Origin of the sequence: Tropicimonas sp. IMCC6043 (assembly GCF_004146235.1) — a bacterium.
Classification (GTDB): domain Bacteria; phylum Pseudomonadota; class Alphaproteobacteria; order Rhodobacterales; family Rhodobacteraceae; genus Tropicimonas.
Window position 1 is genome coordinate 1 of the sequence record NZ_SELO01000017.1, and the last position, 57,671, is coordinate 57,671.

Annotated in this window: 46 protein-coding genes (1 of these 46 running past the window's edge); 25 read left to right on the top strand and 21 right to left on the bottom strand. The window is 65.9% G+C overall.

The genetic code is table 11. From position 1 onward, the window contains the following. Positions 1 to 516 precede the first annotated feature (516 nt). The 9 genes from EU800_RS15295 (at position 517) to EU800_RS15335 (ending at position 9,371) form a co-directional block, all read left to right on the top strand. Positions 517 to 1,290: a DeoR/GlpR family DNA-binding transcription regulator gene (locus tag EU800_RS15295; RefSeq protein WP_129633909.1), complete on the top strand. Its 774-nt coding sequence runs from the start codon at positions 517 to 519 to the stop codon at positions 1,288 to 1,290. A gap of 186 nt (positions 1,291 to 1,476) precedes the next feature. Then, entirely contained in the window at positions 1,477 to 2,361 is an 885-nt protein-coding gene (locus EU800_RS15300) for a PfkB family carbohydrate kinase (protein ID WP_129633910.1), read from the top strand. Beyond that, positions 2,358 to 3,386, top strand: a complete 1,029-nt coding sequence (locus tag EU800_RS15305) for a tagatose 1,6-diphosphate aldolase (RefSeq protein WP_207209919.1) — start codon at positions 2,358 to 2,360, stop codon at positions 3,384 to 3,386. Before EU800_RS15300 ends, EU800_RS15305 begins: the two co-directional genes overlap by 4 nt. Before the next feature lie 10 nt (positions 3,387 to 3,396). Next, positions 3,397 to 4,779 carry an L-fucose/L-arabinose isomerase family protein gene (locus EU800_RS15310; protein WP_129633912.1) on the top strand — a complete coding sequence of 461 codons (1,383 nt, stop codon included), beginning with the start codon at positions 3,397 to 3,399 and terminating at the stop codon, positions 4,777 to 4,779. A gap of 1 nt (position 4,780) precedes the next feature. Then, positions 4,781 to 5,872, top strand: a complete 1,092-nt coding sequence (locus tag EU800_RS15315; protein WP_207209920.1) for a Gfo/Idh/MocA family protein — start codon at positions 4,781 to 4,783, stop codon at positions 5,870 to 5,872. A 52-nt stretch (positions 5,873 to 5,924) separates the two neighbouring features. Next, on the top strand, positions 5,925 to 7,373 hold the full coding sequence (locus tag EU800_RS15320; protein WP_129633913.1) for an NAD-dependent succinate-semialdehyde dehydrogenase: 1,449 nt from the start codon (positions 5,925 to 5,927) through the stop codon (positions 7,371 to 7,373). A 2-nt stretch (positions 7,374 to 7,375) separates the two neighbouring features. Next, a complete protein-coding gene (locus EU800_RS15325; protein ID WP_129633914.1) occupies positions 7,376 to 8,302 on the top strand; it encodes a hydroxyacid dehydrogenase in 927 nt (308 codons plus the stop codon). 11 nt (positions 8,303 to 8,313) lie between these two features. Beyond that, complete coding sequence (gene comD / locus EU800_RS15330; RefSeq protein WP_129633915.1) at positions 8,314 to 8,820, top strand: sulfopyruvate decarboxylase subunit alpha; 507 nt, start codon at positions 8,314 to 8,316, stop codon at positions 8,818 to 8,820. Further along, on the top strand, positions 8,817 to 9,371 hold the full coding sequence (locus EU800_RS15335; RefSeq protein WP_129633916.1) for a thiamine pyrophosphate-dependent enzyme: 555 nt from the start codon (positions 8,817 to 8,819) through the stop codon (positions 9,369 to 9,371). Before comD ends, EU800_RS15335 begins: the two co-directional genes overlap by 4 nt. Before the next feature lie 27 nt (positions 9,372 to 9,398). On the opposite strand, the gene EU800_RS15340 is transcribed toward EU800_RS15335, so the two are convergent. Together EU800_RS15340 and EU800_RS15345 are read right to left on the bottom strand one after the other, a co-directional pair. After that, positions 9,399 to 9,665 carry a hypothetical protein gene (locus EU800_RS15340; protein ID WP_129633917.1) on the bottom strand — a complete coding sequence of 89 codons (267 nt, stop codon included), beginning with the start codon at positions 9,663 to 9,665 and terminating at the stop codon, positions 9,399 to 9,401. Between the two features lie 124 nt (positions 9,666 to 9,789). Next, positions 9,790 to 10,773 carry a GNAT family N-acetyltransferase gene (locus tag EU800_RS15345; RefSeq protein ID WP_129633918.1) on the bottom strand — a complete coding sequence of 328 codons (984 nt, stop codon included), beginning with the start codon at positions 10,771 to 10,773 and terminating at the stop codon, positions 9,790 to 9,792. 45 nt (positions 10,774 to 10,818) lie between these two features. Here EU800_RS15345 and EU800_RS26900 point away from each other — a divergent pair, with 45 nt between their 5' ends. Continuing rightward, entirely contained in the window at positions 10,819 to 10,968 is a 150-nt protein-coding gene (locus EU800_RS26900; protein ID WP_165354687.1) for a hypothetical protein, read from the top strand. Positions 10,969 to 11,118: 150 nt separating this feature from the next. Next, positions 11,119 to 11,928 carry a division plane positioning ATPase MipZ gene (locus EU800_RS15350; protein WP_129633986.1) on the top strand — a complete coding sequence of 270 codons (810 nt, stop codon included), beginning with the start codon at positions 11,119 to 11,121 and terminating at the stop codon, positions 11,926 to 11,928. A gap of 10 nt (positions 11,929 to 11,938) precedes the next feature. Here EU800_RS15350 and EU800_RS15355 read toward each other — a convergent pair whose 3' ends face one another. Both EU800_RS15355 and EU800_RS15360 read right to left on the bottom strand, forming a co-directional pair. Beyond that, complete coding sequence (locus tag EU800_RS15355; RefSeq protein ID WP_129633919.1) at positions 11,939 to 12,514, bottom strand: hypothetical protein; 576 nt, start codon at positions 12,512 to 12,514, stop codon at positions 11,939 to 11,941. Positions 12,515 to 12,693: 179 nt separating this feature from the next. Further along, on the bottom strand, positions 12,694 to 13,194 hold the full coding sequence (locus tag EU800_RS15360) for an Lrp/AsnC family transcriptional regulator (protein WP_129633920.1): 501 nt from the start codon (positions 13,192 to 13,194) through the stop codon (positions 12,694 to 12,696). A gap of 201 nt (positions 13,195 to 13,395) precedes the next feature. Here EU800_RS15360 and trxB point away from each other — a divergent pair, with 201 nt between their 5' ends. The 3 genes from trxB to hrpB all read left to right on the top strand — a co-directional run bounded on the left by trxB (position 13,396) and on the right by hrpB (position 19,294). Further along, positions 13,396 to 14,367 (top strand): thioredoxin-disulfide reductase, encoded by a 972-nt coding sequence (trxB, locus tag EU800_RS15365; RefSeq protein WP_129633921.1) that lies wholly within the window; start codon positions 13,396 to 13,398, stop codon positions 14,365 to 14,367. Positions 14,368 to 14,633: 266 nt separating this feature from the next. Continuing rightward, positions 14,634 to 16,715, top strand: coding sequence for a bifunctional sulfate adenylyltransferase/adenylylsulfate kinase (locus EU800_RS15370; protein WP_129633922.1), 2,082 nt, complete (start codon positions 14,634 to 14,636; stop codon positions 16,713 to 16,715). A gap of 146 nt (positions 16,716 to 16,861) precedes the next feature. Further along, a complete protein-coding gene (hrpB, locus tag EU800_RS15375; protein WP_129633923.1) occupies positions 16,862 to 19,294 on the top strand; it encodes an ATP-dependent helicase HrpB in 2,433 nt (810 codons plus the stop codon). Between the two features lie 61 nt (positions 19,295 to 19,355). Here hrpB and EU800_RS15380 read toward each other — a convergent pair whose 3' ends face one another. From EU800_RS15380 to EU800_RS15400, 5 genes are all read right to left on the bottom strand, one after another. Further along, on the bottom strand, positions 19,356 to 20,042 hold the full coding sequence (locus EU800_RS15380) for a cell wall hydrolase (RefSeq protein WP_129633924.1): 687 nt from the start codon (positions 20,040 to 20,042) through the stop codon (positions 19,356 to 19,358). Between the two features lie 190 nt (positions 20,043 to 20,232). Next, positions 20,233 to 22,788, bottom strand: coding sequence for a putative PEP-binding protein (locus tag EU800_RS15385; RefSeq protein ID WP_129633987.1), 2,556 nt, complete (start codon positions 22,786 to 22,788; stop codon positions 20,233 to 20,235). Positions 22,789 to 22,873: 85 nt separating this feature from the next. Then, entirely contained in the window at positions 22,874 to 24,973 is a 2,100-nt protein-coding gene (gene glyS, locus EU800_RS15390) for a glycine--tRNA ligase subunit beta (RefSeq protein ID WP_129633925.1), read from the bottom strand. 10 nt (positions 24,974 to 24,983) lie between these two features. Further along, positions 24,984 to 26,195 carry a sodium/glutamate symporter gene (gene gltS / locus EU800_RS15395; protein WP_129633926.1) on the bottom strand — a complete coding sequence of 404 codons (1,212 nt, stop codon included), beginning with the start codon at positions 26,193 to 26,195 and terminating at the stop codon, positions 24,984 to 24,986. Next, the gene (locus tag EU800_RS15400) at positions 26,192 to 26,659 is read right to left on the bottom strand and encodes a DUF6446 family protein (RefSeq protein WP_129633927.1); all 468 of its coding nucleotides are present in this window, start codon (positions 26,657 to 26,659) and stop codon (positions 26,192 to 26,194) included. Before EU800_RS15400 ends, gltS begins: the two co-directional genes overlap by 4 nt. 89 nt (positions 26,660 to 26,748) lie before the next feature. On the opposite strand from EU800_RS15400, the gene EU800_RS15405 reads away from it, so the two are divergent. Further along, positions 26,749 to 27,381 carry a MarC family protein gene (locus EU800_RS15405; protein WP_129633928.1) on the top strand — a complete coding sequence of 211 codons (633 nt, stop codon included), beginning with the start codon at positions 26,749 to 26,751 and terminating at the stop codon, positions 27,379 to 27,381. 29 nt (positions 27,382 to 27,410) lie between these two features. Here the strand turns inward: EU800_RS15405 and EU800_RS15410 are convergent, their stop codons facing one another. Further along, positions 27,411 to 28,340, bottom strand: a complete 930-nt coding sequence (locus tag EU800_RS15410; RefSeq protein ID WP_129633929.1) for a glycine--tRNA ligase subunit alpha — start codon at positions 28,338 to 28,340, stop codon at positions 27,411 to 27,413. A gap of 411 nt (positions 28,341 to 28,751) precedes the next feature. Here EU800_RS15410 and EU800_RS15415 point away from each other — a divergent pair, with 411 nt between their 5' ends. Then, the gene (locus EU800_RS15415) at positions 28,752 to 30,500 is read left to right on the top strand and encodes a trypsin-like peptidase domain-containing protein (RefSeq protein WP_129633930.1); all 1,749 of its coding nucleotides are present in this window, start codon (positions 28,752 to 28,754) and stop codon (positions 30,498 to 30,500) included. An 18-nt stretch (positions 30,501 to 30,518) separates the two neighbouring features. Here EU800_RS15415 and EU800_RS15420 read toward each other — a convergent pair whose 3' ends face one another. Continuing rightward, positions 30,519 to 31,967, bottom strand: a complete 1,449-nt coding sequence (locus EU800_RS15420; RefSeq protein WP_129633931.1) for a TrkH family potassium uptake protein — start codon at positions 31,965 to 31,967, stop codon at positions 30,519 to 30,521. 126 nt (positions 31,968 to 32,093) lie between these two features. Further along, the gene (locus tag EU800_RS15425) at positions 32,094 to 32,477 is read right to left on the bottom strand and encodes a cytochrome c family protein (protein ID WP_129633932.1); all 384 of its coding nucleotides are present in this window, start codon (positions 32,475 to 32,477) and stop codon (positions 32,094 to 32,096) included. 314 nt (positions 32,478 to 32,791) lie between these two features. Here EU800_RS15425 and rbsD point away from each other — a divergent pair, with 314 nt between their 5' ends. From rbsD to rbsK, 3 genes are all read left to right on the top strand, one after another. Then, complete coding sequence (gene rbsD / locus EU800_RS15430; protein WP_129633933.1) at positions 32,792 to 33,211, top strand: D-ribose pyranase; 420 nt, start codon at positions 32,792 to 32,794, stop codon at positions 33,209 to 33,211. Positions 33,212 to 33,273: 62 nt separating this feature from the next. Beyond that, complete coding sequence (locus EU800_RS15435) at positions 33,274 to 34,296, top strand: substrate-binding domain-containing protein (protein ID WP_129633934.1); 1,023 nt, start codon at positions 33,274 to 33,276, stop codon at positions 34,294 to 34,296. After that, on the top strand, positions 34,287 to 35,207 hold the full coding sequence (gene rbsK, locus EU800_RS15440; RefSeq protein ID WP_129633935.1) for a ribokinase: 921 nt from the start codon (positions 34,287 to 34,289) through the stop codon (positions 35,205 to 35,207). The genes EU800_RS15435 and rbsK overlap by 10 nt, the downstream gene beginning before the upstream one ends. Before the next feature lie 76 nt (positions 35,208 to 35,283). Here the strand turns inward: rbsK and trpB are convergent, their stop codons facing one another. After that, positions 35,284 to 36,489: a tryptophan synthase subunit beta gene (trpB, locus tag EU800_RS15445; RefSeq protein WP_129633936.1), complete on the bottom strand. Its 1,206-nt coding sequence runs from the start codon at positions 36,487 to 36,489 to the stop codon at positions 35,284 to 35,286. Positions 36,490 to 36,709: 220 nt separating this feature from the next. Next, positions 36,710 to 39,199 (bottom strand): FAD-dependent oxidoreductase, encoded by a 2,490-nt coding sequence (locus tag EU800_RS15450; protein ID WP_129633937.1) that lies wholly within the window; start codon positions 39,197 to 39,199, stop codon positions 36,710 to 36,712. Between the two features lie 590 nt (positions 39,200 to 39,789). Here EU800_RS15450 and EU800_RS15455 point away from each other — a divergent pair. After that, a complete protein-coding gene (locus tag EU800_RS15455) occupies positions 39,790 to 43,662 on the top strand; it encodes a right-handed parallel beta-helix repeat-containing protein (protein ID WP_129633938.1) in 3,873 nt (1,290 codons plus the stop codon). Positions 43,663 to 44,077: 415 nt separating this feature from the next. On the opposite strand, the gene EU800_RS15460 is transcribed toward EU800_RS15455, so the two are convergent. Further along, entirely contained in the window at positions 44,078 to 45,064 is a 987-nt protein-coding gene (locus tag EU800_RS15460; protein ID WP_129633939.1) for a D-glycerate dehydrogenase, read from the bottom strand. A 143-nt stretch (positions 45,065 to 45,207) separates the two neighbouring features. Here EU800_RS15460 and EU800_RS15465 point away from each other — a divergent pair, with 143 nt between their 5' ends. Continuing rightward, positions 45,208 to 45,720 carry an SH3 domain-containing protein gene (locus EU800_RS15465; RefSeq protein WP_242500589.1) on the top strand — a complete coding sequence of 171 codons (513 nt, stop codon included), beginning with the start codon at positions 45,208 to 45,210 and terminating at the stop codon, positions 45,718 to 45,720. Positions 45,721 to 45,969: 249 nt separating this feature from the next. Then, entirely contained in the window at positions 45,970 to 46,731 is a 762-nt protein-coding gene (locus EU800_RS15470; protein WP_242500590.1) for a glycosyltransferase family 2 protein, read from the top strand. Between the two features lie 42 nt (positions 46,732 to 46,773). On the opposite strand, the gene EU800_RS15475 is transcribed toward EU800_RS15470, so the two are convergent. The 6 genes from EU800_RS15475 to EU800_RS15500 form a co-directional block, all read right to left on the bottom strand. After that, the gene (locus tag EU800_RS15475) at positions 46,774 to 48,801 is read right to left on the bottom strand and encodes a M3 family metallopeptidase (RefSeq protein WP_129633941.1); all 2,028 of its coding nucleotides are present in this window, start codon (positions 48,799 to 48,801) and stop codon (positions 46,774 to 46,776) included. 67 nt (positions 48,802 to 48,868) lie between these two features. Next, a complete protein-coding gene (locus EU800_RS15480) occupies positions 48,869 to 49,666 on the bottom strand; it encodes an amino acid ABC transporter permease (protein WP_129633942.1) in 798 nt (265 codons plus the stop codon). Positions 49,667 to 49,769: 103 nt separating this feature from the next. Next, a complete protein-coding gene (locus tag EU800_RS15485; protein ID WP_129633943.1) occupies positions 49,770 to 50,126 on the bottom strand; it encodes a hypothetical protein in 357 nt (118 codons plus the stop codon). Next, entirely contained in the window at positions 50,123 to 50,914 is a 792-nt protein-coding gene (locus EU800_RS15490) for a transporter substrate-binding domain-containing protein (RefSeq protein ID WP_129633944.1), read from the bottom strand. Before EU800_RS15490 ends, EU800_RS15485 begins: the two co-directional genes overlap by 4 nt. A gap of 56 nt (positions 50,915 to 50,970) precedes the next feature. Next, on the bottom strand, positions 50,971 to 52,017 hold the full coding sequence (locus EU800_RS15495; RefSeq protein ID WP_129633945.1) for a HesA/MoeB/ThiF family protein: 1,047 nt from the start codon (positions 52,015 to 52,017) through the stop codon (positions 50,971 to 50,973). A 121-nt stretch (positions 52,018 to 52,138) separates the two neighbouring features. Continuing rightward, positions 52,139 to 53,188, bottom strand: a complete 1,050-nt coding sequence (locus tag EU800_RS15500; RefSeq protein WP_242500591.1) for an AbrB family transcriptional regulator — start codon at positions 53,186 to 53,188, stop codon at positions 52,139 to 52,141. Between the two features lie 93 nt (positions 53,189 to 53,281). Between EU800_RS15500 and EU800_RS15505 the strand changes: the two genes are divergently transcribed. From EU800_RS15505 to dut, 3 genes are all read left to right on the top strand, one after another. Further along, positions 53,282 to 54,211, top strand: coding sequence for a LysR family transcriptional regulator (locus EU800_RS15505; protein WP_129633946.1), 930 nt, complete (start codon positions 53,282 to 53,284; stop codon positions 54,209 to 54,211). Positions 54,212 to 54,275: 64 nt separating this feature from the next. Then, entirely contained in the window at positions 54,276 to 57,482 is a 3,207-nt protein-coding gene (locus tag EU800_RS15510) for a PAS domain-containing protein (RefSeq protein ID WP_129633947.1), read from the top strand. 47 nt (positions 57,483 to 57,529) lie between these two features. Further along, positions 57,530 to 57,671 carry the 5' portion of a dUTP diphosphatase gene (gene dut, locus EU800_RS15515; RefSeq protein WP_129633948.1) on the top strand. It continues 308 nt past the right edge of the window, so the window shows 142 of its 450 coding nt (coding positions 1-142); its start codon is at positions 57,530 to 57,532; its stop codon lies off the right edge, out of view.

Here is a 57,671-nt window from a genome sequence, read left to right on the forward strand (position 1 = left end):
CGCGCCGGACGCTTGAGCAATTTGAGGGCTCCGCGCCCGGCGCGCTTGCCCAGTTCGAAACCCAGTAATATGAAAACCAGACCCGCAGACTCTCGTTATGAACGAGGGAACTCCGGGGGGCAGGTCAGCATCAGCCACCCATGTCCGATCCTTGCTTTGGTACGAGCGAATCGTGATCACTTTTTCGGTTTCCCTGTTGGCACGCCGATGATCTGCCGAGTTCCCCAGCCGCTCTCAGTACGCTCCTACGACCGAAACCCTGGGTCAAGATGACCGGAATACAGATCAAGGCCGGGTTTTCGTCCCCTCACGCCCTCCGAAACGGATCGGGAGGCACAAGAACCAGTCGTTTCGACCCGATTTTCGGTCGTTTCGACCACGCCTTTCGGGCAATTCGACCGGCCAGAACCGGGATTTGCGGCACCGTTCCAGGTCCGGAGCCGCGCGGATTCCCTCTTTCCAAGCACTTTCGTATGCTGTTTCATTCGAAAGAAATAGCCGGGACAGTTGTACAAAATGAAGACCGGACGAAACACCAGGACGCGTCAGCAGGCCATCCTGCGCCACTTGCACCAGAACGGCCGGGCGACGGTGGAGGAACTGGCCGGGCGTTTCGAGACCACGCCGCAGACCATCCGCAAGGATCTCAACATCCTCGCCGGAGCCGGGCGGGTGATGCGGTTCCATGGCGGTGCCTCGCTGCTCGCGGGGAGCGAATATACCGGCTACGAGGTGCGCAAGCAGATCGCCCGCGAGCAGAAGGAGCGCATTGGCCGGGCGGCCGCGGCGCTGGTGCCGAACAACACCGCCGTGATCCTCAACGCGGGCACCACCACCGCCGAGGTCGCGCGCCGCCTCGAGAACCATTCCGGCCTCAAGCTGGTCACCGACAACCTCGAGATCGCCAATGAACTCAGGCATATGGCGGGGATCGAGGTGATGGTCCCGGGCGGCGTGATCCGCGCCTCCGATGGCGCGATCCTCGGCGAGACGGCGGTCGAGTTCATCCGTCAGTTCCGCGCCGACATCGCCATCGTCGGCTGCGCCGCGATCGCGTCCGACGGCGCGCTGCTGGATTTCGACCTGCGCGAAGCGGTGGTGGCGCGCGCCATCCTCGCGGTGTCGCGAAATGTCATTCTCGCCGTCGACTCGTCGAAATTCGAACGCATGGCGCCCGTCTGCATCGGCCATCTGAACCAGCTCCGCAGCCTCGTTACCGACCGGGGCTGCCCGGCAGAACTGCGCGATCTCTGCCGGGCCGAGGGCGTGGACCTCGTGATCGCGGACTAGATCGCCGACGCGACGACGTCCGCCGGTTGACAGGATGGTTCGAAAGGAACAGCATCCGCGCAATTCGAAAGCTGAAACGAACGTTTCCGATTCGCGCACGCATCGGACCGCTCGGGAGGACCCACATTTGCCCGCATCGCAGCTGCCGAAGCGTCAGCAAGTCTCGCCTGCGCTGGAGTCGCAGCGATGAGCGACGTCCTCGTGCTTGGAATGGCAGCAGTCGATTTCGTTCTAGGTATCGACGAGTTCCCGTCCGAACCCACCAAATATCGCGCCCGTTCGGCCGACATCGTCGGCGGCGGACCGGCCGCCAATGCCGCTGTCGCCATCGCCCGGCTCGGTGGGCATCCGAGCTTTGTCGGCCGGCTCGGCGACGACCCGCTGGCGGACATCGTGCTTGCAGACCTTGAAGCGGCCGGCGTTTCGACCGATCACGTCCATCGCACGCCCGGCGGCCGTTCCGCCTTTTCCTCGGTCCTCGTCGACACAAATGGCGAGCGGCAGGTCGTCAATTTCCGCGGCGAGGGGCTGACGGAGGATGCCGATTGGATCGCCGCCCTGCCCCGCGCCGATGCCGTGCTCGTCGACACCCGCTGGCCCGACGGCGCTGCTGCTGCGCTCGCCCGAGCCCGCGCGTGGGACGTGCCCGGGATCGTCGACGGCGAGGCGCCGATCGACCCGCGCCTCGTCGCCGAGGCCAGCCACCTCGCCCTCTCGCGACAGGGGTTGGCCTCGCTGGTGCCGGGCGAGGACCTTGCCGATGCGCTCGCGACCCTTGCCGCGCGGCGTCCCGGCTGGAGCTGCGTGACGGACGGCGCGAATGGCATCTGGTTCACCGACGGAGGCGGCATCGCCCACCTCCCGGCCTTCCGTGTCGACACCGTGGACACGCTCGCCGCTGGCGATGTCTGGCACGGGGCCTTCGCGCTGGCGCTCGCCGAAGCACGGCCGGAACGCGAGGCGATCCGCTTTGCCAATGCCACCGCGGCGCTCAAATGCATGCGTTTCGGCGGCCGGTCCGGGACTCCCGACCGCGCTACCGTCGAGACCTTTCTCGAGGAGACGGAATGATGAACCTCACTCTCGGAAAGCTCTGGGGGCTGCGTCGCATGGCCGATGCGAACGGCATCTTCAAGATGACCGCGACCGATCAGCGCCCGCCGATCAAGAATCCTATCGCCAAACGGCTCGGTCTCGCACAGGCCCCCTGGCAGGAAGTCGCCCGCTTCAAGGCGATGCTGATCGAGATCCTGCAATCGCACTCGACCGCGCTCCTCTTGGACCCGCATTTCGCCATCCCCGCGGGGATCGACCTGCTGTCCCCGACCCGCGGACTGATCGTCACGCTGGAGGATTCGGTCTTCACCGAGACGCCGGGCGGGCGGCTGTCCTCCGATATCGACGACTGGTCGGTGGCGAAGATCAAGCGGATGGGCGGCGATGCGGTCAAGGTGCTGGCCTGGTACCGGCCCGATGCGGACCCGCAGGTTGTGCAGGCACAGCGCGACTACGTGAAACGGATCGGCGACGCATGCGCACGCTACGACATCCCTTTCCTGCTGGAGCTTCTGGTCTATCCGCTGGCCGCTGACGCCCACCAGACCGGCGACTATGTCGAACTCAGGGGAAAGAAATCGGACGACGTGCTGGCCAGCGTCGCGGAGTTCGCAAAGCCCGACTATGGCGTCGACGTCTTCAAGCTGGAGAGCCCGGTCAACGCAGAGGATGCCGACGGCTCGGCCATGGTGCAGGCGATCTTCGACGAGATGGGCCGGCTGGCGGGCCGTCCCTGGGTAATGCTCTCGGCCGGTGCCGGCAAGGCCGCATTCCGGAACGTTCTGGAGCACGCCTTTGCCGCCGGCGCCAGCGGGTTCCTCGCCGGCCGCGCGATCTGGCTCGACGCGTTTGACGCCTATCCCGACTGGGCGTCGATCGAGAAGGACCTGCGCGGCGGCGCGCTCGACTATCTCGCCGAGATCGGAGCGCTCGCCGACGCCAGGGCCGCCGACTGGTCCGCGCATCCCTGCTATGGCGAGGGTGGGGCGCGGTTCCGGCCGGCCGATGCCGGCTTCCGGCACGGCTACGACGCATTTTGAGGCAAGGCGCATGAGACTTGGGATCCTCACCCTCGGTCGACCGACATTCGACGTGGCCTTCGCCGAGGAAAAACTGGCGGCGATGCTGGCCGCGCTCGACGCGACCGGACACGATCTCGTCGGCCCGCGCGGCCTGCTCTTCGACGAGACAGCGACGCGCGCCGCCATGGACGAGATCGCCGCTTCCGGGATCGATCGGCTGCTGATCCTTCAGGTCACCTTCACCGACGCGTCGATGACCGTTGCCGCGGCGGACGCTTTCGACATGCCGCTGGCGATCTGGTCGATACCTGAGCCGCGACTGGGCGGCCGGCTCCGGCTCAACGCCTTCTGCGGGCTCAACCTCGCTTCCCACGCGCTCGGGCTGCGCAAGCGCGATTTCGGCTGGCTCCACGCCGACCCGGCGGGCGATATCGCCAGCGATCTCGCCGATCTCCTCGCCGGACGGCGCATGGCCGGACGCCTCGACTCCGTGCCACCTCCCGAGCGCAGCCCCGAGGGCGCCCGCGTCGCAATGGCGATCCGCGGCCGCAGGATCGGCCGGATCGGAGAAGCGCCGGCCGGCTTTGACACCTGCGCCTATTCCGCCGAGGCGATCGAGGCCCTGGCCGGCGTCACGGTCGAGGCGCTCCCGCTCGACGATCTCTTCGAGGCCGCGGCGGACGCATCACCGACAGCACTCGCCGAGACCCGCGCTCTCGCGGAGGCCGATGTGACCGGGCTCAGGGACGTCGATCAGGCCGAACTTGACCGCTCGCTCCGGCTCAAGTCCGGGATCGAGGCGCTTCGCTCATCCGGCGGGTACAGCGCCTTCGCGATCCGCTGCTGGCCGGAAACCTTCACGCAATATGGCGGTGCGGTCTGCGGCCCGGCGGCGATGCTGGGCGAGACGGGCCTGCCCTGCGCCTGCGAGGCCGATGTCATGGGCGCGCTGACCCAGCTGATCCTCATGGAAGCGGCGCAGGCACCGGTCTTTCTTACCGACCTCGTCGATATGGACCCCAAGGACGATACCGGCGTCGTCTGGCATTGCGGCCAGGCACCGATTTCGATGCGCGACCCCGACGCGCCGGCCACCGCGACGGTACACAGCAACCGCAAGCAGCCGCTGCTTTACCAATTCCCGCTGAAACCCGGTCCGGTGACTTTCCTGCGGATCAGCCAGGCCTTCGGCCGGACGAAAATGGTCCTTGGCGCAGGCGAGATGCTGCGACGGCCTATGGCCTTCACCGGCACCTCGGGCGTGGTCCGCTTCACCCGACCGGTCGGCGAGGTGCTGGCAGACATCATCGCCAGCGGACTCGAACATCACATGGCGCTTGCCTATGGCGACCACCGCGCGACATTGCGCGCCACGGCCGCCGAACTCGGCCTGCCCCTTCTGGAGATCTGAAATGGTGCTGAGATACGGGCTCGTCGGCTCCGGCATGATGGGCCAGGAACACATCCGGAACCTGACCCTTCTCGGCGGTTGCGAGGTCACCGCCATCGCCGACCCCGACGAGGGCATGCGGCGGCTCTCTGTCGAGACAGCGGGAGGCGCGGCGCGGGCCTTTTCCGACTATCGGGAAATGTTGTCGGCCGACCTCTGCGACGTGCTGATGGTGATCTCGCCCAACGACACGCACTACCCGATCATGCTGGACCTGTTGGAGACCGGCAAACCGATCCTTTGCGAGAAACCGCTCTGCACCACCTCCGAGCATTGCCGCGACCTCGTCCGCCGCGCCGAGGGCCGCGCGGCGCCGGTCTGGGTGGCGATGGAATACCGCTACATGCCGCCGATGCAACGGCTGGTCCAGGAGATGGCGGAGGGACGGATCGGCCGGCCCTGGATGATGTCGATCCGCGAGCACCGCTTCCCCTTCCTTCCCAAGGTCGGCGACTGGAACCGCTTCAACGAGCGCACCGGCGGCACGCTCACCGAGAAATGCTGCCATTTCTGGGACCTGATGCGCTACACGCTCCAGAGCGACCCCGTGCGCGTCTATGCCTCCGGCGCGATGGACGTGAACCATGTCGACGAGCTCTATGGCGGCCGCAAGCCGGACATCATCGACAACGCCTTCGTCACGGTGGATTTCGCAAACGGAACAAGGGGCATGCTGGATCTCTGCATGTTCTCCGAAGGTGCCTACTGGCAGGAGAAGATCTGCGTCACGGGGGATCACGCGCGGATCGAGGCGAAGGTTCCCGGCCCCTCGCGCTTCTCTCCCGACGGACAGGAGCGCGACGCGGAAGTGGTCATCTCCGAACGCGCAACCAAGCGGGTGACCAAGGAGGTGATCCACGTACCGAACGAGGTGCTTCAGGCCGGCGACCACCACGGCTCGACCTACTTCCAGCATCAGCGCTTCCGCGATCTGGTACTGGCTGGTCATGGAACCCCAGAGGTGACATTGACGGACGGGCTCTGGTCCGTGATCGTCGGCGAGGCCGCCGAGCGCTCGGCACGGACGGGCGAGGCGATCGCGGTGGCGCTGTGATGCGCGCACCGGGCGCCGGGGCAAGGCAAGAGAGATTCGCAGAGGACACTTCATGACCGACTACACGACCTACATGCAGCAGTCGAACCTGATCGGCGGGGACTGGACAGGCGCCGACAGCGGCAAGATGATCGAGGTAACCAACCCTGCCACCGGCGCGGTGATCGGCACCGTTCCGAACTGCGGCGCCGACGAGACACATCGCGCAATCGCAGCAGCCGCCGAGGCTTTCCGGGACTGGTCGATATCCGACCTGGGGTTCCGCGTGCAGCTCCTGCAGGATCTGCATGATGCGCTGCTCGACAACCAGGAGAGCCTCGCTCTGCTTCTCACCACCGAACAGGGAAAGCCGCTCTTCGAAGCGAAGGGCGAGATCGCCATTTCGGCCGGCTACATCCGCTGGTTCGCCGAGGAGATCCGGCGCGCCAAGGGCGAGATCGTGCCAGCCCCGCAAGCCGGTCGCCGGCTGATGGTCACTCGCCACCCGGTGGGCGTCGTCGGCGCGATCACGCCGTGGAACTTCCCCTCCTCGATGCTCGCCCGCAAGCTCGGACCGGCGCTCGCCGCCGGCTGCACAGTGGTCGCCAAGCCGGCGACCGCGACACCCTATTCCGGCCTCGCCTGGGGCAAGCTCTGCGAGGAGGTCGGTTTCCCGGCAGGCGTGGTGAATATCGTCACGGGTTCCGCCCGCGCCATCGGCGGAGCGATCATGGAAAGCCCGACGGTCCGGAAGGTCACCTTCACCGGCTCGACCAAGATCGGAAAGCAACTCATCCGCCAGTCCGCGGACACCGTCAAAAAGGTCTCGATGGAGCTCGGTGGAAATGCGCCCTTCATCGTCTTCGACGACGCCGATCTCGACGCCGCGGTTGAGGGCGCGATGGTCGCCAAGTTCCGCAACATGGGTCAGACCTGTGTCTGCACAAACCGTTTCTACGTACAGTCCGGCATCCACGACGCTTTCGTCGCACGGCTCCGGGAAGCCACGGCCGCGCTGGTGGTCGGCAACGGCGCCGAAGAAGGTGTGCAGCAGGGGCCGATGATCGACATGGATGCGGTCGAGAAGGTCGAGGAATTCATCGCTGACGCGACCAGCAAGGGCGCAAAGATCGTCGAGGGCGGCAAGCGCCACGGCAATGGCGGCACCTATTTCGAACCGACGGTGGTCACCGGCGCAACGAGCGAGATGCAGTTTGCCACCGAGGAAATCTTCGGTCCGCTGGCCGCCGTGTTCCGTTTCGAGAGCGAAGAGGAAGCGATCGAGGCGGCCAATGCCACCGAATTCGGCCTCGCGGCCTATGCCTATACGCGCGACGTGGGCCGGGTCTTCCGGCTCGACCAGGGGCTCGATTACGGCCTGATCGGCATCAATGCCGGGCTCATCACCACGGTCGAAGCGCCATTCGGAGGGCTGAAGCAATCCGGCATGGGCAAGGAGGGCGGAAGCCAGGGCCTCGACGACTATCTCGAGACGAAATATCTTTGCGTCGCAGGCCTTTAGTGATGTCGGTTCTGATCACCGAGTTCATGGACAAAGCCGCGGTTGCCACGCTGCAATCGAAGGTCGAGACGCGCTACCTGCCGGACCTCGCTGACCGGCAGGAGGAGATTCCGGCCATGATCTCGGAGGTCGAGGCGCTCATCGTGCGCAACCGCACCCAAGTCACGGCGGCGCTGCTTGACGCGGCGCCGCGGCTTACAACCATCGGCCGGCTCGGCGTCGGGCTCGACAATATCGACCTCGACGCCTGCCGGGCGCGCGGCGTGAAGGTGATCCCGGCGACGGGAGCAAACAACCGGTCGGTGGCCGAATATGTCATCACCAGTGCCCTGGTCCTGCTGCGCGGCGCGTATCATTCGAAGCACGCAATGTTGGCGGGCAAGTGGCCGCGCGGGGACTGCGCCGGGCACGAGATCCAAGGCACGTCGCTCGGTCTCGTCGGCTTCGGCGGCATCGCGCGGGAGACCGCGCGGCTGGCGCGCGGCCTCGGGATGACCGTCCTTGCCGCCGACCCGTTCGTTTCGCCGCAGGACCCGGCCTGGGAAGCCGCCGAACAGGTCGATCTTCCGGACCTCCTGGCACGATCCGACGTCGTCAGCCTTCATGTTCCGCTAAGCGATGCGACCCGGCACATGATCGACGCCGCCGCGCTCGAACGGATGAAACCCGGCGCCATCCTGATCAACGCCGCCCGCGGCGGCGTCGTGGACGAAGCGGCGCTGGCGGCGGCCCTGAAGGCGGGCAGGATCGGCGGGGCGGCGCTCGACGTGTTCGAGACCGAGCCGCTGACCGCGGCAGCGGCCGAACCGTTCCGCGGATGCCCGAACCTCATTCTGACGCCACACATCGCAGGCGTTACCGGGGAATCGAATGCGCGCGTCAGCTCGATGATCGCGGAATGCGTGCTGGAGCGGCTGAATCTGGTCTGAGGAGGAACCGAATGGCAAGGGAGATCGACCGGCAGATCATCCGCGATCTGCGTGAGAACGGGGTAAATTTCGTCACCACCGTGCCCTGCAAGCAACTGGCCGGCCTGATCGAGGTGCTGGGGGACACAGACACGATCCGGCATGTGCCCTGTACGCGTGAGGACGAGGGCATGGGGCTCTGCGCCGGAGCTTACATGGGTGGGATGCGCCCGCTCATCATGATGCAGAACACCGCGCTCGGCGTGACCCTCAACGCGCTGGCGACGTTGATCCAGTATTACCAGATCCCGCTGCCGATGCTGATCTCCTATCGCGGCGAGGTCGGCGAGCCGGTGGCCTGCCAGGTCGAAATGGCGCTGCACACCAAGGCGCTGCTGGCGCAACTGCACATCCCGACCTACCACTTCCACAACGTGGCGCAGGCCGACGAGCTTCCCGGCATCCTCGATCATTGCCAGATGTGTCGCAAGCCGGTCGCGGTGCTGACTGACGCCAGTTTCTGGGGGAGCGCAACATGATCCGCTACGACCTTCTGAAAGAGCTGAAACCGATCCTTTCGGATCACCTCGTGGTCTGCAATATCGGCGCGCCGAGCCAGGAACTGCACGAGATCGACGACCAGCCTTCGAATTTCTACATGCTCGGCACGATGGGGCTGGCATCCTCGATCGGCCTCGGACTGTCGATTGCGACGGAGAAGAAAGTCGTCGTGATCGACGGCGACGGCTCGGTCCTGACCAATATGGGGAGCCTGGCTACCATCGGGAACAATCCGCAGCCGAATCTCGTTGTCTTGATCGTCGACAATGGCAGCTACGGCTCGACCGGCGACCAGCCGACCTATACCGGCGGGCGCACCTCGCTTGCCGGCGTGGCGGAAGCCTGCGGTTGTGACACCGTCATCGAGTGTCCGGCGGACCAGACTCCCGACATCCTGCGGAACGCGCTCGCAGCCGACCGGATGACAGTCATCATCTCGAGATGCGACAGCGGAAACCGGAAATGTCCGGTCATTTCCATGAATCCAATCTCAATTCGCGAGCGGTTCATGGCGGAAGTCGCCAGGTAAGCGCACCGGGCAGCGCCGACGACGGCCTCAGTTGACCGGGTCGCCGGCCTCATCCGTCGATCCGGGTGACTCGAGCCGGTCGGCCAGGTCTTCAAGCCTCTGGCCGAGCCGCCGTAACTGGTCCGGTGTGAGCAGGAATTGCTGCGCCTTCCGTTTCCGAAGGGTGGGTTCAGTGCCGTATTCGATCCGGAGAACGCCCGCGCGCCCCTTGAGCGCCGTTCCGGTCCGGAACCCGGTCACCGGAAACACCGCGATATCTCCAAGCGGATGGGCATCCCAGTCCTTTTGCGCCATCGTGTCGACCTCCATTGTGAGCCGCGACACTGCGAGCGAAAACCGGCGGCGTCAATGCCGGAAGGACGCGCGCCGCGACGGCGGAGACCGGCCCCCCGGCCAGAGCCGCCCGAGACCGACTGTCTCAAGCGCAATGCGGTCTCGGAAGAGAGCCCACGCCGCCGGCGCGCACGGACCGCTGCGCAAAGAGGCGGGTCCCCGGCGCGGAGAGGCGGGTTGCACCCAGTTCGACCGCCCGTGCTCCGCTGCCGAGCTTGAACCGCGCGAGGTCCGGTGCGTCCTCGGTGTCGATCCGGTCGAGATCGAGTCGCACCACGCCCGCACCATGGAGCCAGCGCATCGCCTCCCAGAGCAGCCGGCGGTGAGCATCTGTCCGGCGTCCCTCCGGTCCGGTCCAGGCGATATGGTAGCTGGCCCCGCGCCCATGCAGCAGGAAGATCATGCCGGCAATCGGCGCATCTCCGAGATCGGCCGTGAAGAGCCGCGCGGATCGCCCGCGTCCGGCACGGATCCAGGCCATGAGGAAGGCCGTCGGCAGATTCCGGTAGCCACGGGCGCGGGACTGGCGCGCCTCGGCCCGCAGAAGCCAATGCGCCGGATCGGCCGGCATCGGGCCATGCCAGACCCGGAGATCGCCGCGTTCGGCCCGGCTCAGCCGGCAGCGCCACTTGCGATGCTGGCCGGCGCGGATCTCTGCCAGCGGACGAGACAGGTCAAGTTCGGCGAGGAAACAGGGGGTGATTGCGGTCAGCCATCCGCTTTCCGCCATCGGGTCCGCGCCGCCACAGAGCTCGGGTGTCACGCACACCACGCGGTGGTCGCGGCGCAACCGCTCGAGCAGCGCAGGGAGCCCTGCCCTGCGGCGCTCCGCCGGCTCCTCCGGCGCCCAAACCGGCCCGCGGGATACGAGCGCGGCCTCGCCGAGCAGCGGCCAGCGGCGCAGCAGGACCTGCACCGCACCGGCCGGCCGCGCGCCCGACAATGCAAGCCATCGCACGCGCGCCCCGAGCGCCGCGCAGGCCGCGCCATAGAGCGGGTGCTGCTGCAGCGGCGTCACCGCGCCCTCGGGCAGCAGCGGCCGTTCGGTGTCGACCCAGTCGAAATCCATGCCCGCATTAACCACGGCGAAACCTAAGCGCGGGTTAATCGCTGCATGCGACGCACACCGGTCAACGTCATGGGCGTGGTCATTCCCGCTCCGCGGCACAGTTTTCGCGCTGCGCTCTGGTTCGCCTCGGCGCTTTCGGTGCCGGCGTTCCTTCTGCTCTTTTCCGGAGAGATGCTGATGCGCTGGCTGCTCTGAACGGCGTTTTGGCCTTCCCCTCGGCGCCAACCGGATTTAGATCCTCGTGTCCCGGCACCGGCCACGCAGGGCGACATGGAACCGTCCGGAAAGGGCGGCATGACGCGTCGGGAACAGACCGGGGCCGGCCGGGCAGACGCAGGAGGCAGCGTGGCGCATATCATCGTGGTGGGCAACGAGAAGGGCGGGTCTGGCAAGTCCACGACCTCGATGCATGTGGCCACTGCGCTTGCGCGGATGGGCCATCGCGTCGGAACGCTCGACCTCGACCTGCGCCAGCAGAGCCTCGGCCGCTATATCGAGAACCGCCGCGCCTTCTGCACCCGCGCCGGCCACGACCTTGCCATCCCGGCCTACGTCAACCTGCCAGACCTGCCGCCGGAGGCGGTGCCGGACAGCACCAATGTGAACGACCACCGCCTGGGGCTCGCCATCCAGATGCTCGAGCCGGAGAGCGACTTCATTCTGATTGACTGCCCCGGCTCGCATACCCGCCTGAGCCAGCTTGCCCATGCAATGGCCGATACGTTGATCACGCCGCTGAACGACAGCTTCGTTGATTTCGATCTGCTGGCGCGGACCCGGCCTGAGGACGGGGCGATCCTCGGGCCGTCGGTCTATGCGGAGATGGTCTGGTCGGCGCGGCAGACCCGCGCCCGCGCCGGGCTTCCGCCAATCGACTGGATCGTGACCCGAAACCGGCTCGGCTCTCAGCAGATGCATAACAAGCGGAAGGTCGGCGAAGCGCTCGCCAAACTCTCAAAGCGGATCGGCTTCCGGGTCACGCCGGGGTTCAGCGAACGGGTGATCTTCCGAGAGCTCTTCCCGCGCGGCCTGACCTTGCTGGACCTGCGCGACATCGGCTCGGACAGGCTGAACCTCTCCAACATCGCGGCGCGGCAGGAGGTGCGGGACCTGATCAAGGCGCTCCGGCTGCCCGGAGTCGCCGTGAAGTTCTGAGCCTACCTGCCTACCCGAGCCGCGCGAGCCGCTGCACGAAGGGATCGCGCTCGAGCCGGGCAAGGGCGCGGCTGGAGAGTTCGAGGTCGCGCGACCATTCCTGACCGAAGCGCAGGGCGGAGATCAGCGTCGCCGAGGCACTGCGAACACCGGCCACAGCCGCATTTTCCAGTCGTGTGTCGCGGGGCTCGAAGAAAGGCGTCAGACTGGCGGTTCGCGCCGCTTTCCGCCGGCTGTGCCGGGGCGCCAGCGGCGCCGGCCGCGCAACCGGGGTCAGGACCAGTTGCAGGACTTCCGCGCCATCTGACCCGTCGGCCATCTCGGGCCGGTACGGCGAAATGCGGATGCAGTCCTGTGCACTGGCCGCTTTCTTCCGGCTGGCCCGCCGCTGGCTCCGGAACAGCAGAAGCAGCCCGAGAAGCGCTGTGGTGCAGCCGGCCAATGCGGGGTAGGCGGCAAGATCCGGCCAGCGGGTCTGCACGTAGTCGATGGAACAGCAACAGGCGGCACCGAGCCCGATCATCACGATCGCGGCGCTGCGGGCGACATCGCGGGGTGTTTCGAATTCGGCCAATGTGATCTCCATTGCTGCTTTCCATCAACGCTAGCGGGAAATCGGGGCCGGTTTATGACCTGCACTGGGAGGTTTTTGCGGCACTTTTCAGACGCACGGTCAAATATCGGCGTCGTGCCGGCGCCGGCCGAGGCGGCGTTTTCAGCCACAAGTCCGGGCCGCGTGCACGTCGCCACTACGTGAGAGAAAGCCTAAGGCGCCCGCCCGAGCCGCTCTTCAAGCACGTCGAACGGCACAGCCGGCTCGTTCTTGGCGCCACGAATCACAAGGGAGGTCTTCACGCTGGCGACGTTCGGCGCCGCGGTCAGTTGCTCGGTCAGGAAGCTCTGGAAGGTCGAGAGATCGGGCGAGACGCATTTCAGGATGAAGTCGATCTCGCCATTGAGCATGTGGCACTCGCGCACCAGCGGCCAGTCCCTGCACTTCTGCTCGAAGGCCGACAGGTCCGCCTCAGCCTGGCTCGAGAGACCGACCATCGCAAAGACCTGCACCTCGAAGCCAAGCTCGCGCGGATCGACATCCGCGTGGTAGCCACGGATAAAGCCCGATTCCTCAAGCGTCCGCACCCGCCTGAGGCAGGGCGGCGCCGAAATTCCGACCCGGCGCGCGAGTTCCACATTGGTCATTCGACCGTCCGCCTGAAGCTCGGCGAGGATATGACGGTCGATCGGATCGAGTTTGGAACCCGGCATGCAGCCCTCCTGAATTTCGCGAACTTTAGCCATCGGGCCGCCGCAACGCAAGATTATTACATGATCGCGCAACATTTGTCCGGTTTGTTCACAGCGCATGGCTCTGCCGAACCGACGCGGCGTGGGGGCTTCCTTGGTGTGCCCACACAGCCTATATCAATTCGGACGCCTTTTCGGCACCGTTCAGATACGGAGACAGAAATGTCCAGCACCCGCCACACCAAGGTCCTGATCATCGGATCGGGTCCCGCCGGTTATACCGCCGCCGTCTATGCCAGCCGCGCCATGCTTGAGCCGATCCTCGTGCAGGGAATCCAGCCGGGCGGACAGCTCACCATCACGACCGAGGTGGAGAACTGGCCCGGCCGCGTCGAGGTGCAAGGCCCCGACCTGATGGTTCAGATGGAAGAGCATGCGCGGGCCGTGGGCACCGAGATCATCGCCGACCATATCTCCTCTATCGACCTCTCGAAGCGCCCCTTCACGGCGATCGGCGACAGCGGCACGACCTATACCGCCGACGCGGTGATCCTCGCGACCGGCGCGCAGGCGCGCTGGATCGGCATGAAAGGCGAGGAGCAGTTCAAGGGCTTCGGCGTATCGGCCTGCGCCACCTGCGACGGTTTCTTCTACCGCGGCAAGGAAGTCGTGGTGATCGGCGGCGGCAACACCGCGGTCGAGGAGGCACTGTTCCTGACCAATTTCGCCACCAAGGTGACGCTGGTGCATCGACGCGACGAGCTACGCGCCGAGAAGATCCTGCAACACCGGCTTTTCAAGAACGAGAAGGTCGAGGTGCTCTGGGACCACACGCCCGAAGAAGTCATCGGCTCTGACACGCCGCTCTCTGTCGAAGGGCTCAGGGTGCGGAACGTCAAGACCGGCGAGATCTCGGAGATTCCTGCCGCCGGCGTCTTCGTCGCCATCGGCCACGCCCCGGCCTCCGAGCTGGTCAGGGACCAGCTGGAGACCCATATGGGCGGCTATGTCGTGACCAAGCCAGATTCGACCGCGACCTCCATTCCGGGCGTCTTCGCCGCCGGCGACCTGACCGACCACATATACCGCCAGGCCGTCACCTCGGCCGGGATGGGCTGCATGGCGGCGCTCGAGGCGGAGCATTTCCTCGCCGAGCAGGAAGATGAGACCGCGTTGATTTCAGAGCCCGCCTGAGGTCCTGACCCAGCCGGGACGCGCAGCCCCAGCCATTTGCCACCGTCATCCCATCGGCGGGCCCCTCGATCGCGAGGCCCGCTGATGCAGGATTCGTTGCGCTCCGCACCGGCGACGGCGTGGAAGCGCGGGCGGCCGTTGGAAGGCGACGCAGGTGTGGCACGCATGGCCGGATTCTCACGGAGATCACGGTTTCCGGAATTTCTCCTTTCCGGCGGCGACAACGCATGCAATACGTTCACGCGTGAACACACTGTGAGTCGCAAATGCCGACCGCCATCGAAAAAATCACCGCACCGGAGGAAGAGGACCTGCTCTTCCGGTTGCTGCGCCAGCTCGACCGGGAGCCGGAAGCGTCGCAACGCTCGACGGCGGCCGCGCTCGGCATCTCGCTCGGGCGGCTCAACGCGGTGCTTCGCGCGACGGCGGCGGCCGGTCTTGTGAAGATCACCGAGCGCGCCGGCCCTGACCGGCGGCAGCGCTTTGCCTATTCCATCACCGCGCGCGGCGCGGCCGAACAATCCCGCCTCCGGGACGAGTTTCTCGCCCGCAAGTTTGCCGAATACGACGCGTTGCACGCGGAACTGACCGGCACCACCAGCGGGCTCACCCCTTCCAAAGCCAGGACGAAACCCATGCAGCCAATCCACGCTCCCATCCCGGAACTCTACGTTTCCTACGAAAGCGCCCAGAAACTGAAGGTCGAGGCGGCGGACCTGCCGAGCTGGGACCTGACCCCGCGCCAGATCTGCGACCTCGAACTGCTGATGAACGGCGGGTTCAACCCGCTCAAAGGCTTTCTCGGACAGGAAGACTACGACAGCGTCGTCGAGACCATGCGGCTCGCCGACGGCACGCTTTGGCCCATGCCGATCACGCTGGACATCTCCGAAAGCTTCGCCGCGACCATCGAGGAAGGCCAGGACATCGCGCTCCGCGACCAGGAGGGCGTGATCCTCGCGATCCTCTCGGTCTCTGACAAGTGGACGCCGAACAAGGCCAACGAGGCCGAGAAGGTCTTCGGCGCCGATGACATTGCCCACCCGGCGGTCAACTACCTGCACAATGTCGCGGGGCCCGTCTATCTCGGTGGCCCGATCATCGGCATCCAGCAGCCCGTGCACTACGATTTCCGCGCCCGCCGCGATACGCCGAACGAGCTGCGCGCCTTCTTCCGCAAGCTCGGCTGGCGCAAGATCGTCGCCTTCCAGACCCGCAACCCGCTGCACCGGGCGCACCAGGAACTGACCTTCCGGGCGGCCAAGGAGAGCCAGGCCAACCTGCTGATCCACCCCGTCGTCGGCATGACCAAGCCGGGCGATATCGACCATTTTACCCGCGTCCGCTGCTACGAGGCGGTGCTCGACCAGTATCCCGCTTCAACCACGACGATGAGCCTGCTGAACCTCGCCATGCGGATGGCCGGCCCGCGCGAGGCGGTCTGGCACGGGCTGATCCGGAAGAACCACGGCGTCACCCATTTCATCGTCGGCCGCGACCACGCCGGCCCGGGCAAGAACTCCGCCGGCGAGGACTTCTACGGCCCCTATGACGCTCAGGAGCTCTTCCGCGAATACGAGGCCGAGATCGGCGTCGAGATGCTGCCCTTCAAGCACATGGTCTTTGTCCAGGACCGGGCCCAATACGAGCCGGTGGACGAGATCGCCGACAAGGACACGGTGACCATCCTCAACATCTCGGGCACCGAGCTGCGCCGCCGCCTCGCCGAAGGGCTGGAGATCCCGGACTGGTTCTCCTTTCCCGACGTGGTGGCCGAGCTGCGCCGGACCCGCCCGCCGCGTTCCAAGCAGGGCTTCACCGTGTTCTTCACCGGCTTCTCCGGCTCCGGCAAGTCGACCATCGCCAATGCGCTGATGGTCAAGCTGATGGAGATGGGCGGCCGGCCGACGACGCTGCTCGACGGCGACATTGTGCGGAAAAACCTGTCGAGCGAACTGGGCTTCTCCAAGGAGCACCGCGACCTCAACATCCGCCGCATCGGCTACGTCGCCTCCGAGATCACCAAGAACGGCGGCATCGCAATCTGCGCGCCGATCGCGCCCTACGCGGCCACCCGCCGGGCAGTGCGCGAAGAGATCGAACAGTTCGGTGCCTTCGTCGAGGTGCATGTCGCCACCTCGATCGAGGAATGCGAACGCCGCGACCGCAAGGGGCTCTACAAGCTCGCCCGCGAAGGCAAGATCAAGGAGTTCACCGGCATCTCGGACCCCTATGACGTGCCCGAGTCCCCTGAACTCCGGATCGACACAGAGACCGTCGATGTCGACTATTGCGCCCAGCAGGTTCTGCTCAAACTTGAGAGCCTGGGTCTGATCGCGGCGACCTGATCGACCGGGATCAACGCAAAGCGCCCGCCGCGCAGGCGGCGGGCGGTGAATTTCGGAACGGGGCACGCTGCCTCTCCCGCCCGGACCCTTTCGGCCGCCCCCGCTTTGCCGCTAGGAAGGCCGGGTCAGGACCGAGACCGCACAGCATGCCCGCACCGCTCCCCATCGATACCATCCTGCCGGATCTGGTCGCCACGCTCAGGGCCAAAGGTCAGGCCGTGTTGCAGGCGCCGCCCGGCGCCGGCAAGACCACGCGGGTCCCCCTCGCTCTCCATGAGGCCGGGCTCACCGAGGGCCGCATCCTGATGCTCGAGCCCCGTCGCCTCGCCGCGCGCGCGGCCGCCGAGCGACTGGCCGAACAGCTCGGAGAGACGCCGGGCCAGACCGTCGGCTACCGCATCCGCAACGAGACGAGAGTCAGCCCCGCAACCCGCATCGAGGTGGTCACCGAGGGTATCCTCACCCGGATGCTGCAGTCGAACGCCGAGTTGACCGGCGTCGGCGCGGTGCTCTTCGACGAGTTCCATGAACGCTCGCTCCAGGCCGATCTCGGCCTCGCTCTCTGCCTGGAGATCCGCGCGGCGCTGCGCGAGGATTTGATCCTGCTGCCGATGTCGGCCACGCTCGACGCGGCTCCGGTCGCGGCGCTGATGGGCGGCGCCCCTGTGCTGACCGCCGAAGGCCGCGCCTATCCGGTCGAGATCCGTCATCTCGACACGCCGCTGCCAAAGCGGACCCGCCTCGAAGAGGCCACCGCCGACCTTACCCTTCGCGCGCATGCCGAAACCACCGGCAGCCTGCTCGTCTTCCTGCCCGGCGAAGGCGAGATCCGGCGCACCGAAGCGCTGCTCCGGCCGAAACTCCCGCCGAGCACGGCGCTCCACCCGCTCTTCGGCGCCATGAAATTCGCCGCGCAACGCGCCGCCATCGCCCCCGCCAGGACCGGCCGCAAGATCGTGCTGGCGACCGCCATCGCCGAAACCTCGCTCACCATTGATGGCATCACCTGCGTGGTCGATGCCGGCCGCGCCCGCCGCGCCCGCTTCGACCCGAATTCCGGCATGTCACGTCTCGTCACCGAGCGCGTCACCCGCGCCGAGGCCACCCAACGGACCGGACGCGCGGGCCGTCTCGCGCCGGGGGCCTGCTACCGGCTTTGGACCAAGGGAGAAGAGGGCGCGCTGGCATCCTTCCCGCCGGCCGAGATCGAGGCTGCGGACCTTGCGCCGCTGGCGCTCGAGCTGGCGCTCTGGGGAGGGTCCGACCTTCCCTTCCTGACACCGCCGCCCGAGGCCGCGATGGCCGAGGCACGGGCGTTGCTGCACGGTCTCGGAGCGCTCGACAAGGCGGGCCGCATCACGGCGCACGGCCGCGCCATGGCCCGCCTGCCGCTGCATCCGCGCCTCGCGCATATGCTTCTCCGCGCAGGAGCGGATGCCGCCCCGCTCGCCGCTCTGCTCTCCGCCCGCGACCCGCTGCGCGGCGCGCCCACCGACCTCGCCCTGCGCCTATCCGCCCTGAAAGACCCGAGATCCGCCCCCGGCGCATTGAACCGCGGCGCACTGGAGCAGATCCGTTCCGAGGCCCGACGCCTTTCAAAACTTGCGCCGGCGACCGAAACGCCGCTTTCTGCCGCCGAGGCCGCCGCCCTCGCATATCCGGACCGGATCGGCCTGCGCCGCCCCGGCGACGCGCCGCGCTGGCTTCTCTCGGGCGGCAAGGGAGCGGAAATGGCGGAGTCCGACCCGCTCGCCGGCCAGCGCCTCCTCGTGGCCACCGATCTCGACGGCGACCCGAAGAATGCCCGGATCCGCCAGGCGCTGCCGCTTTCGGAGAGCGAGTTGCGCGGACTCTTCGCAGACGAGATCGGCTGGGAAAAAATCGCCGAATGGTCGAAACGCGACCGCAAGGTGACCGCGCGCCAGCAGGAGCGCTTCGCCGCTCTGGTCCTCGCCGACCGCGCCTGGCGAGACGCCCCGGCGCAGGCGCTGGCCGAGGCCGCGCTTCAGGGAGTCCGGCAGCTTGGCTTGCCCTTCTCCGATGCCGCCCGCCGCCTCCAGGCACGCGCCCTGCTCTATCGTGCCGAAGGTGGGGAGATTGCCGATCTTGGCGACGACGCCCTTTTGGACTCGGCGGATACATGGCTCCTTCCCTTTCTCGACGGCATCCGCACCGCCGAGGACATCCGCCGGCTCGATCTCACCGAACCGCTGCGACAGCATATCGGCTGGCAGGCGCTCCAGCGGCTCGATCGCGAGATGCCGGCCGCCTTTACGACGCCGATGAACCGAAAGGTGCCGATCGACTATTCCGGCGAGGCCCCCGAGATTTCCGTCCGCGTGCAGGAGATGTTTGGCACCACGCTGCATCCCTGCGTCGGCCCGCGCCGCTTGCCGCTGCGCATCACCCTGCTCTCGCCGGCCGGCCGCCCGGTGCAGACGACAATGGATCTTCCCGGTTTCTGGGCCAGTTCCTATGCGGACGTCCGCAAGGACATGCGCGCGCGCTACCCCAAGCACCCATGGCCGGAGGACCCGACGCAGGCCGACCCGACATTGCGTGCCCGGCCACGCCGCTGACCGCTTTCATCCGGAAAAATGGTTGGGGTGAGCGCGGACGCAGGCCGCCCGCCGGCGTGTCTCAGGAGCTCGGGTTGCGGTAGAAGCGATGCACGCCGATCGCGGCGGTCTGCGCGAAGCTCCGCGCCCAGGACGGACGCACCGCCGTGGTGTGGTAATGCGTCGCCCCGTCGGTGAGCTTGCGCCGCGCGACGCCGTCCAGAACCAGGCGTGCCACCTTGCCGACCCGCTCGAACGCCTGCGGCTCGCGGATCTTCTCCGGCATCCCGTCGCAGGTGAAGGTAAACTGGCACTGGTATTTGCGCCCGGTCCCCTGGTGGATCACGCCGCAGACATTGTTGGGATAGAGCGGGCTCTTCACACGGTTCAGGATGACCTCGGCCACCGCGAACTGGCCCTTCACGCTCTCGCCGCGGGCTTCGAAGTAGAGCGCCTCGGCAAGGCATTCCCACGCATCGCCTCCCCGGATGTCAGGCTGCTCGTCGAGCCAGGTGCGCGAATACTCGACCTGCACGAAGTCATGTGGCCGCGGCTTGGGATAGATCGAGGCACGCGGGCTGAGGATTCCCATATGCGCGTCGCTGAGCGAATCCAGCACGCGGTTTTCGAGGCCCATCAGCCCCTCGAGCCGGTCCACGCCCGTCAAACCGTCATGGTTCGAAGTCGACAGAACCGCCTCGGCCGAAGCCGAACTGACGGACGACGCCCCGACCAGTACAGACAGAAGGAGAGCGCAAAAGCGCAACATTCTAAAATCCCACCCAGCGATGCGCAAAAACCGCACCGAGCCATCGGCGGACGTAGCGCGAGTGGCTGGGGAGTGGCAATGCCGACGGCAGGGGATTCCGCCGGGCATGCTGGAAAGGGGCAGGTTTGTGCCGAAGAGATCCGAGCTTTGAGCAAGATTCTGCCGATAGCGGGCAAAATCCGCGGCCTTTTCAAGCCTCTGTTACAGAAGTGCCGGGCGCTCTGAGCGCCAGATGCGCCGCTGCGAGTCGTGCCACTGGCACCCGGAAGGGCGAACAGGAGACGTAATCGAAGCCGGCCTGGCGGCAGAAATCGATGGTGTCGGGGTCGCCGCCATGCTCGCCGCAGACCGACAGGACGACATCGGGGCGACAGGCCCGGCCGCGTTCCGCGCCGATCATCAGGAGCTCGCCGACCCCCTCCCGGTCGAGCGTGTGGAACGGATCCTCGTGGAACACGCCATTCTGCACATAGGTGTTCATGAACCGCCCCGCGTCGTCCCGCGAGAGGCCGTAGGTCATCTGGGTGAGGTCATTGGTGCCAAAGCTCAGGAAGGCCGCGTTGGCGGCGATCTCGCCAGCGCGCAGCGCCGCCCGCGGTGTCTCGACCATTACGCCGAGCCGGTAGTCGAAGGAGGTGCCGGTCTCGACCCGCACCGCCGCGGCCACCGCGTCGATGCGGCTCTTGACCAGTTCCACCTCCCGCTTGGCCGAGACCAGCGGGATCATCACCTCCGGCACCACCGCCGCGCCGGATTGCCGGCTGGCCGCCACCGTCGCTTCGAAGATCGCGCGGACCTGCATGTCGTAGATCTCGGGCATCGTCACCCCGAGCCGCACCCCGCGCATCCCCAGCATCGGGTTGAACTCCGACAGCGCCTCGATCCGGCGGACGACATCCGAGAGCGGCAGGTCGAGCGACTCGGCAAGGCTCATCATCCCCTCGCGCTCCGAGGGCAGGAACTCGTGCAGCGGCGGATCGAAAAGGCGGATGCAGACCGGCAGGCCGGCCATGATCCGGAACAACTCGACGAAATCCTCCCGCTGCATCGGCAGCAACTGGTCGAGCGCCGCCTGCCGGTCGGTGACGCTGTCGGTGAAGATCATCTCGCGCATCACCATCAGCCGCGCCGGCTCGAAGAACATGTGCTCGGTGCGGCAGAGCCCGATCCCGTCGGCAGCAAAGGCATGTGCCACGCGGGCGTCGTCGGGCGTGTCGGCATTGGCGCGGATGCCTATGTCGCGCACCGTGTCCGCCCAGTCCATGAGCTTGCGGAAAGGCGCGTCGAGCGCCGGCTCCAGCATCGCCACCGCACCGTCGAGCGCCTCGCCCGCAGTGCCGTCGACCGTCACGAGATCGCCCTCCTTGAGCTCGCGCCCATCGGGCAAGGTCACGGTCTTGGTGCGGGTCGAGATGCGGATGCCGCCGGCGCCGACGATACAGGGCAGGCCGAGACCGCGGGCGATCACCGCGGCGTGGCTGGTCATGCCGCCGCGCTCGGTGATGATGCCCTGGGCGGCATGCATGCCGCGAATGTCCTCGGGCGTCGTTTCGCGGCGCACCAGGATACAGGGCATCTCGTGGCTCGCCGATGTCTGCGCCGCCCGCGCGGTGAAGACCAGCCGCCCGGTCGCACCGCCGGGGCTCGCCGCGATGCCCCGGAAGAGCACTTCGCGCTTGGCCTCGCGGTCGACCTGGCTGTGCAGCAGCTCGGTCAGCGAGCCCGGCTCGACCCGCAGCAGCGCCTCCTCCCGGGAAATGATTCCGTCTTCGGCGAGATCGACCGCCACCGTCACGTTCGCCCGCGCCGAGCGCGGCGCGCGGATCGCGTCGAGCACCTGCAACCGGCCCTCGGTAACGGCGAATTTGATCTCCATCTCCTCGCGCAGCCGCCGACGGCAGCGGTCAGCGATCGCCGCGAGTTCGGCAAAGAGGTCCGGCGCCGCCTGCTCCATCGAGGGGCCGCGGGGATCGGCGGCAAGGAAAATCTCGGTGCCCTTGCGCCCCATCGCCCGCATCGCCAGCGACTTGCGCTTGTAACGCCCGGAGATATGTCGCGCGCCGGTGACCTTGTCGATCATCCGGATCACGCCCGTGCCGCTCTCGCCCGGCCCCAGCCCGATTGCCATGTCCTGCACGACAAGCCCGAGCCCGGCATCGATGGGCGCGCCACGCGCCTGCCGCAGGAGCCGCGCCGACACCCCTTCCCAGGCCCGCGCCATCGAGCGCAGGACCTCGGCGAGCTGCTTGGCGGGGGCCTGCGGGAAGGGCATGTCCGCTTCCAGCTCGAAGGCGGCGAGCGCGGCGGCGACGGGATCGTCCGCCTCCGCGGCGGCCTCGAAGGGCTCCGGATCGAGCCGCGCGACCTCGCCGGCATAGGCGGTGATGAAGCGGAGATAGAGCGCGTCTGCGGCCTCGCGCCCGAGCCGCTCCGCGAGGTCGGCATGACGTTCGTTGTTCATGCCGATATTGAGGATCGCACCCGGGCCGCCCCAGTCGGGATCCTGGCTCGACGGGCGCACGGAGACCAGGGGCGCGCGACCAAAGGCCGAGAGCAGCCGCGCGGTGTCGGGCCGGCGCCCCTCCGCGATCAGGTGCACCGCCTCGAAGGACAGCGCCACCGTGCGCGGCACCGGTACGTCGAGCCGCAGCAGCCGCTGCACGCATTTCGCCCGCCCGCCATGGGTGGTCTCGGAGATCTCCGCATCGGGCGTGATCAGCGTGAAATCCTTGGTCTCGCCGGTGATCAGCACGAGATCGCTCCCTTTCGTCTTGCTGCGCCGCCGCACAGCATAGCCGCAGCGGCGCGCCAAACAAACCGCGAAGTCGCGCTCAGCCCTCCACGCGTGTGAGATCCGCCGCGCGCAGGCAGGTCTCGCGGATCCGGTGAAGGAGGTTGAGCCGGTTGCGCCGGACGATGCCGTTGTCGGTGTTGACTTGCACCGCCTCGAAGAACGCGTCAATCGGCGTGCGCAGGGCGGCCATGCTGGCCATGGCCGACGCGAAATCCTCGGCTTCCATCGCCTCGGAAATCGCTGCCTCGCTCGCGTCGAGCGCATCGAACAGCGCCCGCTCCTCGTCGGTCTCGGCAAATTTCCGATCCGGGCCAAATTCGTAACTGACCCCGTCGGCCTCCTCGGCCTGGGTCAGGATGTTGTTGGCCCGCTTGAAGCCCTGGAGCAGGTTCTCGCCATCCTCGGTTTTGAGGAAGTCCGACAGCGCCTCGGCCCGCTTGACCAGCAGCACAAGGTCGTCGCTGTTCGGCATGACAAGGCAGGCGTCGATCACGTCGTGGCGGATTCCCTCGTCGCGCAGGTGGACCTTGAGACGGTCGTGGAAGAAGGAGAGGAGGTCGGGAAGGTAGATATCCGGTGACGGACCAACAATGCCGTCAAAGATTTCGGCAACAAGAAAGTCGCTCTTTTGGGCAATCTCAATCAAAGAGAACCGAATATCATTCCCAAGAAGCAACCGGATCACGCCCAAAGCTGCCCGCCGCAGTGCAAACGGGTCCTTCGACCCGGTCGGCTTCTCGTCGATCGCCCAGAACCCGGTCAGCGTGTCGAGCTTGTCCGCCAGCGCCACGGCGACCGAGACCGGCGCGGTCGGGACGTCGTCCGACGGGCCGAGCGGCGAGTAATGCTCCTCGCAGGCCGCGGCGATCTCCGGCGAGAGCCCGGCGGCCTCGGCGTAGTAGCGTCCCATCGTCCCCTGAAGCTCGGGGAATTCGTAGACCATCTCCGAGGAGAGGTCGGCCTTGGCGACCTCGGCGGCCTTGACGGCGTCTTTCTCTTCGGCCCCTACCAGCGGCGCGATCTCCCGCGCCAACGCCGCGATACGGTCGATGCGGGCCTTCTGGCTCCCGAGCTTGTTGTGGAAGGTGACGTGGTCGAGGCTCTCAAGCCATGGTCCCATCCCGGCCTTCGCAACGCGCAGGTCGTTCTCCCAGAAAAACTTGGCGTCCGAGAGCCGCGCCGCCAGCACCTTCCGGTTGCCAGCAAGGATCGTCTCGCCATGATCCGCCGTCACCATGTTGGCCACGGTGACGAATTTCTCGATGCGCCGGGTCTTGGGGTTCGTCACCGAGAAGAATTTCTGGTGCTCCTTCATCGAGGTCTTGAGCACCTCCGGCGGCAGGCCGAGGAAATCCTCGGCGATGTCGCCCATCAGCACGACGGGCCATTCCACCAACCCCGCGACCTCGGCCAGCAGCCCCTTGTCCTCGACCACTTCGAGCCCCTGCGCGAAGGCGATGTTGGTCGCGTCGTGCCAGATCGTGTCGGCCCGCTCCGCAGGGTCGATCACTACATGGCCGCGCTTCAGGGTCGCGGCGTAGTCCTCGAAACCGGTCACGGCGACGGATTCGGGCGCAAGGAAGCGGTGGCCGCGCGTCGTGTTGCCCGCGGCGATCCCGTCGATCTCGAGCGGCACCACTTCGGCGCCATGCTCGTCGCTGAGGATGCAGAGGATCGAATGCAGCGGCCGGACCCAGCGGAGGGACCCCGCGCCCCACCGCATCGACTTGGGCCAGGGAAAGTTGCGCACCGTGGCCTCGAGCACCTCGGACACGATCTCCGCTGCCGGCCGGCCCTGTTTCACCATTTTCGCGAACCAGACCTGCCCTTTCTTGTCATCCCGCGCCTCGAGCTGTTCCTTCGTGAGCCCGGTCGCGCGCAGGAAGCCCTCGAGCGCCTTCTCCGGCGCGTCGACCCGCGGCCCCTTGCGCTCCTCGGTGACAGTCGGGCTTTCGGCGGTCAGCCCCTCGACGGTGAGCGCGAGGCGGCGCGGCGTGGTGAAAGCCTGCGCGGAAGCATAAGTCAGCCCTGCCTCGACCAGCCCGTCGGTCAGGAGCTTCTTCAGGTCGCCGCCCGCGCGGGCCTGCATCCGGGCGGGGATTTCTTCGGAAAGGAGTTCGATCAGCAGATCGGGCATTGCAGGGTCCTCAGAGCGGCAGGAAATACTGGATCGCGAAGGAATTCACGATGTCCACGAAAAAGGCGGAGACCAGCGGCAGGATGACGAAGGCCATGGGCGACGGCCCGTAGCGCTTGGTCACCGCGGTCATGTTGGCGATGGCTGTCGGCGTGGCGCCGAGCGTGACTCCGCCGAAACCGGCGGCGAGCACGGCGGCACGGTAGCTCCGCCCCATCGCCGGAAAGAGCACGAAGATCGCGAAAAGGATCGACAGCAGCGTCTGCGCCGTCATCACCACCACGAGCACGAGCCCCATGCCCGACAGCGTCCAGAGCTGGAGCGACATCAGCGACATCGCCAGGAAGGTGCCGAGCGCGAAATCGGAAACCATGGCAAGCGTCGGCGTCCGTCGGACCTCGACGGCCCGTGGCAGGACGACCGGGACCAGGTTGCCCAGGACGATACCGGCCAGCAGGCAGGGAACGAAAGGCGGCAGGCCGACGCCCGCCTCGTCAAGTCCCTCCCAGAGCGCCATGCCGATTGCGATGGTGACGTGGACCCAGAGCATGACCCGCATGAAGGAAAGGTGGTCGATGGTCCGGACCGTCTCGTCCTCGAAGGCGACGCCGATGGTCGGATTCTCGTCGGGGCGCTCGGGCGTGAGCCGCCAGCGGTTGATGAGGTATTTGGCGATCGGGCCGCCGATCAGCGCCGCTGCGACGAGGCCGATCGTGGCCACGGCGATGCCGAGCTCGCTGACGCCCGCCGCGCCGCCGGTCATCTCGTCGATCCGCGGCGTCCAGGCGATCACCGTGCCATGCCCGCCGATCAGCGCCGCCGAGCTCAGGAGAACGGAGAATTCCGGCGGCAGGCCAAAGGCCCGGGCGCCGGCGACACCGATGATATTCTGGAGCACGACATAGACGATGGTCAGCCCGAGCAGGATGGCCAGCGGCAGCCCGCCCTTCACGAGGTCGGAGAGCCGCGCGTTGAGCCCGATGCCGGTGAAGAAGACGAGCAGGAAATAGTCGCGCGCCGCAAGATCAAAGGAGATCGCCGTGTCGAAGGCGAGGAAGGCCGCCATGGTGGCCAGCGCCACCACGAGACCGCCCGAGACCGGCTCGGGGATGTTGAAATCGCGCAGGAGCGCAACGCGGCGGGTGAGTTCCGCGCCGAGCAGGTAGACGAGGAAAGCGACGGTGACGGAGGCAAACGCTCCGACAGTCAGGCTCTCGGTCACTTCCTGATCTCCTCGTTCACCTGGTTCCAGACGAAACCGCGCCCGTCCGCGTCGATCGCCACCACGCGATCGACGCCGTGATGGATGTTCTTGCGCCCGAGAAAGGCCAGTGCCCGCCCGTCTTCCAGCGCGTGACCGATCTCGACCGCGTCGAAACAGTCGAACCAGAAGGGCGCGACCAGTGGCTCGGCGGCCTCGTAGATCTGGTAGGTCTCGGTCAGCTGCGCCTGGCTCAGCGGCGTCGTGAAGCAGGCGCGGTAACGGATCGGCGAGGAAGTGGCGTCGATGGCCTCGATGGCGTCGGCCAGGATCGGCTCCTCGGTGCCGTCGAAGGAGGTCAGCACGATCTGCTCGTTCGCGACGTCGACCTCTTCATAGTAGTAATAGACCTGGAGGTAGTACATCGCGATTCCGGCGATCAGTGCGAGTGCCACGATCCCTCCTGCCATGATCTTTCCGCTCATGCCGCGGCCCCTGCCCATGCGGGAGCCTTTGCGCGGCATCCACCCCATGTTAACGGGATGGCAACGTCACTCACCGCGGGGCCCGAAACATGGAAACGGCATTCGCCATCAAGTTCTTCGGCGCGCTCTTTGCAATCATGAACCCGGTCACCAACCTCCCCATCTTCCTCAGCGTGACCGAAGGCGCGCCGGTCGGGACGCAGCGCGCCATCGCGGTGAAGACGGCGACCTACGTTGCGGTCATGGGGGTGATCATCGCCTTCGGCGGCTCGGCGCTCCTGAAGCTCTTCGGCATCAGCGTGGACGATTTCCGCGTCGCCGGCGGGCTCGTGGTCCTGCTGATCGGGATCAACATGCTGAACGGCAGCGAGACCAGTTCGCACCACGGAACCGCGGACGAGAAAGCGAGCTATCCGGACGCCGCGACCGTCGCCTTCTACCCGCTGACCTTCCCGATCCTGGTCGGCCCTGGCACGATCACCACGCTGATCCTGTTTTCCCAGCAGGCGAAAGGGATGGCCGGTTGGATCGCCTATTTCGGCGTCTTCGGCGGCATCGTGGTGGCCATCGCGCTGGTCTTCTTTTTCGCTGGCGATCTCGGCCGGCACCTCTCGGGCACGGCGAAGGTCATCATGAGTCGCCTGATGGGCATGATCCTCGCCGCCATCGCGGTGGACATGATCGCGACCGGGCTCAAGACCCTGCTGCCCGGGCTGGGCTGACGCCCACGGGCCGGAATCGGCAGTCGGAATCATCCGGCCGTCCACCCCCCTGCCTCGGTCTGCACGAAGGCATCGGCGCATTTCTTGGCGAGCGACCGCACGCGGCCGATATAGGCCTGTCGCTCCGTGACCGAGATCACGCCGCGCGCGTCGAGCAGGTTGAAGAGATGGCTGGCCTTGATGCACTGGTCGTAAGCCGGATGCGCCATGACGATCCGCTTGCCGGTCTTCGGATCCTGCTCCGGGTGGGTGAGGATGAAATCGCAATGCGCCTCGGCCTCCTCAAACTGCTTGAGCAACACCTCGGTGTTGGCCACGTCGAAATTCCAGCGGCTGTATTCGGCCTCCGTCTGGCAGAACACGTCGCCATAGGTCAGCGGAATCGGCGCGTCGGGGCGGTTGAAGGGCATGTCCATCACATGGTCGACGCCCAGCACATACATCGCCAGCCGTTCGAGCCCGTAGGTCAACTCGCCCGAGACCGGCTTGCAGTCATGCCCGCCGACCTGCTGGAAATAGGTGAACTGGCTGACTTCCATGCCATCGCACCAGACTTCCCAGCCCAGCCCCCAGGCGCCGAGAGTCGGGCTTTCCCAGTCGTCCTCGACGAAGCGGATGTCGTGCAGCGACATGTCGATGCCGATCGCCTCCAGCGAGCCGAGATAGAGCGCCTGCAGATCCGGCGGGGAGGGTTTGATAAGGACCTGATACTGGTAGTAATGCTGCATCCGGTTCGGGTTCTCGCCGTAGCGGCCATCGGTCGGCCGGCGCGACGGCTGGACATAGGCCGCCGCCCAGGCCCGGGAGCCGAGCGCCCGGAGCGTCGTCGCCGGGTGGAACGTGCCCGCGCCGACTTCCATGTCATAGGGCTGCAACACGGCGCAGCCCTTCTCCGCCCAGTAGGTCTGAAGCCGCAGGATCACCTCCTGGAAACAGGTCGGTCGGCTGGTCTCGGTCATCGCTGGTCCCGGTCTTGTCTCATGTCGCGTCCCGGCCGCGCGCCGGGGTCGCGCTTCAATAGGCGCGTGGCCCCGCAGGGTCAATCGACCGGACGGCGCCATCCGGCACGTTGACTTAACCGGCGGCCGAACAAGATCCGGCGGAAGACGCCATGTCATCGGCCAGTTGGCGGGATCGGCCGAATGATCCTGCCTTCGCGCCGTGGGGCGACCCATGCGACGCGGGCGGCACAGCTCGCCCGATGACACGTCGGAGCCCCATGACCCGATTGGGCCGACGGATGGCGATGCATCCGCGCCACGCCCGGCAGTGCGCGCAAGAATTGAAGTGCACCCGCCAAGGGCTTTGCTATTTTCCTCCGAAAGACAGGTTCCACACAGGGAACCGCGCCATTTTTCGAGGACTGAGCCGTGAAGACCCTTTTCGCTCTTGTATTGTCGATCTTTGCCATTGCCGCCGCGCCACAGGCCCGCGCCCAGCAGGCGACCTGGATCCAGATCGAGGCCCTGCGCACGCTGGCCGAGGGCGAGGCGCGCGCCAGCGCCTATGCCACGGCCTTTCCCAATGTCGCGGGGTTCCGCGTCGCGGGCGGCTGGTATGCCGTGGCGCTTGGCCCCTACACGCCCACGGCGGCTTCAGCGGAACTCGCGACGCTGAAATCCCGCCGGCTCATCCCCTCCGACAGCTACATCGCCGTCAGCGGCCAGTATGGCCAGCAGTTCTGGCCGCGCGACGCTACGAACGCGCTGCAGACACCGCCCGCGGAGAGCCCGAACACCGCCCTGCCCGCCGCGCCTTCGGCGCCACCCGCGGCGACATATCTGCCCGACGAGACACCGCGCCAGGCCCGCGCCAGCGAAAGCAGCCTCGATGCGGATCAGCGTCGCCTGATCCAGGAGAGCCTGCAATGGGAGGGGTTCTACGACACCGCCATCGACGGCGCCTTTGGCCCGGGCACCCGCCGCGCCATGGCCGACTGGCAAGCCGCGAAGGGCTATGAGACGACCGGCGTGCTGACAACCATTCAGCGCGCCGAGCTGGTCGAGACCTACCGCGCCGCTTTTGCCGATCTCGACCTCGGCCCGGTGCAGGACAGCCGCGCCGGCATCTCGATCACCCTGCCCCGCGGCAAGGTCACCTATGCCCGCACCGAGGCCCCCTTTGTCCATTACGACAGCGCCGATGAAGACGGGGTGCGGGTCATCCTGATCAGCCAGACCGGCGACGAGGCGACCCTCTTCGGCCTCTACGACATCATGCAGACGCTGGAGATCGTTCCGCCAAGAGGCTTCCGCGAACGCAAGACCCGGAGCTTCGTGCTGACCGGCCAGTCAGACGACCTGCACTCCTATACCTATGCCGCGCTCGCGAACGGCGCAGTCAAGGGCTTCACCCTGGTCTGGACGCCGAAGGATACGAGGGTCATGACGCGGGTGGCCGAGACCATGCGCGAGAGCTTCGAGCCGGTCGAGGATGTCGTGCTGCCGGACACCGCGCTCACCGGCGATGGGACCGATCAGCGGATCGACCTGCTCTCCGGGCTCGAACGCCGGCGCCCGGTGCGGTCGCGTTCGGGCTTCTTCGTCGGGGAGCAGGGCCAGGTGCTGACGACGACCGATCTTCTCGGCCAGTGCACGCGGCTCACCATCGGCGACGAGACAGACGCCGAGGTGACCGCTCAGGATGAAGCGCTCGGCCTCGCGTTGCTAACGCCGCGCCCCGCGCTCGCGCCGATCGCCGTGGCACGTTTCCAGTCCTCCCTGCCCCGGATCAATTCCGAAGTGGCGCTGGCAGGCTTTTCCTATGGCGAGGTGCTGGAACTTCCGGTGCTGACTTACGGCGCGCTCGCCGATATCCGCGGCCTCGACGGCGAGGACTATATCGATCGCCTTGCGCTCGGCGCCTTGCCGGGCGATGCCGGCGGTCCGGTCTTCGATACCACTGGCGCGGTCATCGGCATGCTTCGTGCAAGGCCGGAGGGCAGCAACCGCCAGTTGCCGGAGGATGTGAACTTTGCGGTGGACGTGCCGGCTATTGCCGATTTCCTCGGCGCTGCCGGGCTTTCGCCACTGGCCGCCGAGACCGGTCCGGCGATCGCGCCGGAGGACCTGACGACACTCGCCGACAACGTGACCGTGCGTGTGAGCTGCTGGAACTAAAGCGCTTGCCCGCGTCGTCTAGCGCCGCCAGAACCGGATCGTGAAGAGCGCATAGACCACCAGAAGCTCAAGGCGGCCGATCAGCATCGCCGCCGAGAGGATCCACTTGGCGGTGGTGTTGAGCCCGGCGAAATTGCCCGCCGGACCAACGGTATCGCCCAGCCCCGGGCCGATATTGGCCAGCGCCGCGCCGGCGCTGGAGACCGAGGTGATGAAATCGAGGCCAGTCAGCGCCAGGGCCACCGAGAGCCCTCCGAGCGTCACCGTGAAGAGGACGAAGAAGGACATGACCGAGTTCAGCACGTCGTCGCCGACATCCTGGCCCTGGTAACGCAGCGGGAACACGCCGCGCGGCGAGTGCAGCGCCTTAACCTGGGTCATCACCGCGCCGAAGAGCAACTGGTAGCGGAAGATCTTCACCGAACAGGCGGTCGATCCCGCGCAGCCGCCGACGAGGCCGATGAAGAAGAACATCGTCACCGGAAACGCGCCCCAGGCCATGTAGTCCTCGCTCGCGTAGCCGGTGCCGGTGAGGATCGAGGTGACGTTGAAGAGGCTCTTGCGCAGCGCCGGGCCGAGATCGCGCTCATGCTGCGAGATCTGCCAGAGCATCATCAGCCCCGCCGCCACCGCGAGCGTCACCAGGAAACCGCGCACCTGCGAGTCGACCATCAGCGCGCCGAAGCCGCCGGCCAGCATCTGCACGTAGCGCACGAAGGGCAGCGCCGCGAGGATCATGAAGACCACGGCGGCGTATTCCACCACCGGGTCGAAAGCGCCGAAGGAGGCGTCGTAATTGGCGAAGCCGCCGGTGGCGATGGTGGTCATCGCGTGGACCACCGAATCGAGCGGCGATAGGCCGAGCGCGCCATAGGACAGCGCGCAGAGCGCCGTTAGAAGGACATAAATCACGGCGATCTGGCTGGCGATTTCACCCGCACGGGGCAGGATCTTGCCAAAGGTGTCGAAACCCTCGGTGCGGAAGATCTGCATGCCCCCGACCCGCAATTCGGGCAGAAAGGCCATCGCCACGACGATAATGCCGATGCCGCCGATCCACTGCATCAGCCCGCGCCAGAGAAGCAGCCCCTCGGGCATGTGCTCGAGGTCGGAGAAGACCGTCGAGCCGGTCGTGGTCAGCCCCGACATCGCCTCGAAGAACGCGTCCGTATAGCTCGCCTCGGTATGGCCGATCACGAAGGGGATCGCGGCGAAGATGGGTAGGGCCACCCAGACGCCGGAGGTCAGAATGAAGGTCTGGCGCAACGTCAGCCCGGCGCCACTCGCGTTGGAACAGGCCAGCGCCAGGAAACCGCCCACCAGCATGGTCAGGATCGAGGAGACGAAGAAGACGTCCCAATGCTCGTTGCCGGTAATCAAGTCCGCCGCCATGGGCAGCAGCATCACCGCTCCCAGTGCGGCCACCAGGAGGCCGATGACATATCCTACGGGGCGGATGTCCACCATGCGCGCAGCGTTGGCGTCTGGGCACGCCGGTGTCAAGCCGGCTGCCACCCGCCGCGACCGGGGACGTGGCGACAAGGTCGGGGCCACCCCCTCGAGAGCGGCCCCAAGCTCAGGTCTCGCGCGCGCCTACTGGAAGGATTCCAGATAGGCGATGACGTTCTGGATGTCCTCGTCGTCCTTGAGGCCGGCAAAGGACATCTTGCCCTTCGGGATGACCGCTTTCGGCTTGGCGAGATAGGCGGTGAGGGTCTCCTCATCCCAGACGGCGCCGCCTTCGGCGAGCTCGAGGAGATTCTTCGAATACTTGAAATCCTCGACCATTCCGAAGGGACGACCGACCACGCCGTTCAGCACCGGGCCAACCCGGTTTTTGGCGTCATCACCCACCATGTGGCAAGCCTTGCACTTCTTGAAGACGTTCTCGCCCTCGGCGGCGTCGCCCTGGGCCAAAGCCGGGACGGCGGCGGCAAGGCTTGCCGCGGCAACGAGGTAGGTAAGCGTTCTCTTCATGTCATTCCCTTTCCGTTCTGTCGGCCCCCGATCCCTGACGGGACCGAGGAAGATGTCGCGGGCCGTCTGTCCAAGCGAATTCTTTCTCCTCGCCGGCACGGGTCCCTCTCCCGGGGGGTAGGTATGCCCAATCCGCGAGCGCCCGTCCATCACCGATCCCGCTTCCGTCGTCGAAGATAGCGGACCGGCCGGCGGCGGCGAGCCCGATGTGACAATTTGCCGAACGAACTGCGACCCGGGCACTGGCGAAGCCTTTGCGCAAACGTTTTTCCGCGCCTAGACTTCGTGCGCGCGCAATCTGCACCGGAGGACCCATGCGAAAGGCAACCCTGCTCAACGCCCCGATCGCGGGCGTTATCGCACGGATGGGGCACATGGATTCGCTGTGTCTCGGCGATGCCGGCCTGCCCATTCCCGACCATGTCGACCGGATCGACCTTGCCGTGGCCGCCGGCCTGCCGGGTTTTCTTGACGTGCTTCCGGTCCTCACCGGCGAGCTTTTCGTCGAGCGCGCGGTGATCGCCGAGGAACTGGCTGAACGCCAGCCGCAATTCCACGCCAAGGTCCTGGCGCATCTTGCCGCTCTCGGGACGGAACAGGGCAACGACATTGCCCTCGACGCGGTGCCGCACGAGGCATTCAAGGCGATGACCGGCACCTGCAAGGCCGTGGTGCGGACAGGCGAGTTCACGCCCTACACCAACATCATCCTGGTCTCCGGCGTGCCGTTCTGAGGTCGGTCGATGTCACACCGGGGCCGCAGCCGGAACGCCCGCAGGCAGCAGGCGAGACGGCAATGGTGAGCATCAAGGACGTCGCGCGGGCCGCCGGGGTGTCCGTCTCCACCGTCTCGCACGTGGTCAACAAGACGCGCCACGTCTCGCCCGGAGCAACCCGGGCGGTGGAAGACGCGGTGCGGGCGCTTGGCTACCAGCCGAGCTACCTCGCGCGCGCATTGAAATCCAAGCGCACCCGGACGCTCGGCATGCTGGTGACGTCCTCGACCAACCCGTTCTTTGCCGAGCTGGTCTGCGGCGTCGAGGAGGCCTGTTTCCAGGCGGGCTACAGCCTGATCCTCTGCAACGCCGGCGACCAGCCGGGGCGGCAGGCTGCCTATCTGCAAACCCTGATGCAGAAGCGGATCGATGGCCTCGTCGTTATGACGATCTTCCGAGATGCCGATTTCCAGGACGCGCTCAGCCGGCTCACCGCCCTTCCGCGCGCCGTGCTCGACCCCGAGCCGACGCCGAGGGCCTGCACCGTGAGCGACGATTCCCGCGCCGGTGGGCGGCTCGCCGGAGAGGCGATCGTCGCGCGTGGCCATGTGCGCGTCGGCTGCCTGACCGGACCTGTACAGCATCGGCGCTCGCAGGACCGCCTGCGGGGCTTCCGCGAGGCGATGGAAGCGGCAGGGCACGGGCTCGACCCGGACTTGATCCGCACCGGCGATCTCTCGCTCGGCGGCGGCTATGACGGCACGGTGGCGCTGCTCGATAACGCTGCGCCTCCGACCGCCGTCTTCGCTTTCAACGACCTGATGGCCATGGGCGCCTACCGGGCGGTCCAGGAGCGCGGCCTCCGAATTCCCGACGACATCTCGATCGTGGGCTATGACGACATCGAACTCGTCTCATTTCTGACCCCCTCCCTGACGACGATCCACCAGCCGGGGATCGGGCTGGGGCTGGCGGCGGCCGGCGCGCTGATCGGCCATCTCGAGCGCGGCGAGGCACTGCCCGAGCGGATCCTGAAACAACCCGAACTCGTGCTGCGCGACTCTCTCGGCGCAGCGCCGAAAGGAGCACCCCGATGCCGATAGCCATTTTCGGAAGCATCAATATCGACCTGACCGCCTATGCAGAGCGCCTGCCGAGGCCGGGCGAGACAGTGCATGGAGAGCGGTACGCGCTTGGGCTCGGCGGCAAGGGCTGCAACCAGGCGGTGGCGGCCTGCCGGCTGGGCGCGGAGACCGCTCTGGTCGGCCGTATCGGCACGGATGAATTCGGAAACCGCGCGTTGGCCGAACTCGCCGCCCTGAAAGTGCCGACCGGCGGCGTCTTCCGCGACGCGGAGAGCGCGACCGGCATCGCGGTGATCGGCGTCGATGCCACGGCGCAGAACTGCATCACCGTGATCGGCGGCGCCAACATGGCAATCGGCGCGGCGGATGTGGAACGCGCGGCCGAGACGTTCCGCGGTGCCGACATCCTGCTCCTGCAGATGGAGATCCCGCTCGAGGCGGGCCTGCTGGCGGCCGATCTCGTCCGCGAGACAGGCGGAGAGGTGATCCTCGACCCCGCGCCTGCCCCCGCGGGTGGTTACGCGACAGACGTGCTTGCACGCATCGACCTGATCACGCCAAACGAGACCGAGACGGAGCTTCTCACAGGCCTGCGCCCCACCAACGCGGCAGAGGCCGCCGAAGCCGCGGGCCTTCTGCGCGCGAAAGGAGCAGGCGCGGCCGTGGTCAAGCTCGGCGCCGCGGGCGTCTTCTACCAGGACGCCGCGAGCGAAGGTTTCGTCGAGCCCTTCAAGGTCGAGAGCATCGATTCCGTAGCCGCAGGCGACTGCTTCAACGGCGGCCTCGCCGTCGCCCTCTCCGAGGGCAGGCCGCTTGGCGAGGCGGTCCGCTTCGCCGCCGCCTGTGGCGCGCTCTCGACAACCAAGGCAGGTGCGTCCAGCTCCGCCCCGACCCGCGCCGAGGTCGAAGCGTTGCTCAAGAGGGGCTGACCCGGGCCTTTCTCCGCTCGAAAATTTCCACGGGGGAGCCCGCTTGCCATGCAAGCGCGCGCAGGAGGGCGGGAAGCTATGCCTCGCCGAAACCGTAGGTCTCGGTGACGTAGTCGATATCCTTGTCGCCGCGTCCCGAGAGGTTCAGCAGGATCGACTTGCCGGGATGCTTCTTCGCCTCCCGCATCGCGAAGGCCACCGCGTGGGCGCTCTCGAGCGCCGGGATGATCCCCTCGTGACGGGAGAGCTTGTAGAACGCGTCGAGCGCCTCCTTGTCGTCGGCGGCAACGTAGGTCACCCGGCCGGTCCTGTGCAGATGCGCGTGCTCCGGCCCGACTCCGGGATAGTCGAGTCCGGAGGCGACCGTATGCACCGGCGCTGGCTCACCCGCCTCGGTGGTCAAAACAAGCGTGCGGAAGCCGTGGATGTCCCCGTCATGGCCGTAGGTGATGGTCGCGGCGTGGTCGCCGAGATTGGAGGACGTGCCGAGTGGCTCAACACCGTAGAGCGCCACGTCCTCTTCCTCGATGAAGCCGGCAAAGAGCCCCATCGCGTTCGAGCCGCCACCGACGCAGGCCGCCACCATGTCGGGCAACTGCCCGCCGGTCATCTCGGCAAACTGCTCGCGCGCCTCCTGTCCGACGATCGACTGGAAATCGCGCACCATCTTCGGGAAGGGATGCGGGCCGACCACCGAACCGATACAGAAGAGCGCCGTGTCGGCCTGGGCGACATAGCTCTGGAAAGCACTGTCGACCGCCTCCTTGAGCGAGCGGCCGCCGAAACCCACCGGCACCACCTCGGCACCGAGAAGCTTCATCCGGGTGACGTTGGGCGCTTCCTTTTCGATGTCGATCTCGCCCATGTGGATCTCGCAAGAGAGGCCGAAATAGGCCGCCGCAGTGGCCAGCGCCACGCCGTGCTGGCCGGCGCCCGTCTCGGCCATGATCTTGGTCTTGCCCATATGCTTGGCCAGCAGCGCCTCGGCCATGCAGTGATTGAGCTTGTGCGCCCCTGTATGGTTGAGATCTTCCCGCTTGGCATAGATCTGCGCGCCGCCGCAGATCTCCGACAGGTTCTTCAGATAGGAAATCGGCGTCGGACGGCCCTGGAAGTGCTTGCGGATCTGCCGGAGCTCCGTGAGGAACTCGGCCGATTTCGAAAGCTGGTCATAGGCCTCGCGGATCTCCTTGAAATGGGGCTCCAGCGGCGGCGGCAGCATCGCTCCGCCATAATCGCCGAACCAGCCGTCGCGCGTCGGGGTGGATTTCAGATAGCCCATGTGACCTCTCCCTCATTCATGATCGGGCGGAACATTCAACGGGTCGGCTCGCGAGGACAAGGTGGAATCCGGCAGGGCCGAACACATGTCGCAGGCTCCACTGCGCCCGCCGGTCCGCCGCGCATGCTCCCCGGCCTGACTGCTTCATCCCGCGCCACTACGGTCACAATGACCAGCAGCCGGAGGAAAGCGGCCACTCAGCCACCTCTGACCATCACCCTCAACCGTTGGCGCGGATCGTCTCGTTCTTCGGATCGTAGGGGCTGTCCTCGGTCACCTCGGCATCCCAGAGGCGGTCCAGCATCTTCACCTTGAGCCGGGTGCCCGGCTCCGCGAGATCGGGCCGGACATAGCCCATTCCGGTCGACTTTCCGAAGGCCACCGAGTAGCCGCCCGATGTCAGCCGCCCCACCTTCTCCGCGCCAAGATAGAGCGCTTCGCGTCCCCACGGATCGGCGTCTTCCGGTCCATCGATCAGCAGCGTCACGCATTTGCTGCGAATGCCTTTCTCCAGCATCGCCGCCTTTCCGTGGAACGCCTTCGAGAGGTCGACGAACCGGTCGAGCCCCGCTTCGAGCGGTGTGGCGTCGCGGCCAAGCTCGGTGCCGAAGGCACGGTAGGATTTCTCCTGGCGCAACCAGTTCTGGGCGCGGGCGCCGACAAGCTTCAGGCCGTGCTTCTCTCCGGCTTCCATGAGCTTGTCCCAGAGGTGGTTCTGCATCTCGATCGGGTGATGCAGCTCCCAGCCCAGCTCGCCGGTATAGGCGACTCGGATAGCCATGGTGGGCACCATGCCGAGCTCGATATTGCGCATCGAGAGCCACGGGAAGCGCTTGTTAGAGAGCACCGTTTCCGGCTCCGCATCGCGCGCCAGCTCATTGAGCAAATCGCGCGATTTCGGCCCGGCGATGGCGAAGACGCCCCATTGGGTCGTCACGTCCTGTAGCTCGATCCTGCCGAACTCGGCCTCCTTGTCCCCGACGGCCTTTTTCAGGAAGTCCTGGTCATAGGCCGTCCAGGCGCCGGCGGAGACGAGATAGTACTCGTCCTCGGCCAACCGGACGATGGTGTATTCGGTCCGGGTCGTGCCGGCAGCGGTGAGCGCATAGGTCAGGTTGATCCGGCCCACCTTGGGCAGCCTGTTGCAGGTGAACCAGTCGAGGAAGGCGGTGGCCCCCGGCCCCTTCACGACATGCTTGGTGAAGGCCGTCGCGTCGATCAGGCCGACACCCTCGCGAATGGCCTTCGCTTCTTCCACGGCATATTGCCACCAGCCACCCCGGCGAAAGCTGCGGGCGGCGTGATCGTCGAAGCCCTCGGGCGCGTAGTAGTTCGGTCGTTCCCAGCCGTTCACCTGCCCGAATTGCGCGCCAGCCGCTTTTTGCCTGTCATAGGCGGGCGACGTCCTGAGCGGGCGGGCCGCCGGGCGCTCCTCGTCCGGGTGGTGCAGAATGAAGACGTGGGAATAGCATTCCTCGTTCTTCTGCACCGCGTATTCGGTAGTCATCCAGTTGCCGTAGCGCTTGGGATCGAGGCTGGCCATGTCGATCTCGGCCTCGCCCTCGACCATCATCTGAGCGAGGTAGCAGCCGGTGCCACCCGCCGCGGTGATGCCGAAGGAGAAGCCTTCGGCCAGCCACATGTTCCTGAGGCCCGGCGCAGGGCCAACCAGCGGGTTGCCGTCGGGCGTGTAGCAGATCGGACCGTTGAAATCGTCCTTCAGCCCGACGGTTTCCGACGAGGGAATGCGGTGGATCATCGACATGTATTCCTCCTCGATCCGCTCGAGATCGAGCGGGAAGAGGTCGGCACGGAAACTGTCGGGCACGGCGTATCTGAACCGCGACGGGGCGCCCTGCTCATAGGGGCCGAGGATCCAGCCGCCGCGCTCCTCGCGCACATACCAGCGCGCATCGGCATCGCGCAGCACCGGGTGTTCCGAACCACCGCCCTGACGGTAGGCCAGCAGCGCCGGGTCCGGCTCGGTGACGATGAACTGGTGCTCGACCGGGATCGCCGGGATCTTGATCCCCAGCATCCGCGCCGTGCGTTGAGCATGGTTGCCGGTCGCGGTGACGACATGTTCGGCGGTGATGACGATCTGTTCCTCGGTCGGAACGAGGTTGCCGCCCTTCTCGGCCATCTTCGTCACCGTCACTCGCCATTCCGTGCCGGTCCACTCATAGCCATCGACCTGCCACTTCCGCTCGATCGTCACACCCAGCTGACGCGCGCCCTTGGCCATGGCCATGGTGACATCGGCGGGGTTGATGTAGCCGTCGGTCGGATGGAAGAGCGCCCCCACCAGATCCTCCGTGCGGACCAGTGGCCAGCGTTCCCCGATCTGTGCGGGCGAGAGCCATTTATAGGGAACGCCCACCGTCTCGGCAGTGGAGGCATAGAGCATATATTCGTCCATCCGCGCCCTGGTCTGCGCCATGCGCAGGTTGCCGACGACGGAGAAGCCGGGATTGAGGCCGGTCTCGGCTTCCAGTGTCTTGTACCACTTTACCGAGTAGTCGTGGATGTGACTTGTGGCGAAGGACATGTTGAAGAGCGGCAACAGCCCCGCCGCGTGCCAGGTCGAGCCGCAGGTCAGCTCGTCGCGCTCCAGCAACATCGTGTCCCAGCCGGCCTTCCCGAGGTGATAGGCGATACCTGTTCCGACGGCGCCGCCGCCGACGACGAGAGCTTTGACATGGGTCTTCATGGCGAATGTCCCTCAATGTGTGTGTCGGGCAGAGTTAAGCGCAGAAGCGGCGCATCGCGCCAGCCTTCGCCGACCGTTTGCGTCTGAAAGCGACGCCCGGTCCGGCGTCTGAAATACGCGCATCCATGCAGCCGACGTTGCGACGCCCGGGACCATTGCGGCTTGCTGCCGCATCCACCGCGCGACGGGCCTACCCGTGAAGTCACCCGGCCGGATCCAGAAAGGGAGTGTCACAGGCGTGCCCAAGTTCGAGCCCGGAGGCCCTGTCCTCACCGCGTGATCGCCGGAATCCGACCACGATCAGGCCACAAAACACGATTAATCGATAAGAACAGGGAGTCGCCGGCGGTTTCCTGCCAAGATGGGGCGCGTTCCCACGGACCTGCTCGAACCCGCGCCGGATAGGATCCACAATGAGGATGTGAGTCGGTATCGTGAGACCACAAACGACAGACCAGTTGCCGCCGTTCAGTCGTCCAGGAACACCCGCACAGCAACCTTGGAAGATTCATGGGTCCAGATGGCACCCGTCAAATGAAGATTAAGGTCTTTGACCGATCTTTGGGCAAACCTTCCTGGAGACAGTATCAATGTCCGACTTTCTGACACTCACCACAGACGCAGAATACGAGCAAATGGTGACCCCCTTCACGAGTGTTCAAGACCCGGTCACAACGGATGGCACGCCCCAGGATCCGGTAGTATCGGACACCACCGAGCAGGGTCCGACGACGACGGACGACGCAACGCAGGAACCTGCACCGACGGAGGACATCGGACAGGACCCGGTTGCCGACAACAATATCGGCCAGAATCCGGCGAACACGGACGATACAACCCAGAACGTCGCGACACCGGACGGCACCGGCCATGTCGAGGTTCAGGGTGTGACGGAGGTCGCCGGAGGGCGGGTGACCGTCCTTGAGCTCGGCGACCAGGACATCGACAGCCTGACAATCCTGAATCAACCCGATTTCGGCCGGGTGACCGTCAACCCGGACAATACCTTTGCCCTGGTTCTGACCGGAACCTCAGAGAGCGGCGAGATCTCCTTCGACTACGAGGTCACGCTCGCTGGCGGCGCGGTCGAAACGCGAACCGTCACGCTGAACGTGTCGCCGCCGACGCAGGATCTCGGCTGGGGCCTCGGCGACCACTACATGCTCGAGGAGGACGCGTCTGGCAACCTCGTGGTCGAACATGGCGACAATCACCGCAAGGTCTATATTTCCGGTTCCGATGACGCCCTGACGCGCGCAGATATAGCGGCGATGGAAGGGATCTCGGAGTCCCAGGTCAACAGATACTGGCTCGCCGCACATCCCGAATACGGTGGCTCGGAAGAGATGGCTCTGAGCAATGACATCGGCATGGAACTGTGGTCGCATATTAACAACGGAAACACGTCGTCTAATTGGCTCCTCTTTGAGGGTGGCTACACCTACAAGCAAGGTTATCCCCAAGGCGACCTATTGTCGAAGTCGGGTTCGGGAGAAGACCCGCTTCACCCCATGTTCGTCACGTCGTATGGCGAAGGCGCTGCCCCGATCATCGAGGGTCGTATTGGAATCTATGTCGCGGACGCTCAGAACTTCGTGATTTCAGGTGTGACGCTGAGGGATGGCGCGGGCATTCACAACGGCTCTGGCCTGATCTTAGACGACGTAACATTCGAAGACGCCGTCGTCATCATGGGACCGGACCGCGTCACCATCCGGAATTCGACGATCGTCGATGTCGTTCGGGACGCACCGTCCGATCCTGACCTCGGATGGCAATCCATGGGGGATCGCATCTCGGGTCTCTATGTCTCGCAATCCGAAGGGATGCTGATCGAAGGAAGCCTGTTCGATCACAATGCCTGGGAAGACGGCTACGATCCGGACGGTTCGATCGAATCCGGGCAACCGCCCAGCATGTTCAGCCACAATATCTATATGCAGCAAAGCGCCACGGACGTGACGTTCCGGGACAACATCACGATGCGGGCGGCGTCTCTGGGGGCACAGTTCCGTGGCGGTGTTCACGCGGAAGACAACCTGTTCCTTGACAACAACGGTGCGGTAAACTTCCTTGGCGGGTACGACGGCAACAATGAAAGTTGGACCGGCAACTACACCTATTTCAGCGACAACGTCATCACCTCGGGCGCCCACAAGGAAGCCGACATGATCGGCGCCTATACTCTGGGTGTCGACAATGGTGGACTGGATACCACCCTGCTCGACAACATCATCGCGCATCTGGCAGACCCGAACAATCCGGACGAGTTCGCGAGCAAATACTGGAACAGTGGCGCCTTTTGGGAACAGCAAGATCCGTTCTTCGACAACACGATCATCTACAACTGGCTCTCATCGCGGAGTTCGGCTTACGAGGATCTCTGGAACAACGAAGGCGCAAATGGCCTTTCCGCAGAGGCGCTCAACCAGATCACGATCCAGAACTTCGCTGCCGATCTCCTGAACCGCCCCGAAGCCGCGATCGCCGATCTGGCAAACTACCTCCGCGAACAATCGGCGCTGGACAGCACGGCGATTTCCCAGATCGCCGGTGACATCATCGCCTTCTTCCAGCAGGGTTTCGGCATTGCGCCCGAAACCGGATCGGGTGGCACAGACGTTCGTTTCGTCCCGAACCCTCTCGCGGACGGCGTTCGGTGGGATACCTCGATCAACTGGACCGGTGAGGCCACGCCCGGCGCAACGGATCGGGTCTATCTCGGCGGCAACTGGGTCACCTATGGCGCTGCGGGGACCAATACGATCGCCTCGCTCGATCTCGGACCAGGTGGCATTCTCGACATCTCCTCCGGAAAGCTGACGGTCACGTCCGAACTGACCCTCGACGGCGACGGGGAGATCAACCTCTCCTTCTCCGGGCAATTCTGGAACAGCATCTACGCCGACCTCGATGTCCTGAGCCTGTCCGTGGATGGCGGGCGCTTCGCCAACACCGATCTTGTCTCCGGGTCGATCGAGATGACCGTTACCGGTGGCCAGGCGCTCCTGGGAATCGACACCGCGACATTCGGCCTTTCTTCTGGGTCGATACTCAGAATCGAGGGCGACAACGCCCGCGTGGGCTTCGACGGAACGTCCGGCGACATCGCAACCTTCCAGATGGAATCGGGCGCGACACTGTCCTTTGTCTTTGGCAGCGAGGGGGTTTCGGCAATCGAGGAGTTCCGGTCGGGGTTCTACGGCAACGAAGCCTCCGATGTGGCGAGCCTCGTGGATCTTGGCGGCGGCACAATCGAACTGGATCTGTCGGCTCTCGCGCTGATGGACGGTCACTTCCTCTTGATCGAGGCCGACGAGTTGGTCGGCAGCTTCGAGGGTTTCACGGTGACTGGTCTGGGCGCTCGTGATGCCCGGTTGATCGTGGACTATGACTCCGACACCGTATCGCTTGAGCTCTTCGCCGGATCGGGAGGAATCTCGCAGGATCACATCGGAACGGGCGAGAACCAGCCCACATCGCCGGACAACGACCCGGCACAACCGGTCATCACCGACCCGGACACCAACGACGGGTCAACCGAACAGACGGACGGCGGGGAGACTGTCGAGCCCGATACAGGCACGGAGACAGACGTCTCTGCGCCGACTCCGTCTCGCGGGATCATGGAATTCGGGTCAGCGCAGGTCGACCACAACGCCGTCACGATCGAGTTGAACGGTGAATACGACAACCCGGTCGTGATCGCGTCTCTGCGCACCGACTTCGGAAGCCAGCCCGCCGTAGTAAGAATCGAGGATATCAGTAACGGCCAGCTTACCTTCCGCCTCGACGAACCAGAGAATCTCGACGGCTGGCACATGGTCGAGACCGTCGATTACATGGTGGTGGAAGCCGGCTCCTGGCAGCTGGCGGACGGCACCCTCATCTCCGCGGGTCTCATGACGGTCAGCGGTGTCGAGAGAAGCGGATCGGTGGGTTTCGATACCGGGCTCGAGCATGCAGATGCGGTCTTTGCCCAACATCAGGAAAGCGACGCCACCTTCTGGGCGACCGCGCGTCTCGCATCGAGCGACGCGGGCTGGAGCAGTTTCCTGCAGGTGGGTGAAGGCCTGCGCGACGAACTGGCGGATGCGGAGATCTCCGAAGAGATCGGATGGGTGGCGTTCCAGAATGCCGACAGCGACTCGTCTGCCGAGTTCCAGTTCTCCTTCGAGACAGTGAACGGTATCAACCACAAGGTTCATTCCGTTGGCAATGATGGGTTCCTCGATCCGATCGACGACCTTGCCGGCGTCATCCACGGATTGGCGAGTTTCCGGGGCGGTGACACCGCATTCTCTCGGGGCGGCGACTTTTCTGACAACGGTTTCGACGTCTACGTCCAGGAGGAAACGACCGGAGACAAGGAAACCGCGCACATGAATGAGGACATCGCTCTGCTGAGCTATTCCACGTCGCTCTTCGACAGCGTGATATACGGAATGGAACTCACAGCGTGATCTACGGAATGGAGATCTGAGAGACCTGTTCAGGCCCTTCCTGTCATGCCAGTTTGATGCAAGTCTTCCGAAGACCCTTCCGTTCCTGGCGATCAGTAGCCAAGTATCGGACCTGGCGAGGGGATTCTTCGCGTCCGTCGCTATGGCCCGAGGTATGAGATCGCGCAGGAGACGGCGTAGTGTTGGAGGATGGCTTCGAACCTCCGCGGGATTGTGGAGCTAACAACCCCGTGGAAGCTTCGCTCGTTTGCGAGAATGAGCTTTCGGCATTCATCGAGCGGAACAGCGCGGCACGACAAGCGCCTCACTGCGCGATATCCGCCGTCATCCGCCCGGCGGGCGGCTCGAACAGCGCGACCACAAGCGCTAAGCAGAGAACGCGACATGCAGAGTCCGCGAAGCGCGGCAATGTCTCTCAAAGCATTGAGGGCACGACGAGGTCGGGCGGCCGGTGGCCATCGTCGAACGCCTTGATGTTCACGATGACCTTCTCGCCCATCTCGACCCGGCCCTCGACCGTAGCCGACCCCATCTGCGGCAGCAGAACCACGTTGTTGAGATTCCTGAGTCGCGGATTGACCTCGGCGCCATGCTCATAAACGTCGAGCCCGGCTCCGGCGATCTCGCCCGCGCGCAGCATCCGGGTCAGCGCGTTCTCGTCCACCACTTCGCCACGCGAGGTATTGACCAGAACAGCGGTGGGTTTCAGGAGCTTCAAGCGCCGCGCGTTCATCAGGTGATAGGTCGAGGGCGTGTGCGGACAATTGATCGAGATCACGTCCATTCGGCTGACCATCTGATCGAGGCTCTCCCAGAAAGTCGCACCGAATTCCTCCTCGACCTCCGGCCGGAGTCGCCGGCGATTGTGGTAGTGGACCTCCATGCCAAAGGCCCGGGCCCGTCGCGCCACCGCCTGGCCGATCCGTCCCATCCCGAGGATGCCGAGCCGGCGCCCGCCAAGGCGCCCGCCAAGCCAGGCCGTCGGCGCCCAGCCCTCCCACGTGCCCGCCTGCATCACCGCAAGCCCCTCGGGAATCCGCCGCGTCACGGCCAGAATCAGTGCCATCGCCATGTCGGCCGTGTCGTCCGTGGTCACGCCGGGCGTGTTCGACACCAGAATTCCGCGCTGACGGGCCGAGGCGACGTCGATATTGTCGACGCCCGCTCCGTAATTCGCGATCAGCTTCACCTTCTCGCCGGCATGCGCGAGCATGGCGGCATTGATCTGGTCGGTGATGGTGGAAACGAGAACATCGGCGCGGCACAGCGCCTTGACAAGCTCCTCGTGAGGCAATTGCCGGTCGTCGGTGCTCAATTCGGTGTCGAAGAGCTCGCAGAGCCGAGTCTCGACCGGTTCCGGCAACCGTCGCGTCACGACAACACTCAGCCGCTCTTTATGCATGAAACCCCTCCTGGAATCTTCCGTAGCCTCTCCCTCGGGCGCTAGAGTGACGATCATTGCAGCGCAGCACAAGCGCCCCAAGAAACGAGCGACAAAAAACCATGGGACTGCAGGTAATAACCTTCCGTCGCGGAGCGAATCTCTTGACGATTCAGGCGTACGGGGCCGTTTTGGCACTCGCCCTCGGGCTTGCCACCGCCTCCGCCGCAGCGCAGCAAACGCCCACCGAACGCGGGCCGGTGACCAACCTGCCGCTGCCCCGCTTCGTCTCGCTCAAGAGTGACGAGGGCAATGCGCGGCGCGGCCCCTCGCTCAGCCACCGGATCGACTGGGTCTACAAACGCCGCGCCATGCCGCTCGAAGTCACGGCGGAATACGGCCATTGGCGACGTGTGCGCGACCGGGACGGAGCCGGCGGCTGGGTGCATTACGCGCTGCTTTCGGGCGTGCGCACGGTGCTCGTCGAGGAGGACATGGTCGCCCTCCACGCCCAGCCAAGCGCCGAAGCCGAGACGCTAGCGCGCGCCGAGGCCGGCGTCGTCGCCCGGCTCGGGGCCTGCACGCATGACTGGTGCCGCATCTCTGCCGGGGGCGCGCGCGGCTGGGTCCCGAAGACCGCGATCTGGGGGGTCGGCGCCGACGAGTTGCGGGACTGACGGATACGCCGCCCATGCCCGCACCAGGGCTGGTCCTCAACGCGTCCGCCCTCATCCCCGCAAGCTTTGCTTCCGGCTTGACCCAAGTGCGACTCCGAGACTACGAGAGCGTCGAATGCAGAGACGAGCCACAGTTCGCGCAGAGCCGTGCGGCGTTTCGGCCGCGTTGTCTCGGATGGATTTGGCTCCGCCAGCCCGGGCGAGCGGCGTGAGCACGCAGCCTGCCCAAATGAAATACTCGGTTTCGACGTGATCAGGATTTCCATTATCACCGTGGTCCGCAACCGCGTCGGGACGATCGGGCAAGCGATTGAGAGCGTGCAGTCGCAGAGCTATCCGCATGTCGAACATGTCGTCCAGGACGGCGCCTCGACTGATGGCACGCTCGAAATCATCGAGCGGCTTGCGACCCCTTCGACGTCGCTGGAGAGCGCCCCCGATGGCGGCATCTACGAAGCGATCAACCGCGGGATCGAGCGGGCGACGGGCGACGTGATCGGGCTGATGCATTCGGACGATTTCTATGCGCATGACGCGGTTCTGACCCATGTCGCCGAGCGGCTGGAGACGAGCCCGGCCGACGGGCTCTATGGCGATCTCGACTATGTTTCCTCGCGGGAAGCCGGCCGTGTCGTGCGCCGCTGGAAATCCGGCAGCTACGACCGCGCGAAGCTCTCGCGCGGCTGGATGCCGCCGCACCCGACGCTCTATTTGCGGCGCGAGGTCTACGACCGGTTCGGCGGGTACGACACGGAGTTTCGCATCGCCGCGGATTACGAGGCGATGATGCGGTACCTCGTGCGGGGCGGAATTGCGCTCGACTACCTGCCCGAAGTGATGGTGAAGATGCGGCTCGGCGGCGAGAGCAACGGTTCGCTGCGCCGCGTCGTTCGAAAGAGCCGCGAGGATCTGCGCGCGATCCGGCGGCACGAGCTTGGCGGAGTCGGCACGTTGGCCTTGAAGAGCCTGCGCAAGATCGGCCAGTTCGTCGGACCAGAGCGCCGGGCCTGAACCGACCAGAAGGCGGATCGCTCAGGTGCGCCAGAAGCAGGTTCAGGCGGTCTCGACCAGCCCCCGCCCCTTCAGCAACGCCTCCACGCCCGGCAATCGTCCGCGGAACTCGATGTAGAGATCGTCCGGCTCCCGCAATCCACCGACCGACAGGACATGCCGCTCCAACTGTGCCGCTACCTCCGGATCGAACGGATCGCCCGCCTCCTCGAAGGCCGCGAACGCGTCCGCGTCCATGACCTCGGACCACATGTAGCTGTAATAGGCCGAGGCATATCCGCCACCGGAGAAGACATGTGCGAATTGCGGCGTCGCGTGCCGCATGGTGATGGCCGCCGGCATGCCAATGCCCTCCAGCACCTCGGCCTGCTTCTGCATCGGGTCGGCCGGCGGCGGACCGTCATGAAAGTCGAGGTCCACGAGCGCCGAAGCGATGAATTCGACTGTCTGGAAGCCCATGTCGAAAGTCGCCGCCGCGAGCACCCGCTCCAGCATCGCCTCCGGCAGCGCCTCTCCGGTCTCGGCGTGGGTGGCGAAGCGCTGCAAGACCTCCGGCACCTCGAGCCAATGTTCATAGAGCTGGCTCGGAAGTTCGACGAAATCACGCGGCACGGAAGTGCCGGAAATGCTTTCGTAGGTCACATCGCTCAGCATTTGGTGCAGCGCGTGTCCAAACTCGTGAAACAGCGTGCGCGCGTCGTCATAGGACAGGAGCGCCGGCGCACCCGCCGCGGGCTTCGCGAAGTTGCAGACATTGATCACGTGCGGACGGACTTCGCCTCCGAGCTTCCGCTGGCTGCGCAGCGCCGAGCACCAGGCACCTGACCGCTTGCCGGCCCGCGCGAAATAGTCACCGATGAAAACCGCGACATGCGCGCCAGCGCGCGTTACCTCCCACGCTCGGGCGTCGGGATGGTGCAGCGGCACGTCCAGTGACCGGAACTCCAGCCCGAAGAGCCGTGTCGCACAGTCGAAGGCGGCCTCAATCATCCGGTCGAGCTGCAGGTAGGGCTTGAGTTCCGCCTCGTCGAGATCATGCAGCGCGCGGCGACGCTTCTCGGCGTAGTAGCGCCAGTCCCAGGGCTGCAACGGCATGTCCTCGCCCTCGACAACGAGCAGCCGCTCGTAGTGGAAACTGTCCGATTGCGCACGGCGCACCGCCGGCTCCCAGACCTGCATCAGCAGCTCGCGCACCGCCGCGGGCGTTTTTGCCATCTCCGGCTCAAGCCGGTAGGCCGCGAAGCTCTCGTAGCCCAGGAGTCGCGCCCGCTCGTCACGCAGCGCAAGCGTTTCGGTGGTGATCGCGCGGTTGTCCGTCGCCCCGCCATTCGCGCCACGCGCCGCCCAGGCCTCGAAGGCGCGCTTGCGCAGGGCGCGGTCGGGCGAAAATTGCAGGAAGGGCACGATCAGGGAACGCGACAGCGTGACGACCGGCCCCGCGTGGCCCCGCTCGGCGCCCGCCGCGCGCGCGGCGTCGACGACGAAGCCCTGCAGACCCGACAAATCGGCTTCGCCAAGTTCCATGACCCAGTCCCGTTCGTCGGCCAGAAGGTTCTGGCCGAAGGCGGTGCCAAGCTCGGCAAGCCGCGTGTTGATTTCCCGCAGCCGCGCCCGTCCGGCAGCGTCGAGCGCGGCGCCGGCGCGGCGGAAACTCCGATGCGTCAGCTCCAGAACCCGTGCCTGCTCCTCGGTCAGCCCGAGCGTGTCGCGCGCCTGCCAGAGCGCATCGATCCGCCCGAAGAGCGCCCCGTTCATCATCACGTCGGACGAATACTCCGCCAGCTTCGGCGAGAAGATCCGCTGAAGTGCCTCGCGCTCGGGGTTGGACTCCACCGAAGACAGCAGGAAGAAGACCGAGAGCACGTCCGATAGCGCCTGCCCCGCAAGCTCCAGCGCCTCGATCGTGTTGGCGAAGTCCGGCGGCTCGGGACAGGCGGCGATCTCGTCGATCTCGGTCCGGGCTGCGGCCAGAGCGGTCTCGAAGGCGGGGGCGAAATCGGCATCTGTGATCGCGGCGAAATCGGGCAGCCCGAAGGGTTGGGCACGATCAGCAAGAAGCGGGTTGGTCATGGTCGGGCTCCGGGTGATGCTGCTGGGTCTACCTATGTCCACGGCGCATGCAGCGCCAGCCCCGGTCTCACCCCGGCCGTCGCCGCATGTGACGCTCGAAGCGGCGCAGCAGAAGCGAGAGCGTGACGGTCATGGTCAGGTAGAGGAAGGCGACGACGTTGTAGGTCTCGAAATAGTGGAAGTTGCCCGCCGCGGTGACCTTTCCGAGCTGGGTGATGTCGAGGACGCCGAGCACCGAGACCAGCGAGCTATCCTTGATCATGGCGATGAAGTCATTGCCGAGCGGAGGCAGGATGGTGCGGACCGCCTGCGGGAAGACGATGAAGCGGAAACGCTGCCATCCATTCAGCCCAAGGGTCTTTGCGGCTTCCACTTGACCTTCATCCACTGATTGAAGGCCGGCCCGGAACACTTCGGCAATAAAGGCAGAATAACCGATCGTCAGGGCCAGGACCGCACGCCAGAGAAGCGCGAAATCGCGGGTGCGGATCGGGTCGATCCCGAGCGGCTCCACCACGTGGTTGATGAGGGCGACTAGCGCCGGGGCGACGACGAACGCGACATAGAGCAGGAGCACCAGGATCGGCAGACCGCGGACGATCTCTATATAAAACCGCGCGACCTGGCGCAGGACCCGATAGCGCGAGAGCGAGGCCACCGCCAGAAGCAAGCCGATCAGGCAGGCAGAGGAGAAGGCCACGAGGGTGACGAAGAGAGTGATCCAGACCCCGCGCGAAAGCGTGCCAAGGATCTGGCTCAGGAGATTGTCGGAGACGATCCGCCACAGGAACCAGAGCCCCAGCCCGCCGGCAGCCAGAAGCCACCAGGGAAATTCGCCGACGGTCTGATCGTTCCGGGGAGTCATCGCGCACCTGCCACGGCTTCATGGCCAGGACCCCTGAGCATTTCCTGTCCGGTTCTTCCTGCCCACGGGTTACCCATGGCCCATTGTTCTCCAGAAGAGGCGGTCACTCGCGGCAACCGAAAGGGACAAAGGTGCTGGCTATGCCCTCGTTCATCGTCATGACCGTCAGGAGATTCGCCAACTCGGTTTCCTCGTCGGTCTCGGCACAAATGAAGACCTGCTCCTTGCATCCGCCGGCAATAAAGGCGTCGTTCCGGTCCAGGAAGACATCGCGAATCCCGTCGCGCCCGAGCAAGCGGAGCGCATCTGCGACGGCGCTGCGACAGAGACGGCATTTCTTCTCGGTCCAGTCTTCCGGGTCCGTGCTCTGGGCCGGTGCCGGCAGCGCTATGCCCAGAGCCAGGATCCACGCGAGGGAAGCGCAAGCGCGGCCCGGCCCGCACCCGCCGGGATGGCTCACCCGCCCATCTTGTAGTCGAGGAACCACTTCTTGTTCAGCGCGTCGAGCGTGCCGTCCTCCTTCATCTCCGCAATTGCGGCGTTGATCGGCTCCACGAGTTCCGACCCCTTCGGGAAAATGAAACCGAAGTCTTCTGTCCCAAGGGGTTGGCCGATGATCTTCAAGCCACCGTCGGAGGCGGCGACATAGCCGTTGGCGGCTGTGCTATCGGAGAGCGCGAGGTCGATATCGCCCACGCGCAGCGCCTGGATCGCAGCACCGAAGGTCTCGAAGAGCTTCATCCGTGGATTCTGCTCGTCGCCATCGAGGATGTCGTAGATGCCGACATAGAACGGCGTCGTTCCCGGCTGGGCGCCGATCAGCAGGTCGTCATCGGCGGCGAACTCCGTGTGGTCGGCAAAACGATCTTCGTCGCCACGCACCAGCATCATCATTTCCGAGCGCAGGTACGGATCTGAAAAGTCCACCTTTTCCATCCGGTCCTCGCGGATGGTGATGCCCGTCATGCCGATGTCATACTGGCCCTCCGAGACCGCGGGGATCATCGCATCCCAGGATGTGTTCTCGTAGACCACAGCTATATTGAGCCGCTTGGCGATCTCGGCCATCGCGTCGTATTCCCAGCCGATCACGTCGCCGCTGGCCGGGTCGACGAATTGCAGCGGCGGATAAGCGTTCTCGGTGACAACAGTCACTTCGCGCCCGCCGAGGTCCGGCACTTCGGCCAGCGTTGGCGCGGCGATCAACACCGCGAGCGCTGCGGCGGCGAGTGATGCGGCTGGATTCATGGCAGAGTCTCCTGTTGGTTTGCGCGCAGTATGGCGCGGCGGCGGGAAAGGTCCAGTCAGCCGCCGCAGATCGGACAGCCCGGCCGCCGTTTAAGGGCGATCTGACGGGTTTCGCCATAGAGCGCATCGTAGATGAGCATGCGCCCGCGCAGCGGTTCCCCGGCGTCGGCCAGAAGTTTTACCGCCTCCACCGCCATCATCGTGCCGAGAACCCCCGGCAGCGGCCCCAGAACCCCCGCCGCGGCACAGGAAGGCGCGAGCCCCGGTGCTGGCGCTTCGGGGAAAATACACTCGTAACAGGGCGCGCCTGCTGCCGGATGAAAAACCGAGATCTGTCCCTCCCATTGACTCAGCGCAGCGGAGACAAGCGGGACGCCACAGGCGACTGCCGTGCGGTTCACAAGGTAGCGTGTGTTGAAATTGTCTGTACCGTCGAGAATGAGATCATACTCAGCAAAAAGCTCCGAAGCGACGTCTTCCGTCAACTCCCGATGGTATGGCTTTAATGTTATGAATGGGTTGCGCGCCGACATTGAGCTGACAGCCGAGAAAACCTTGGGCGATCCGATATCCGCGTCGCCATGGGCGATCTGCCGCTGGAGGTTCGATTTGTCTACGTCGTCATGGTCGATCACGCCGATCGTTCCGACCCCGGCGGCCGCCAGATAGAGCAGCGCCGGCGAGCCGAGCCCGCCCGCACCGACCACGAGGACTTTCGCCTCCTTCAGCCTCTTCTGCCCCGGCCCGCCAAGTTCGCGCAGAACGATATGGCGGGCATAGCGCTCCAACTCGCCCTCGGCGAAGACGCCAGTCCGGGCGGGCGCAGCCGGCTGTTTCTCGGCCTCAGGGCGCGCACGCCCCCGAAGGCGGCGAATCACAGCCGCATAGAGGAGCACCAACGCCGCAGCGCCGGCGAGCAGCAGCCAGGGGGCGGCAGAGCCGCCGGTGGCCTCTCGCAGCGGGTGACCGTTTGGAAGCAGGACCTGCACCAGAAGTACCGCACCGAACAATGCGCCAAGCGCCATGCTGCGCGCCCTGGGCGGTGCGCCCATCAGCCGCCCGAGCCCCCAGAGGGCCGCGGCCAGGATCAGGACCAGGGTCATGGCTCTCGTCTCCGCGCTCGGGCGGCCGCCGGCCGGGGCGTCGCCTGTCGTTCCGTCTCGTCGCTGGAGCCTAGCGCTTTTCCCCGCGGGCTCAACGCGAAAGCAACCTCTGATAGTGCGATCAGATGCGCCAGCGGCGGTTGAAAAGTCGCATCACGAGAGGCGCACAGATCACCACCAGAACAAGGCGGAACACGTGGTGCAGGGCGACATAGGTAAGATCGGCCCCGGCGATGATTGCGAGGATCACCATCTCGCCCTGCCCGCCTGGCAGGAAAGCGAGGAACGCATCCTGGCCGGGCGCGATCTGCAACTGGGCGATGACCTCGATGAACACCAGGCTTATGGCCGCCAACAGCAGCGCATTGGCGGTTGCAGCGGAGACGATGCGGCGAAGTTCCGAAACCGTGACGCCGGTGTATTTCGCACCGACAGCCAGTCCGATGAAGAATTGCGCGGCCCAGATGATCTCGGCCGGCGGACGATTGTGAATTAATCCCGTGAGGCTGAGGACAGCGGTCAGGATCATCGGACCGAGGATGGACGCACCGAACAGCCCCAGCCGCTCCGCGACCTGCCAGCCGACCAGCGCTGAAGCAAGCATCAGCGCGATTTCCTGCGGCGGTATCTCGGCGGCTGGCAGGCCCGGCCGCGCGTGGAGATCGGTCCCCCAGAGCGCATGCAGCGCCACCGGCGCGATGATGACAATCAGCAGGACGCGGGTCGCATGGACCAGCGAGAGGACCCGGACATTGCCGCCGGCCTGCTCGCCGAAAACCAGCATGTCCTGCAAGCCGCCGGGCATGGCGGCGTAGTAGCTTGTGATCTGATCGAAGCCGAAACCGCGGCGCAGGAGCGGATAGGATGTGAGCCCGATCACGGCGATGAACAGCGGGACAAAGGCGAGCGAAAGCGCCATCTCCGGCGCACGCGCGAGGGTCTCCGGGGTGATCGATGCGCCGGCCGCGACGCCGAGCAGCGTGCGGAAAACCACACCAAGGCGTCCCATCCCCGCCATCTGTGCGCCAGCCAGTGCGAAGACGAGGCAGGCGAACATCGGTCCGAGCAGGAAGGGCAGCGGGAGGCCGGCAAGGCTGAAGACAAGCACACCGAGTGCGGCAATGGCGAGTGTGCGGCCCCTGAGGCGCAATATCCGTCTGTCGGGTCCCACGCGGTCGATCGGTCCAGTCTGGCGTTGCTTGACAGTGGCCTAGCAGCCCATGTTTGATTTTTCCAATGACGCTTTCAAAAAGATTGATAGGCAATGCGCATCAACTTCGATTTCAACGACCTCGAAGCCTTTCTCGCGGTGATGGAGACAGGCAGCTTCCACGGCGCCGCGGAACGCCTGAACCTGTCGCAGCCGGCAGTGACGCGACGGATTCAGAAGCTGGAAGCCGGGCTCGGGTCGGAATTGTTCGAGCGGTCCACCCGTGCGGTGCGTCCGACGCTTGCGGCCAAGCGGTTAAGGACACGCGCCGAGGCGATGCTCAAGGATGCGCAGGAAACGACGCTCGCGATGCGCGACGAGAGCGTCGCCTTCGCGCATCAGCGCAACGCAGTGGTCAACCTGGCCACCCTGCCCACCATCGTCTCCCGCCTGCTGCCGGGCGCGATTCGGCGGTTCCGTGCCGCCGGCTTCGGCGCCCGCATCCGCATTCTCGACATCACCGCCAACGATGTCGCCGAGGCGGTGGCGCAGGGCGATGCCGATTTCGGTATCTGCTCGATCCCCGCGCTCGCCCGCGCGATGGATTTCGAGGCGTTGTTTGACGAACCAATTGTCCTGGCGATGCCGCCCGACCATCCTCTGGCCACCCATGATGCCGTGCCGTGGCGTGCGCTCGACGGCGAGGCGCTGATCCTGCCGACACGCGGCACCGGCAACCGGCTCCTGATCGATGACGCGATGGCGCGGGTCCGCCTGCCGCTGCACTGGACCTTCGAAGTGCATCGCGCCTCAACCGCGCTCGAACTGGTGGCCGGCGGCGTCGGAGTCGCCCTGGTGCCGCTGTCCGCGGTCGCCCCGGTGCTCCGGCTGCGGCTGGCGCTCCGGCCGATGATTAGCCCCGAGATCATCCGGCCGGTCGGCCTGCTCAGTCGCGCGGGCCAGTCCAACGCTCCAGCGGTCCGGGGACTTCGTGCGGCGCTGCGGGCTCAGGCGCACGCTGTCCCCGAGACCATTTCCGATTGATTAACCGACTGCGGTGTAGTCAGGCGGAAAAGGCGCGGGCAACGGGGCCGAGGGAAACGGGCGAATGAACGGCGAATTCGAGGACGTCCTTCCACGCTCGGGGCGGGTGCGTCCGGTGGCTCTGGCCCTTGTTGTGCTGGCACTGATGATGTTCGCGACGCTCTTGGTCCAGCGCCAGTTCGACCGAGTCCGGAGAGACGAAATCCGGGCGGTGACGGCGGCACGAGCCAATGCGATCGCCGCGGAGGTCGACACGCGGCTCAACTTCCAGATCCAGGCTGTCCGGCATACGGCGGAGCATATCGCTCAAGACACCACGCGTGATGAGGATATCGGCGAAAGACTCGCGCGGCTGCAAAGGCAGTTCGACGATTTCCAGGCCCTCAACTGGGTCGACCCGCAGGGCATCATCCAGATTGTCACGCCGCTCCGGGGCAACGAGCCGGCGCTCGGCCTATCACTGCCGGACCTGCCGGTGCCATCGCGGGTCCTGGCTCGCGCCAGGGAGACCAGGAAGGTCGCGGCGACGCCGCCGCTCGAGCTTGCCCAGGGCGGCACCGGTTTCGTCTTCTACGTCCCCGTCCTTGCGGAAGGGCATTTGCACGGTTTCGTCAACGGTGTCATCCGCTCCGACCGACTCCTTGCGCAAGTCTTCGGGCCGCGTCTCGGCAACTCCCATGTGCTCGACATCCGAGACGCCACCGGCGAGAAGCTTTTTCGCAGCCCGGGTGTGGCGTCGGATTACACTGTCGAACGAGCGGTGCGGGTCGCCGACCGCCGCTGGATCCTTTCGCTGTCCCCGACACAATCCTCCATCACTGCGTCAGGACCGGCACAAGGGCGTGTGATCCTGGGACTGGGCGGCGCGTTGGCCCTCTCCATGAGCTTTCTGAGTTATGCCGCACTCGTCCGTCAGCGGGCTCTGGAACAGAGCGAGGAGCGTTTTGCCTTTGCCATGGAGGGGGCAAGCGAGGGGCTCTGGGACTGGAATCTCGAGACCGGAGAGATCTATTTCTCGCCGCGCTACTTCCTGATGCTCGGCTACCGCCCGGAGGATATGGCGAATGATTTCTCGACCTTCGCCGAGCTGGTGCATCCCGACGACAGGGCGCACGCGCTGGCCGATCCGCATGTCGTCTTCGGCGGCGACACGACGGTCGTGGAGAACGAGTTCCGGCTGCGCCACAAGGACGGCAGTTGGCGCAACATTCTCTCGCGCGCCTTTGTCTCACGACGCAATGGGCGCGCGGTGCGCATGGTCGGCACCCATCTTGATGTCACGGAATCGCATCGACAGCAGCGGCGCCTTTTCGAAGCGGAGCGGCTGACGCGCGAGGGGATCGAAGCCCTTCCGGTGGGCTTTGCCTATTTCGATCCGCAGGGAAAGCTCGTCCTCTGGAACACCCGATTCCCCGACCTGTTGCCATCCCCCTGCGCGACGGTCGAGATCGGCCTGCCTTTCGAACACGTGCTCCGGTGTATCGCGCCTCAGGTCGCAGCCGCCAATGAATGCAAGGACGCAGGGGATTTCGTGCAACGGAGGCGCGCGGCCATCGCAGAGGGAGGCGGCCATTGGGTCGGTCAGTATCCGGACGGTCGCCGCATCACGGCCTATGAGCACCCGACCTCCAGCGGTGGCTTCATCACGGTGCTGCTGGATGTGACGGAGCGGGTCGCCGCCGAAGAGGCGCTGCGCCAAAGCCAGAAGCGGCTCGAGGAGGCGGTACGGATCGCTCGGCTGGGAAGCTGGTCCGTCCACCCGGATCAGCGCCTGGAGGTGTCGCCGGAAGCCTGCGAGATCCTCGGCATGACACCACAGCAGCTCAGCGGGCGCATCACGGATCTCGAGCCCTACGTTCACCCCGACGACTGGCAGCGCATGCGCGATGCCTTTGCCGCAGCTTGGAAAGGCGGCGCTCCCTATGACTTCGTCCATCGCGCGATCATGCCCTCGGGCGAGATCCGGACCTTGCGCGAGCGCGGCGAGATCCTCCGCGATGCCGAGGGAACCTTCCTCGGAATGAGCGGCTCGGTGCAGGACATCACCGAGCAAGCACGTCTTGAAAGCCAGCTCCATCAGGCACAGAAGATGGAGGCAATCGGCCAGCTCACCGGCGGGCTCGCGCATGATTTCAACAACCTGCTCGCGGTGATCCTTGGCAACGCGGAACTGTTGCAGGAGGATTTTCCGGACTCCCAACCGCTGTGCACCGCGATCATCCGCGCCTCGCGGCGCGGCGCCGAAATCGCCCAGAGGCTGCTGACATTCGCCCGTCGTCAGCCGATCTGGCCTGAACCGGTCGACATCGCCGGGCTGGCACGGGATATCCATGCGCTCTCCGCGCGCACCCTGGGCGACACGATCGAGGTCCGGCTGGATCTTCCCGACGATCTCTGGTTCGCCGCCACCGATTCCGGTCAGGCCGAGAACGCCCTTCTGAACCTCGCGCTCAACGCACGCGACGCGATGCCAGAGGGCGGCCGGCTTCTGATCGCGTGCGAGAATGTCAGTCTGGCGCGGCGCGAGGCCGATGGGCTCGGACTGGAGCCGGGAGACTATGTGCGGCTCTCGGTGCGCGACGAGGGCGCCGGCATGAGCGAAGCGGTGCGCGCGCGCGCCTTCGACCCCTTTTTCACCACCAAGGAGCACGGCAAGGGCACCGGGCTGGGTCTCTCAATGGCCTACGGTTTTGCGCGCCAGTCGAACGGCGCGATCGAGATCGAATCGAGCGAAGGCGTCGGCACCTGCGTCAACCTCTTCCTGCCCCGCGCGGCGGCGCCGGAAAGCACGGAGAGCACGGCGGCCGCGGTGTTGGGCGACGCATCCGCGCCCGGCAATTCCACCGTCCTCGTCATCGAGGACGAACCGGATGTCCGGCGGATGACGTGCCACCTGCTGCGCGGCGAAGGCTATAGCGTTCTGGAGGCAGCGGATGCCGACAGTGCCCTCGAGATCGTCGCCACCCATCCCGAGATTTCGCTTCTGCTGAGCGACGTCATGCTGCCGGGCCGGCTGCTCGGGCCGGCCCTTGCCGAAAAGATCCGCAGACTCCGGCCCGAGCTCCGCGTCGTCTTCATGTCCGGTTTCGCCGACGCCCGGTCGGACCCCGGCAGCGCGTTGCCGCCGGGCGCGCCTCTGTTGCGAAAACCGTTTCGCAAGATCGAGTTGACCGAGGCGGTCGCCCGGGCCCTCCGACATCAGGACCGTAGCGCGCGTGGACGGGCCGGACGGATGATTGCCTTTCCCGCCGTGACGCGTCTACATCCCTGACAGACCGCGCCCGCCACTGCGCGGCGCAAACGCCACCAGGGCCCGACATGACCGAACTCCGCTTCAGACGAATAGCCGGCAATGACGACCTGCCGCTGCCCTCCTATGCCACGGCGGGTGCGGCCGGAATGGACCTGCGCGCCTTCCTGCCCGCGGGTCCGATCACCTTTCGGCACGGCCAGCTCGAAC

Coding starts and splice junctions, on each gene's coding strand:
- EU800_RS15295 (WP_129633909.1), top strand. CDS start 517: ATGAAGACCGGACGAAACACCAGGACGCGTCAGCAGGCCATCCTGCGC.
- EU800_RS15300 (WP_129633910.1), top strand. CDS start 1,477: ATGAGCGACGTCCTCGTGCTTGGAATGGCAGCAGTCGATTTCGTTCTA.
- EU800_RS15305 (WP_207209919.1), top strand. CDS start 2,358: ATGATGAACCTCACTCTCGGAAAGCTCTGGGGGCTGCGTCGCATGGCC.
- EU800_RS15310 (WP_129633912.1), top strand. CDS start 3,397: ATGAGACTTGGGATCCTCACCCTCGGTCGACCGACATTCGACGTGGCC.
- EU800_RS15315 (WP_207209920.1), top strand. CDS start 4,781: ATGGTGCTGAGATACGGGCTCGTCGGCTCCGGCATGATGGGCCAGGAA.
- EU800_RS15320 (WP_129633913.1), top strand. CDS start 5,925: ATGACCGACTACACGACCTACATGCAGCAGTCGAACCTGATCGGCGGG.
- EU800_RS15325 (WP_129633914.1), top strand. CDS start 7,376: ATGTCGGTTCTGATCACCGAGTTCATGGACAAAGCCGCGGTTGCCACG.
- comD (WP_129633915.1), top strand. CDS start 8,314: ATGGCAAGGGAGATCGACCGGCAGATCATCCGCGATCTGCGTGAGAAC.
- EU800_RS15335 (WP_129633916.1), top strand. CDS start 8,817: ATGATCCGCTACGACCTTCTGAAAGAGCTGAAACCGATCCTTTCGGAT.
- EU800_RS15340 (WP_129633917.1), bottom strand. CDS start 9,665: ATGGCGCAAAAGGACTGGGATGCCCATCCGCTTGGAGATATCGCGGTG.
- EU800_RS15345 (WP_129633918.1), bottom strand. CDS start 10,773: ATGGATTTCGACTGGGTCGACACCGAACGGCCGCTGCTGCCCGAGGGC.
- EU800_RS26900 (WP_165354687.1), top strand. CDS start 10,819: ATGCGACGCACACCGGTCAACGTCATGGGCGTGGTCATTCCCGCTCCG.
- EU800_RS15355 (WP_129633919.1), bottom strand. CDS start 12,514: ATGGAGATCACATTGGCCGAATTCGAAACACCCCGCGATGTCGCCCGC.
- EU800_RS15360 (WP_129633920.1), bottom strand. CDS start 13,194: ATGCCGGGTTCCAAACTCGATCCGATCGACCGTCATATCCTCGCCGAG.
- trxB (WP_129633921.1), top strand. CDS start 13,396: ATGTCCAGCACCCGCCACACCAAGGTCCTGATCATCGGATCGGGTCCC.
- EU800_RS15370 (WP_129633922.1), top strand. CDS start 14,634: ATGCCGACCGCCATCGAAAAAATCACCGCACCGGAGGAAGAGGACCTG.
- hrpB (WP_129633923.1), top strand. CDS start 16,862: ATGCCCGCACCGCTCCCCATCGATACCATCCTGCCGGATCTGGTCGCC.
- EU800_RS15380 (WP_129633924.1), bottom strand. CDS start 20,042: ATGTTGCGCTTTTGCGCTCTCCTTCTGTCTGTACTGGTCGGGGCGTCG.
- glyS (WP_129633925.1), bottom strand. CDS start 24,973: ATGCCCGATCTGCTGATCGAACTCCTTTCCGAAGAAATCCCCGCCCGG.
- EU800_RS15400 (WP_129633927.1), bottom strand. CDS start 26,659: ATGAGCGGAAAGATCATGGCAGGAGGGATCGTGGCACTCGCACTGATC.
- EU800_RS15405 (WP_129633928.1), top strand. CDS start 26,749: ATGGAAACGGCATTCGCCATCAAGTTCTTCGGCGCGCTCTTTGCAATC.
- EU800_RS15410 (WP_129633929.1), bottom strand. CDS start 28,340: ATGACCGAGACCAGCCGACCGACCTGTTTCCAGGAGGTGATCCTGCGG.
- EU800_RS15420 (WP_129633931.1), bottom strand. CDS start 31,967: ATGGTGGACATCCGCCCCGTAGGATATGTCATCGGCCTCCTGGTGGCC.
- EU800_RS15425 (WP_129633932.1), bottom strand. CDS start 32,477: ATGAAGAGAACGCTTACCTACCTCGTTGCCGCGGCAAGCCTTGCCGCC.
- rbsD (WP_129633933.1), top strand. CDS start 32,792: ATGCGAAAGGCAACCCTGCTCAACGCCCCGATCGCGGGCGTTATCGCA.
- EU800_RS15435 (WP_129633934.1), top strand. CDS start 33,274: ATGGTGAGCATCAAGGACGTCGCGCGGGCCGCCGGGGTGTCCGTCTCC.
- rbsK (WP_129633935.1), top strand. CDS start 34,287: ATGCCGATAGCCATTTTCGGAAGCATCAATATCGACCTGACCGCCTAT.
- trpB (WP_129633936.1), bottom strand. CDS start 36,489: ATGGGCTATCTGAAATCCACCCCGACGCGCGACGGCTGGTTCGGCGAT.
- EU800_RS15450 (WP_129633937.1), bottom strand. CDS start 39,199: ATGAAGACCCATGTCAAAGCTCTCGTCGTCGGCGGCGGCGCCGTCGGA.
- EU800_RS15455 (WP_129633938.1), top strand. CDS start 39,790: ATGTCCGACTTTCTGACACTCACCACAGACGCAGAATACGAGCAAATG.
- EU800_RS15460 (WP_129633939.1), bottom strand. CDS start 45,064: ATGCATAAAGAGCGGCTGAGTGTTGTCGTGACGCGACGGTTGCCGGAA.
- EU800_RS15475 (WP_129633941.1), bottom strand. CDS start 48,801: ATGACCAACCCGCTTCTTGCTGATCGTGCCCAACCCTTCGGGCTGCCC.
- EU800_RS15480 (WP_129633942.1), bottom strand. CDS start 49,666: ATGACTCCCCGGAACGATCAGACCGTCGGCGAATTTCCCTGGTGGCTT.
- EU800_RS15490 (WP_129633944.1), bottom strand. CDS start 50,914: ATGAATCCAGCCGCATCACTCGCCGCCGCAGCGCTCGCGGTGTTGATC.
- EU800_RS15495 (WP_129633945.1), bottom strand. CDS start 52,017: ATGACCCTGGTCCTGATCCTGGCCGCGGCCCTCTGGGGGCTCGGGCGG.
- EU800_RS15505 (WP_129633946.1), top strand. CDS start 53,282: ATGCGCATCAACTTCGATTTCAACGACCTCGAAGCCTTTCTCGCGGTG.
- EU800_RS15510 (WP_129633947.1), top strand. CDS start 54,276: ATGAACGGCGAATTCGAGGACGTCCTTCCACGCTCGGGGCGGGTGCGT.